The sequence below is a fragment of the Aeromonas australiensis genome, from assembly GCF_000819725.1.
GTDB lineage: Bacteria > Pseudomonadota > Gammaproteobacteria > Enterobacterales > Aeromonadaceae > Aeromonas > Aeromonas australiensis.
In genome coordinates this window covers 114043-170803 of the sequence record NZ_CDDH01000045.1, presented here as the reverse complement: position 1 = coordinate 170803, position 56761 = coordinate 114043, and the positions used below count along the sequence as shown (strand labels likewise).

The window sequence follows — 56761 nt, the reverse complement described above, 5'->3', positions numbered from 1 at the left end:
CGAGCAACGTCAGCTGGCGCACAAGCTAAAGGGGAGTGCGCTGGCGCTGGGGTTGACCGAATTTGCCAGCCACTGTGCGGCTCTTGAGGCGGGGGGTGGTGAGCCTGCGGCAATCGGGGCGCAATTCGAAGCGGCGGTGAGCGGGCTGCAACAGTGGCTGGCGGCCAACAGGGATGCGCAGCCCTGATCCCTGCTGGCTATGCACAACGTTTAGAGGGGGGGGCACCCCTGCGCCGTTATTCGATCTCGCGAAACAGCACCTGCTTGCACTTGGTGCAGACCCATTCCCGGCGAAAATCGGTCAGGTGCACCATGCCCACCTCCAGCAACTCGTGGTGGCCGCAGTGATAACAGAAGATGATGTCGCCATCGACTGATTCAGGGTGGGCCGCCAGATAGTCGGCTTTGGTGGGGAGCTGATCCCACGAGGTGGTGGAAACATGTTTGCGTTGGCTGGTGTAGTAGACCCAGTAGAACAGGAAAAAGACAGCCAGGATCACGAATGTCAGCAGATGCTCCATCTTGAACTCCTCCGGTTAGGTGCAGCCCCTCGGATGCATGGCTGCAATCAGCTCCATCATCATTAAATTTGTTTCGAATGAGTATGTTACAGGATGGGTAAAGAGGGCGTTGTGATCCCCTTCGGGTTTTGCTCGCCCGCAGCGGGATGAAAAATGTGCCATTTGGCGGAGTGGCCAGGGTATTGAACGGGGAGGGAATCTTGCTTTTTACAACATAAATTCAACATTTTTTTAGGTGGTTGGACTGTCTCTTTGATCCAGCTCACGTTACAATGCCCGCGCCCACTTCACCTAACGCGCAAACGATTTTCAGGAGAGAAACGGATGTTGAAACGTGACATGACCATCGCCAATTATGATCCGCAATTGTGGCAGGCCATCACAGACGAAACCCGTCGTCAGGAAGAGCATATCGAGCTGATTGCGTCTGAGAACTACACCAGCCCCCGTGTCATGGAGGCCCAGGGCTCCCAGCTGACCAACAAGTACGCCGAAGGTTACCCCGCCAAGCGTTACTACGGTGGTTGCGAGTATGTGGATGTGGTCGAAACCCTGGCCATCGAGCGCGCCAAAGAGCTGTTCGGTGCCACTTACGCCAACGTGCAGCCGCACTCCGGCTCCCAGGCCAACAGCGCCGTTTACATGGCTCTGCTGCAGCCGGGCGACACCGTACTGGGCATGAACCTGGCCCACGGCGGTCACCTGACCCACGGCTCTCCGGTCAACTTCTCCGGCAAGCTCTACAACATCGTGCCTTACGGTATCGATGAGTCCGGCAAGATCGACTACGACGACATGGAACGTCAGGCTGTCGAGCACAAGCCGAAGATGATGATCGGTGGCTTCTCCGCCTATTCCGGCATCGTTGACTGGGCCCGCATGCGCGAAATCGCCGACAAGGTCGGTGCTTACCTGTTCGTCGACATGGCTCACGTGGCTGGTCTGATTGCCGCTGGCGTCTACCCGAACCCGGTGCCCCACGCTCACGTGGTCACCTCCACCACCCACAAGACCCTGGCCGGTCCGCGCGGTGGTCTGATCCTCTCCGCCGCTGACGACGAGGAGCTCTACAAGAAGCTCAACTCCGCCGTCTTCCCGGGTGGTCAGGGCGGCCCGTTGATGCACGTCATCGCCGGTAAAGCTGTTGCCTTCAAAGAGGCGCTGGAGCCCGAGTTCAAGACCTATCAGGCTAAGGTTGTGAAAAACGCCAAGGCGATGGCTGCCACCTTTATCGAGCGCGGTTACAAGATCGTCTCCGGCGGTACCGACAACCATCTGATGCTGGTTGACCTGATCGGCCGCGAGCTGACCGGTAAGGATGCTGACGCTGCGTTGGGCAAAGCCAACATCACCGTCAACAAGAACTCCGTGCCCAACGACCCGCGCTCCCCGTTCGTCACCTCCGGTGTGCGTATCGGTACTCCGGCCATTACCCGCCGTGGTTTCAAGGAGGCCGAGTCCATCGAGCTGACCCACTGGATCTGCGACGTACTGGACAACCACGACAACGATGCCGTGCTGGCCACCGTGCGCGAGAAGGTGCTGGATATCTGCCGCCGCTTCCCGGTTTATGGCTGATAAGTCAGACCATCCGGTTTGAGACCAATGCCACCCTCGGGTGGCATTGTTTTTTCTGGCGTTGGGCAACACGAGAGGGATGAGATTGAACCACGAAGAGAAGATACCGAGCGAAGAGGCACACTCCTGCGTAGAGCGGGACAAGGCGCTGGAGGCGGAGCTTCGGCTGGTAATCCGCGCCCAGTATCACTTTCGTGCCAGTGAGCAGGGGCTGCTGGCATGGGATGTACGGCGGTTGGTGCGACTGAGCCGTGATCTGCCGCTGCAGGCGGTGGCATTGAGCGACATTGCCGAGCTTGACCGTGATCACTGGTATGGCCATGGCAGCGCCACTCCCACGGTGCGCAGCGTGGTCGAGCACTGCCAGCTCATCATAGCGGCGGATCTCGCCTATCCGATCATTCTCGACAGCGCCGGTCGGGTGATGGATGGCATGCACCGGATAGGCAAGGCATTGATGCTGGGTCATGACTATATCGATGCGGTGCAGTTTACGGTCGACCCAGCCCCCGATTATCTAGGTTGTGATCCCGATACTCTGCCTTACGACGAGTGAGTTGCCCATTAGTGATAACGAACAGAAAAATCACGCTTTTCCGCTTTTTACCACGGTTGGATGGCCGTGCTACACTGGCCGACCTGGATCCTGGCCCGCCGGGCCGATCCCTGTTCCATTAACGCCGGAGGTCCGATGCATTGCCCATTCTGTAGTGCGGTTGATACCAAGGTGATCGATTCCCGTCTGGTGGCAGAAGGCCATCAGGTGCGCCGCCGTCGTGAGTGCCTGCTCTGTCACGAGCGTTTTACCACCTTCGAGATGGCCGAGCTGGTGATGCCCCGCGTCATCAAGTCCAACGGTTCCCGCGAGCCGTTCAACGAAGACAAACTGCGCGCCGGCATCCTGCGGGCGCTGGAGAAGCGGCCGGTGAGCATGGAGGCCATCGAAAAAGCGGTCAACCATATCAAATCCCGCCTGCGTGCCACCGGCGAGCGCGAAGTCGCCTCCGAGCTGGTGGGCAATCTGGTGATGGATGAGCTCAAGAGTCTGGACAAGGTGGCCTATATCCGCTTTGCCTCCGTCTATCGCAGCTTCGAAGATATTCGCGAGTTCGGTGAAGAGATCGCCAAGCTGGAGAAGTAAACCTCCATTCTCAGCCATGTTGCCGCGTCCGATCACGCTGCGCTAATCGAACCTACGATACTGCGTAAAGTCGAGATGTGTTGTCAAAGGAGCCCGAATGTTTAGTCAAGATGATTACCAATGGATGAGTCGGGCCCTCGAACTGGCCCGCCGCGGCCGCTACACCACGGCCCCCAATCCCTGCGTCGGCGCCGTGCTGGTCAAGGATGGCGTGGTGATTGGCGAAGGGTGGCATCAGAAGGCGGGCGAGCCCCATGCCGAGGTCTACGCCCTGCGCGCCGCCGGTGACAACGCCCGCGGCGCCACCGCCTATGTGACCCTCGAACCCTGCTCCCACCACGGTCGTACTCCCCCCTGCGCCGAGGCGCTGATCAAGGCCGGTGTGGCCCGGGTGGTGGCGGCCATGGTCGATCCCAATCCCCAGGTGGGCGGACGTGGCCTGCGCATGCTCTCCGAAGCGGGCATCAAAACCGATTTCGGCCTGCTGGCGAGCGAAGCCGAGGCGCTCAACCCGGGCTTTTTCAAGCGGATGCGTACCGCCTTCCCGCGGGTGACCGTCAAGCTGGGGGCCAGCCTCGATGGCCGCACCGCCATGGCGAGCGGTGAGAGCCAGTGGATCACCTCCCCCGATGCGCGCCGCGACGTGCAACGACTGCGGGCCCGCCATGATGCGGTGCTCTCCAGCGCTGAAACCGTGCTGGTCGATGGTGCCTCCCTGACCGTGCGCTGGGACGAGCTGCCCCCCTCGGTGAAGGCGAGCTACCCCAAAGAGACCCTGCGTCAGCCGCTGCGGGTCATCGTCGATTCGCAAAACCGGCTGACCCCTGACCTGCCACTGTTCCAGAGCGAGAGCCCGGTGCTGGTGGCCCGTCACAAGGCGTCCGGTGAGTGGCCCGCGTGGGTGCAGCAGCTGGAGCTGCCGCTGCTCGATGGCAAGCTGGATCTGGTCAGCCTGTTCATGCTGCTGGCCAAACAGAACGTCAACTCGGTGCTGGTCGAGGCGGGGCCACGGCTGTGCGGCGCTCTACTGGAAAAAGGGCTGGTGGATGAGCTGGTGCTCTATCAGGCGCCCAAGCTGATGGGCGATGAAGGGCGCGGCCTGTTCCATCTACCGGGCCTGACCCGGCTGTTCCAGGCCCCCAAGCTCGCCATCAAGGATGTGCGCATGGTGGGGCAGGATATTCGCATTACCGCCAAAATAGCCTGATTTATCAATGTTCAAGGGGGGATCATCAGCCCCCGTCATCAGCAAGGTGATCTGCATGTTTACCGGAATTATCGAAGCGGTGGGAACCCTGGCCGAACTGCGCCGTCAGGGCGACGACATGGCCCTCACCGTGCACGCCCCGGGCCTGGATTTTAGCGACGTCAAGCTGGGCGACTCCATTGCCACCAACGGCGTCTGCCTCACGGTGGTGGCGCTGGGCGACAAGCGCTATATCGCCGATGTGTCGCTGGAAACTCTCTCCCGTACCGGTTTTGCCGAGGCTCGGGTGGGTGATCGGGTCAACCTCGAAAAGGCGCTGATGCCCACTTCCCGTCTCGGCGGCCATCTGGTCTCCGGCCACGTGGATGGGGTAGGGGAGGTGAAAAGCGTCTCCAGCAGCGGCCGCGCTATCGAGTACTGGATCAAGGCGCCGGGGGAGCTCTCCCGCTACATTGCCGAGAAGGGTTCCATCGCGGTGGATGGCATCAGCCTCACCGTCAACGCGGTGCAGGGGGACCTTTTCCGCCTGACGATCGTGCCCCACACCGCCCAGGAGACCACCATCGCCAGCTGGAAGCCGGGTCACAAGGTCAACCTCGAGGTGGATCAGATCGCCCGCTATCTGGAGCGGCTGATGATGGGCAAGCGTCAGGAGAGCAGCGCCTCCACCCTGACCATGGAGACGCTGGCCAAGGCCGGTTTTCTCTAACAGTGTGCGCTAAACCCGGCCACCAAAACGATTTTATGTGATCCTGCTCTGATTGAAATGGGCTCTTGTGCCCCAATCTAGAGCAGCATATTTCCCATTCCCGTTGAGCTTGCGGGCTCAATCCCCAATCAGAGAGACGGAGTAGCCCATGGCGCTGAGCACAACCCAGGAGATCATTGCCGATATCAAGGCTGGCAAGATGGTGATCCTGATGGATGACGAAGACAGGGAGAACGAAGGGGACCTCATCATGGCCGCCTCCTGCGTCCGCCCGGAGGATATCAACTTCATGGCCCGCTACGGCCGTGGCCTCATCTGCCTGACCCTGACCCAGGATCGTTGCAAACAGCTGGCGCTGCCGCTGATGGTGGATCGCAACAATGCCCAGTTCTCCACCGCCTTTACCGTCTCCATCGAGGCGGCAGAAGGGGTGACCACAGGTATTTCCGCTGCCGATCGGGCAGTGACCGTGCAAGCGGCTGTGGCGCCGAACGCCAAGGCCGCCGATCTGGTCCAGCCGGGCCATATCTTCCCGCTGATGGCGCAGGATGGCGGTGTGCTGACCCGTGCCGGCCACACCGAAGCGGGCTGCGATCTGGCCCGTCTGGCCGGTTACGAGCCTGCGGCAGTCATCGTCGAGATCCTCAATGAAGATGGCACCATGGCGCGCCGTCCGGATTTGGAACTCTTCGCCGAGCAGCACGGCATCAAGCTTGGCACCATCGCCGATCTTATCGAGTACCGCAACCAGCACGAGACCACGGTCGAGAAGGTGGCCGAGTGCAAGCTGCCCACCGAGTTTGGCGAGTTCGACCTCATCACCTTCCGCGACACCATCGACAATCAGGTTCACTTCGCTCTGAAAAAGGGTGAGGTACAGACCGATCAGCCAACCCTGGTGCGGGTACACCTGCACGACGTGCTGAGCGACCTGCTGCTGACCGACCGTCACGCTACCCGTAGTTGGCCGCTACCAAAATCCATGGCCCGCATCGCCGACGAGGGCGGTGTGCTGGTGATTCTGGGGGCTGAAGCCCATGGCGCCGAACTGCTGGCCAGGGTTAAGGGTTTTGAAGCCGCCGACAAGGGGCTGGCGCCGGAAGGAGCCAAGCGACAGGGCACCTCACGCCGGGTTGGTGTGGGTTCCCAGATCCTCAAGGCCCTTGGCGTGAGCAAGATGCGCCTGCTGAGCTCGCCGAAGAAGTACCATGCCCTCGGCGGTTTCGGTCTGGAAGTGGTTGAGTACGTCGGCGAGTAATGTTCCACCAGAGAAGTACCATCTCCTTCCGGGCGGTTTCGGTCTGGAAGTGGTTGAATACATAGGCGAGTAACAGCCATAGCTGCGGCTTGCAGAGGGCGTTATCCGTCCTCGGCAAGGCGTGGAGTATGCCGGCGCATGACCACGCCGGCCCGTTGAATTGGCGATCATGGCCCTCTATTGCGGCCATGGTTTTTGTCGTGGGCCTGTTGTGCTAGAATGTGCGCACTTTTGACTCCGGCCCTTTTGCTTTCACAGATACAGGATTTCCAATGAAGGTTATTGAAGGAAACATTGCCGCTCCCGAAGCGCGCGTTGCGATCGTTGTTGCCCGTTTCAACAGCTTCATCAATGACAGCCTGGTCAGTGGTGCGGTCGATGTACTGAAGCGTCAAGGTCAAGTACAGGAGAGCAACCTGACTTTGGTAAAAGTGCCGGGTGCAGTTGAAATGCCGCTGGTTATCAAAAAGCTGGCCAAGAGCGGCAAATATGATGCCATCGTGGCGGTCGGTACTGTCATCCGTGGCGGCACCTACCACTTCGACCTGGTGGCAAACGAGAACAGCAAAGGCATGGCCCAGGTGATGATGGAGTATGAAATCCCCGTTGCCTTCGGCGTGCTGACAACCGAAAACATTGAACAAGCCATCGAGCGTGCAGGTACCAAGGCGGGTAACAAGGGTGCAGAGGCTGCACTGGCAGCGCTTGAAATGATCAACGTCCTGAAAGAACTGGACGTGTAACGAGGAGAAATGCATTGAAACCGTCTGAGCGCCGTAAAGCCCGTCATTGCGCCACCCAGGCCATCTACCAGTGGCAGATGACCAAGGCCAACGTGGGTGACATCGAAGAGCAGTTCAAGATCGATCAGGACACCAAGGGTGTAGACCTGAACTACTTCCGCGATCTACTGTTCGGGGTATCGCTCCATTGCAACGAGTTGGACAAGGTTTTCGCACCTTACCTCTCCCGTCCCCTCGATGAGGTGGACATGGTGGACAAGGCGATCCTGCGTCTGGCGACCTATGAGCTAACCCGTCGTGATGATGTACCGCCGCGCGTGGTCATCAACGAAGCGATCGAGCTGGCCAAAGCTTTCGCTGCCGATGACAGCCACAAGTTTGTCAACGGTGTACTGGACAAGGTGATCAAGTCGCTGAACAAGCGCTGATCCTGCTGTCCGTTAGCATCTAATAGAGGAGCCAGCTTATTGCTGGCTTTTTACTGTATGGGTGAATTTGAGCTGATTGATAAGTACTTCAAGGCTTCCCACGCCCGCAAGGATGTGGTGATGGGCCCTGGAGATGACTGTGCCCTGCTGACCTTGCCCCCCGATACCCAGCTGGCGGTGAGCACCGACACTCTGGTGAGCGGCGTACACTTCTTTCCCGACATGGATCCGGTTGATCTCGGCTACAAGGCGCTGGCGGTCAATCTCTCCGATCTCGCCGCCATGGGGGCCGAGCCGCGCTGGGTGTCGCTGGCACTGACTCTGCCTGCCATCAACGAAGGTTGGGTCGCCGGGTTTGCCGAAGGATTTCTGGAGCTGGCCGAGTACTATAACGTGGCGCTGGTGGGCGGGGACATGACCCGCGGGCCGCTCTCTATCACGGTGTCGGTGAAGGGATCTGTGCCAGCCGGGCGTGCCCTGCTGCGCAGCGGAGCCAAGGCCGGTGACGGTATCTATGTCACCGGCACCCTGGGGGATGCAGCGTTGGCGCTCTCCCATCTGCTGGGCAAGCGCGCCCTCAATGAGAACCAGTTGGCTGCCGTGTTGCCCCGGCTGGAGCACCCCCATCCCCGCATTCTGGCCGGTCAGGCGCTGCGCGGGCTGGCGGCCAGTGCCATGGATCTCTCTGACGGGTTGGCATCGGATCTTGGCCATATCCTCAAGGCCTCTGGTGTACGGGCTCAGATCAATCTCGATCTGCTGCCGCTCTCGCCAGTGTTGCAGGATGCGGTGAGCGAGCAGGAGGCGTGGCAACTGGCGTTGGCCGGTGGCGATGATTATGAGCTCCTTTTCACCGTGCCAGAAGAGCATCGCGGTGCCCTCGATACCGCATTGGCCCACAGCGGGGTCAAGTTCAACCGTATTGGCCGTATCGTAGCGGGTGAGCCGGGCATCGACTATCTGAGTGGCGACCAAGTGGTCGAGCTGCAACTGAAAGGGTGGGATCACTTCGCATGAGTTTGTTCAGGATAAAGCCCGAGCTGACACGACTGGATCTGAAAAATCCGCTTCATTTTTTGGCGGTGGGGTTTGGCTCCGGCCTCAGCCCCAAGGCGCCGGGCACCATGGGCACCCTGGCGGCCATTCCGCTCTACCTGCTGGTGAGTGGGCTACCGACCTTCTGGTTCATCGCCTTGCTGGCGGTGGGGTTTGTGGCGGGCATTCGTATCTGCCAGAGCGCCACCGATGCCATCGGCATGCCGGACCACGGTGCCATCGTCTGGGATGAAGTGATTGGCTTTGGGGTCACCATGATTGCTGCACCTGCTGGTTGGGAGTGGCTGCTGGCCGGTTTCGTGCTGTTCCGATTTTTTGACGTGATCAAACCCTGGCCCATCTCCTGGTTTGATCGCCGGATCCATGGTGGTCTTGGCATCATGCTGGACGATCTGATCGCCGGTCTGTTCGCTCTGTTTTGTATGCAATTACTGGCATTCTGGCTCGGCTGAACGCTTTTCCGGGGGGAGGGTATGCAGCTTTCCTCCCGATTTATCACTGTTTAATTTTCCTTCATCGGCATATGCTGCCATCAAAAATCCATTTCACATAAATATTCACTACTCAATCGGGGCTTGCCACCGTTTATTGATTAGTGCTTTATTGTCATTTGTTGCCTTATTGTTGAAATTAAAGTATTGATAAAGCGCCAACTTTGGTCATATAACCTATTTATGTGACTTTAGTCATGATTTTAATCTGCTGGAATGCCTGTTATTTGAGCAAAACATGGCGGGATTGTATAACGCAATCATTTACACCCGTTGGCAAACCGTCTAAGTTACTCGCGGGTTATTCCAAAAAAATGCAAAAAACCCGCCCGGATCGCTGGTTTCGCTGCCTCATGGATTGAGCGTTAATTACACAACAACGGCTCTTGAGCAGTACCAAGGCACAACCAGCATCTGCGGCTGATTTACGGACGAATTATTTGGGACGGATGTCCCCCGCAGAGGTAAACATGTCCTTGCTCGAAGTAAAGAACTTGCGGATCGAGTACCCCTCCCGCTACGGGGTGCTGGCCGCGGTGAAGGATCTCTCTTTCTCTATCGAAAAGGGTGAGATTGTCGGTGTGGTCGGAGAGTCCGGCGCTGGCAAGTCCACCATCGGTAACGCCGTGATCGATCTGCTCAGTCCACCCGGGCGTATCGCCCGTGGCGACATCTACCTCAATGGCGAGCTTATCTCTGGCAAGAGTCAAAGCGAGATGCGGGCCATCCGTGGCTCCCGGATCGGGTTCATCTTCCAGGACCCCATGACCTCCCTCAACCCGCTGTTCACTGTTGAGCAGCAGCTGGTGGAGACCATTCTGGCCAATACCGATCTCTCCCGCGAGGCTGCTTTTGCCAAGGCGCTGGAGCTGATGGGGGCGGTCGGTATTCCGCAGCCGGAGCTGCGCATCAAGCAGTATCCCCACCAGTTTTCCGGTGGCATGCGTCAGCGGGTGGTTATCGCCATCGCGCTCTCCTGCGATCCGGAGCTGATCATCGCCGATGAGCCGACCACGGCGCTGGACGTCTCCATTCAGGATCAGATCCTCCAGCTTATCCGGGCCCTCTGCAAAGAGCGTCAGGTGGGCTGCATGCTGGTGACCCACGACATGGGGGTGGTCTCCAACGTTACCGACAAGGTGGCGGTGATGTATCGCGGCGATCTGGTGGAGTTCGGCCTGACCGAACAGGTGCTGGGCAGCCCCAATCACCCCTATACCCGCAGCCTTATCTCGGCAGTACCCCGCTCCGACGTGAAGCTGGTGCGTTTCCCGCTGGTCTCCTATATCGAGGATGCCAGTGCGCCGGATACCAATATCGACCTCAAGACCCACTGGCTTGGCCAGAGTCAGGACGAGCGTGCCTATGAAGGGGCGCTGCTGCGGGTGGAGAACGTCGATCTGAAGTTCGTCACCAAGGACTCCATCTTCCCGAGCCGCCGCCAGTATGTGCGCGCCTGCAACAACATCAGTTTCGAAATCTTTGAAGGGGAGACCTTCGGTCTGGTGGGGGAGTCGGGCTCCGGTAAATCGACTATTGCCCGTGCCATCACCGGTCTCTATCCGCCTGATACCGGCAAGATCTTCTTCGAGGGGATCGATCTGACTGCCCTCAAGAGCGAGCGCGATCGTCGCCCGCTGCGCCGCCAGATGCAGATGGTGTTCCAGAACCCCTATTCGTCAATGAATCCGCGGATGAAGGTACGCGACATCATTGCCGAGCCGATCCGTTTCCATCAGCTGGCGAGCAGTGAGCGCCAGATTGAGGGGATTGTCGGGGATCTGCTGGATCATGTGGGTCTTGGCCGTGGTGCCGGGGTCAAGTATCCACATGAGTTCTCCGGCGGTCAGCGCCAGCGCATCTCTATCGCCCGCGCCCTGGCCACTCGCCCGCGCTTCCTTATCTGCGACGAGCCTACCTCGGCGCTGGATGTGTCGGTGCAGGCCCAGATCCTCAACCTGCTCAAGGATCTGCAGCAGGAGCTCAGGCTTACCATGCTGTTTATCAGCCACGATTTGCCGGTCATTCGTCAGATGTGCGACCGCATCGGGGTGATGCAGCATGGCAATCTGGTGGAAGTGGCCGAGACCGAGAAACTCTTTACCAATGCCGAGCATGAGTACAGCCGCAAGCTGATTTCACTGATGCCGGAGTTCAAGGGAATGTCCCGCGAGGGGCTGGAAATCGCAAGCTAGTTGAGCATCGGTGCGCCAGATGTCGCTCATGTACCTTGTTTGTAAATAAAAAAGCCAAAAGCATGGAGAAAACAATGAAGAAAGGATTGTCCAAAATAGCCCTGGCGCTGGTTGCCGCCGGTTTTGCTTTCAGTGTCTCAGCCGCCAATATCAAGCTGGGTGTCGCCTCTGATGCTACTTCGCTGGATCCGCAGGAGCAGCTCTCCGGTCAGACCCTGGAGATGTCGCACCTGGTATTCGATCCCCTGATGCGTTACACCCAGGATCTGCAGTTCGAGCCCCGTCTGGCCGAAAAATATGAGCGTATCGATGACAACACAGTACGTTTCCACCTGCGTAAAGGGGTCAAGTTCCACTCCGGTAACGACTTTACCGCCGATGATGTGGTGTGGACCGTCAATCGTCTGAAGTCCTCTGTCGACTTCAAGGCGATCTTCGACCCTATCAGCGAAGTGAAGAAGGTGGATGACTACACCGTGGATCTCGTCACCGCCAAGCCGTTCCCGCTGGTGCTGCAGACCGTCACCTATATCTTCCCGATGGATGCCAAGTTCTATACCGGCAAGACCAACGATGGTAAGGACAAGGCTGAGATTGTTAAAAACGGCAGTTCCTTCGCGTCGACCAATGTCTCCGGTACCGGTCCCTTTGCCGTCAAGTTCCGCGAGCAGGGGGTGAAGCTGGAGTATGCTCGCAACGCCAACTATTGGGACAAGGACTCCAAGGGTAACGTCCAGAACCTGACCGTGGTGCCGATCAAGGAAGATGCGACCCGTGTTGCAGCCCTGCTGGGCGGTGATGTGGATATTATCTATCCGGTTGCGCCGAACGATCTGGACCGCGTGAAAAATGGCAAGAATAGCCAGCTGGTCACCCTGTCCGGTACCCGCGCCATCATCATCGAGCTCAACCAGAACACCAACCCGGCGCTGAAAGACCAACGGGTACGTCAGGCGATCAACTACGCCATCAATCAGGCGGGTATCGTCGAGAAGATCAACAAGGGCTTTGGTACTCCCGCTGGCCAGCTGAGCCCGAAAGGCTACGTTGGTCACAACGAGGCGCTGGTGCCCCAGTATGACTTGGCCAAGGCCAAGGAGCTGATGAAGGAGGCCGGTTACGAGCAGGGCTTCAAGATGACCTTTATCGCTCCGGCTGCCCGCTACGTCAACGACGTCAAGATTGCCCAGGCAGTCTCCGCCATGCTGGCCAAGATCAACATCAAGGTGGATCTGAAGACCATGCCGGTGGCTCAATACTGGCCGGAGTTTGACAAGTGCGCCGCCGACATGCAGATGATTGGCTGGCACTCCGACACCGAAGATACCGCCAACTTCTTCGAGTTCCTGACCTTCACCAAGGATGCCAAGACTGGCATGGGTCAGTACAACTGCGCCGGTTATGCCAACGCGCAAGCGGACAAGCTGGTGATGGATGCCAACGCCGAGACCGATCCGGCCAAGCGTGCCGAGATGCTGAAGCAGGTCGAGGCTATGGTGATCGAAGATGCTGCCTATGTGCCGCTGCACTGGGAAAACGTGGCTTATGGCGCCAAGAAAAATGTGGATATCGCACCGGTAGCCAACGTCATGGTATTCCCCTACTTGGGCGACCTGGTGGTCAGCAAGTAAGCGAAGCGCTAAGGAAGGACGGGGCGGAGTGGTCAGCTGGCCACTCCGCCCACTAACAGAAGCCTGTGCCACGACACAGGCCACGTAGAAGGACAAGCATGTTTACATTCCTGCTGAAACGGTTCTATCAGGCCGTGATAGTGATGTTCGTCATCAGCCTGGTCGCCTTCTCCATCCAGGACAACCTGGGGGATCCGTTACGCGAGCTGGTGGGGCAATCCGTCTCCGAAGCCCAGCGTCAGGAGTTGCGCGACAAGATGGGCCTTAACGATCCCTTCCTCATTAAATACAGCCGTTTTTTGAAAAATGCGTTGCATGGGGATCTGGGAACTTCCTATTTCTTCAAGCGACCCGCTCTCGAGGTGATCCTTGACAAGCTGGTGGCTACCCTTGAGTTGGTGTTTGCCGCTGCACTCATCATAGTGGCGGTCTCCATTCCACTCGGGGTCTATTCGGCGATCCGCCCGCGCAGCATTGCCACCAAGATCATCATGGCGGGGAGCAGTATCGGCATCTCGATCCCGGTATTTTTGACCGCCATCATGCTGATGTACCTCTTCTCCATCCAGCTGGGCTGGCTGCCGGCCTATGGCCGTGGCGAAACCGCCAATGTGCTGGGCTGGGAGTCGGGCTTCTTTACCTGGGATGGCATCTTGCACCTGATCCTGCCAGCGGTCTCTCTCTCCTCCATCATGCTGCCGCTGTTTATCCGGCTGGTGCGCTCCGAGATGCTGGAGCAGCTCTCCTCCGAGTATGTCAAGTTCGCCCGCGCCAAGGGGCTGGATAACAACAAGGTCTATTACCAGCACGCCCTCAAAAACACCATGCTGCCGGTCATTACCGTCGGTGGGGTGCAGATTGGCACCATGGTGGCGTACACCATCCTGACCGAGAGCGTGTTCCAGTGGCCGGGGACTGGCTTCCTGTTCCTTGAGGCGATCCACCGGGTCGATACCCCGCTGATCACCGCCTATGTCATCTTCGTGGGGCTGATCTTCGTGGTGACCAATACCCTGGTCGACCTGCTCTACGGGTTGATCAACCCGACCGTTAACCTGACCGCCAAGGGGTAAGCGCATGACGAATGCTGTGACTGTGAGCCGCCGTTTGACATGGCGTAACCACGCGGGTCTTGCCATCAACCCGGCTATCTACCTGGCTACGAAGGGGTAAGCATGAGTAACGCTGTAACTGCAAGCCCAAGCCGTTGGGCACGATTCAAGAACACTGACATCGTCTACTACTTCCTGCGGGACAAGGTAGCCATGTTCAGCTTTGCGGTGTTTGTGGTGTTTGTGCTGGCGGCGCTGCTGGCGCCCTGGCTGGCACCGCACAACGTCTATGACCAGACCAGTTTTGATCTGATGGATGCCGAGTTGCCCCCCTCTTGGCTCGAAGGCGGCGAGGCGCGTTTCTGGCTCGGTACCGACAACCAGGGACGGGATATCTGGAGCACCATCCTCTATGGCGCCCGTATCTCCCTCACCATCGGTCTGTTCGCAGTGGCGCTGCAGCTGGTGCTCGGCATTGTTATCGGTCTGATGGCCGGTTACTTTGGCGGCCGCATCGACAACCTGCTGATGCGCTTTGCCGATGTGCAGCTGTCGTTCTCCACCATGATGGTGGCGATCATCATCTCCGCCATCTTTCAGGCAACATTTGGCTCCGAGTTCTACTCGAAGTTCGCCATCATGATGCTGGTGGTGATCATCGGTATCGCCGAGTGGCCCCAGTACGCCCGTACCGTACGCGCCTCTGTGCTGGCGGAGAAAAAGAAGGAGTATGTGGAAGCGGCCAAGGTGATGGGATTCCGTGCCCCGCGCATCATGTTCCGCCATATTCTGCCAAACTGCCTGTCGCCCATTCTGGTGATCTCTACCGTTCAGGTAGCCAACGCCATCATGAGCGAGGCAGCGCTCTCCTTCCTGGGTCTCGGGATGCCGGTTGATCAGCCCTCGCTCGGTTCGCTAATTAGCGTCGGCTTCAACTACATCTTCTCCGGCTCCTGGTGGATCACCGCCTTCCCGGGCATCTGCCTAGTGGTACTGGTGCTGGTCATCAACCTGCTGGGGGACTGGCTGCGAGATGTATTTAATCCCAAGATCTACAAAGGTTAACGGGAGCAATTCTGAGATGCCTAATGGCAGCTGTCAGGCCTGCCTGATGTAAAAAAATCCGAAACCGCTCTGGCCGGTTTCGGATTTTTTATGGGTATTGAACAGACACCTTGTTGATTGCAGGCCCACCGATTTGAGTGGCTGATCCCTTTGCCTGTGTTACTCTCTTGACTCTGGTCGCCAGACCAGGCGACTGGAGAGGCACATTCCGGTGGGGTTCGGTCTGTTACTCAATATCGCAGGCCGCCCATCAATAGTGCGGCGGCGGGGTCTCTTCGGCCATGCTGGCGATCTGACTGGGCTGTACGCTTTGCAGTTTGTCGATCAGCAGCTGGATCTGATATTTGAGCCTGTCGAGTTCTCGGCCCTGAGTGGTCACCTCATCGTTGAGCTGCTCTATGGTGTATTCCGCATAGGCGAGACGGGTTTCCAGGGTTTCGATGCGATCGTTAAGTTGCTGGCTCATGGGCCTTCGGGTCCTTACTTGATTGTCCAGATTTCGGCCAGGCCGCTGGAGCTGACACTGACAAGATGGCTATTGTCGCGCAAAGCAGCGCCGTAGACCACTGCGCTCGGTGGCTTCACTTTCGGGGTAGGCGAGACTCGCCAGCTCTGCAGCCGGGTGCCATCGCTCACTTGCCACAAAGAGAGTTGGCGGGAAGGGGAGCCAGTGATGAGCCATTTGCCATCGTTGGCAAAGCGGGCGCTGCTATAGACCTCGAAGCGCTGATCATATTGCAATTGACTCACCTGTTTACCCGTTTTCAGGTCCCAGATACTGGCCCGGCTACTGTCGGCAGTGAAGGCATAGCGACCGCTTGGCTCCAATCTGGTCATGATCACCCTGCCACCATGGTTGAACCGCCAGATCACCTGCCCGCTACGGGTATCCCACAGGTAGGCGCTGTAGTCGTTGCCGCCAGTCAGGGCATAGCGGCCGTTCGCCGAGAGATCCACGGAATTGACCTGCTCGGTGTGCCCCAGAAACTGCAGACGACGACCGCTTCGGGTATCAAGCCACTCGGCCTTGCCATCTTCCCGACCGATTAACACGTAACGGCCATTGGCAGAGAGCGCAATGTCCCTCAGTTGCGATTCAGGAAGGGAGTAGTAGCCTTGCGACTGTCCATCCTGAAGCCGCCAGGTGGCAAAGGTGTCGGGGGTGGCGGTGACGGCATGGTTGTTGCCTTCGGCAAAGCGGGTGATGAACACCAGGTTGTCTGATGAGTCTGATTGTTTCCAGCGCCAGCGTTGGCGGTTTTGTTCCAGATCCCAGACGATGATCCCTTGACTGATGCTGGAGACGATGGCTTGCTTGCCGTCACTGGATAGCTCCGCGGTCAGTAGACCCGTGCTGGCGAGGGATATTTGTTGGTTGGGTTGGGAGCTCTGCTCGCAACCGGTGAGCATAAAACAGAGGCCCACCAGATAAATGGCACTTTTTATCATTTTTGCGGTCTCACGCTTTTGTTACCTGCGGTCACGGCGTTAGTATAAGGCGCTTATCACGATAAACCTCTCATTTCACGATGGAACCGAGAGCGGTATTTGGAGTTTGGAGAAACTGATGAACAAATTTCTGAAGGTGTCCCTGTTGGCGGCGGCGGTTGCCGTCGGTCTGACTGCTTGCCAAAAAGACGAGAAGCCTGCTGCGGCCAATACCGCCGAAGTGAAGGCAGAAGCCAGCAAGCCGGCAGAGGCGACCAAGGCCGAAGCCAAGAGCTTTGAAGAGCAATCCGGCTACGCAATTGGCCTCTCCATGGGGCGTTATATCGCGAACACCCTGGAACGTCAGCAGGAACTGGGCATCAAACTGGACAACGCCGTGATCCTCAAAGGGGTCACCGACGGTCTGGGCAAAGAAGCCAAGATGAGTGATGAAGAGATCCAGAAAGTACTGCAAGAGTACGATGCCAAGATCAACGATTTGACCAAGGCCAAGGCCGAGAAAGAAGCCGTTGAAAATCTGCAGAAGGGCGAAGAGTTCCTGGCAGATAACGCCAAGAAAGAGGGCGTGAAGAGCACCGAATCTGGCCTGCAATATCTGGTCGAGAAGATGGGTGATGGTGCCAAGCCGAAAGCCACTGATATCGTCAAGGTGCACTACACCGGTACCCTGACCGATGGCACCAAGTTCGACAGCTCAGTTGATCGTGGTGAGCCGGCGACCTTCCCGCTCAATCAGGTTATCCCGGGCTGGACCGAAGGTGTGCAGTTGATGCCGGTCGGCTCCAAGTTCAAGTTCTTCCTGCCGTCCAAGCTGGCCTATGGCGAGCACGGTGCAGGCTCCATCCCAGCGAACGCCGTGCTGGTGTTTGACGTCGAGCTGCTGGCTATCGAGAAGCCGACAGCTGACGACGCCAAGAAGTAATTCTTCTTGTAGTGAAAAAAAACGGCTCCTTAAGGAGCCGTTTTTGCTTGTTTATTCCCTGTAATCGCGGGATAACAGAGTTCTCTTGGCGTTGGGTTTGTGTGCGAAAATAAGGCAAAATAGAACGTAGAATCAAATACAAGGATGAGTCCAGTGACTGAAAATAAATCGCGTGTCCTGCTGGTGGAAGATACCCGTAGCCTGGCGGTGGTCTATGAACAGTACCTGCGCCAGGAAGGGTACGAGGTAGTGCTGGCCGACTGTGGTCAGCAAGCGTTGGCACAGTTGCTGGCAAGTCCTCCCCCCGTGGTGCTGCTGGATCTGGAGCTGCCGGATATGTCCGGTATGGATATTTTGCAGATGATCACCGAACAGCAGTTGCCCTGCTCGGTGGTGGTGATCACCGCTCACGGCTCGGTGGATGTGGCGGTGGAGGCGATGCGCCTCGGCGCCTTCGATTTTCTGACCAAACCGTTTGATAGCAAGCGGCTCTGCGCCACCGTCCGCAATGCCCAGAAACACCAACAGTTGAGTTCATTGGTTGCCCACTATCGCGAGAACTTTGAACGCAGCTCTTTCTTCGGCTTTATCGGTGCTTCCATGGCGATGCAGGCGGTCTATCGCATCATAGAGAGTGCGGCGCCCAGCAAGGCAACCGTCTTTATCACTGGCGAGAGCGGTACCGGCAAAGAGGTGTGTGCCGAGGCTATTCACCAGTGCAGCCCCCGCAGCGAACAGCCTTTTATTGCCCTCAACTGTGCCGCCATTCCCCACGATCTGATGGAGAGCGAGATCTTCGGCCATGTGAAGGGATCCTTTACCGGCGCCCAGGGCGATCGCAAGGGGGCCGCCAGTCTGGCCGATGGTGGCACCCTGTTTCTGGATGAGATCTGCGAGATGGATCTTGACTTGCAAAGCAAGCTGCTGCGCTTTATCCAGACCGGCACTCTGCAACGGGTGGGGAGCGGCAAGCTCGAGACGGTGGATGTGCGCTTTGTCTGTGCCACCAACCGGGATCCGCTGGCAGAGGTAAAAGCGGGCCGTTTTCGCGAGGATCTCTACTATCGGCTCCACGTCATTCCGCTTACCCTGCCGCCGCTGCGGGAGCGGGGTGAGGATATCCTGCTGCTGGCGCGTACCCTGCTGCAGAGCTACGCCAAGGAGGAGAGCAAGCGTTTCAAGGATTTCGATGTCAACGCGGCGAGGGTGCTGCTCGACTACCCCTGGCCCGGCAACGTTCGTGAGTTGCAAAACGTAGTGCGTAATATAGTGGTGCTCAACGACAAGGAGCTGGTGAGCCCGGATATTATGCCCCCCCCACTCAATGGGGTGTGCTCTCCAATAGCCGCGGCTATGGTTGCGGTAGCGCCATCCGAGCCGGTTGCCCATGGTGTGGCAAGTGGACCTATCCGCCCGCTCTGGCTGGTGGAGAAAGAGGTGATCGAACAGGCCATCGCCAGCTGTGACGGTAACATTCCCAAGGCGGCGGCGTTGCTCGAGATCAGCCCGTCTACCATTTATCGTAAAAAACAGGTATGGGAAGAGGCCAGTCAGGTTTGAATGAAACGGGGTGGCCGATGAGCCGCCCCTCTCACAGTGATAATGATGGTGCTCAGAGTTTGGCGAGACGCTTGAGGCGGGCCAGTCGTTCCCCTTCATTGGCTTTGAGCCAGCTATCCTGTGACAGTAGAAACCAGGCGCGAGCGAAATACTCTGTCGCTGCCGGATCGTCCAGCACCAAGGCATTCTCTCCCAGCTCCTCAAACAGATAGCCATCCTCCGGCCCACCCGCCTCCGTCATATCAGCCTTGAGCTGGTGCAGCTCTGCCAACGCCTGCTGGTGTTGACCCTGGGCCCGGGTCATGCGAGCCAGACTCCAGCGGGCGATAAACGCCTTGGCCTGGTTGTTATGCTGCTCGTGCCAGGTCAGGCACTTTTGCTGGGATATCCTTGCCTCATCGAAACGACCCAGTTCGAACAGGGTCCAGCCCTGATTGTTGTAAAGGGTGCCTAGCCAGCCGCGCACCTTCTCGTCACTGCTGCGCTCCGCCAGCTCCATCGCCAACAGGTTCCAGCGGCTCTGCTCTTCCAGTGGTGCGGCGATGGCAATCATATGGGCGGCGTCGATGGCGAGATAAGTCTCCCTCTCCTTGAGCCCCCACTGCCAGGCTTGTTCAAACAGCGGTTTGGCACTGGCTTTGTCGCCCGCCGAGTTAAAGGTGCGGCCTCGTTCCAGCAGAGCCCGGATCCGCGCTCTGGGGGTTGTGTCGGTGAGGCGAGGCTCTATCTCGTCGAGCAGCTGGTGGGCTTCGGAAAATTGGCGCTGCAGCGAATGGGTGCGGGCAATTTGGGTCAGCAACTCCAGTTCGAGTTGCAGATCGGCGGCGGCGCGCGCTTCCGGAAGCAGGGCGTGAAAATGCAGGGCGGTAGCGGTGAGATCCTGATAATCCCACAGCGCCATGAAATCGGGTGGATTGTCCATTTGGCCTCCTTGCTGGTTATCCTGTGACCAAGATGCCTGCGGGCCATTATTTCTACAAGGGGCGCTTGTTGCAGCGCGTCCTTTGAGTCATGCGAACGCTAGTGCTCAGTCAGTAGACCATGGCCAGGCTCATCAGCATCAGACCAAGAGCAGCGAAGGCTCCCTCTTTGATGGCGAGGCGTGGTACCAGCGCCTTGGGCAGCGCCGGAAACAGGCTCAGGGCAAAACCAAGGCCGGGCATCAGCCAGTGGAAGGCAGGATTGCGCAGGGTGGGATCGGCAGCACCGTTGATGATGATCAGCAAAATAAACAGGGTGAAGGCAGGGAGGATCAACCAGCGCCCCCCACCGGCAGCGACTGCCCGCAGCGGCGAGATACGATAGAGCAGCATGGTTACAAGGAACAGTACAAAGGGGGCCAGCAGGTAGAGTGGTGCAGGGTTCATAACATCATTCCTGAAAACAGAGCATCAAAAAGCGGGTATCTGGTGCAAGAGGCGCGGGATTTAATCACTCTTCGTGGGTGATAGCCAGTAACTCAGGCCCGGGCTGTGAAGAGGATCCCGGATAAAGGTTTGCTAGCGCGTCTTAGTGCAACCAGAACCAGGTTGCTGCAAATCCCAGCCAGCTCAACACCAGCAAGATCCAGGGCAGGGGATGCTGATGGCTCACTTCAACCAGCTCAAGCTGATCGTCTTGCTCTTCGGTTTGTAGCGCGCCCTGTGGTTGCCTGGCTTTGGCCTGCAATTTTTTCTGGCGGCTCGCTTCGCGGGCCCGCGCCTTCATCTGTTTCTTGTATTCGTCGATGCCTTTCTGGATCCCTTGTGCGATAAGCTGGGTCTGTTCCTTGGTCTGCCCCGGCTTCTGGTTGGCACGGGCAATTTTCATTGCCTCCTGCTGGGTCTCGGGGGAAATCTTGTCGTATTTGGCCATCAAATCATCTCCTCTGGCATGGCTGGTTGGGGAGTATGCCATAAAGGCGCGACGGGAGGGCGCCTCCTTGGTGCGAGAGGGTGCAAGTGAGTGACCACTCAACAAAAACCTGATAAATCAGCAGGAAGCTGGATGTTGGGCCGAAGATCACAATTAGCAGAATTTGTGAGTCATCGATGAAAAACGGTCATCTGTTGTTTGTTATATTGGCGCCCGACCCGCTGGACAGGGTTGATAAATAACAAAACAATCAAGGTGATATGGAAATGAATAATAACTTTCTCAAAGGCGGTGTGGCACTGGCCGTGCTCGCTGCACTGACTGGCTGTAATACCTCGACCAATGACACCGTCGCTCCCTGCACTGAAAATGTCTGCAAGCTGACTATTTTGCACACCAACGATACCCACGGTCGTTTCTGGCATAACGCAGAAAACGAGTACGGTATGGCAGCCCAGAAGACCTTGGTCGAACGGTTGCGTGCCGATGCCAAGGCGGCTGGCAGCGAGGTATTGCTGCTCTCTGGTGGTGATGTGAATACCGGTGTCCCCGAGTCTGATCTGCAGGATGCCGAGCCTGATTTCGTGGCTATGAACAGCATCCGCTATGATGCCATGGCGGTGGGTAACCACGAATTTGATAACCCGTTGGATGTGCTTGAAAAGCAGCGTAAGTGGGCTCAGTTCCCCATGCTCTCGGCCAACATCTATGACAAGGCGAGCGGTAAACACTATTTTGACCCCTACAAAGTATTCACGCTGGAGAACGGGCTCAAGGTAGCAGTACTCGGTTTGACCACCGAGGATACAGCCCAGCTGGTAGACCCCAATAATGTGAAAACCCTCGAGTTTCGTGACCCAACCAGCGAAGCCGCTAAACTGGGCAAGCAGATCCGTGACAAGAAAGAAGCCAATCTGGTCTTCGCCATCACCCATATGGGGCACTATGCCGATGGCCAGCATGGCAGTAATGCCCCTGGCGATGTGGAGATGGCGCGCAAGCTGCCAGCCGGTACCCTGGATGTCATTATCGGCGGCCACTCCCAGAATCCGGTCTGCATGGAACCAAGCACGATCAACAAGTACGCCAATTTCAAACCGGGCGATGATTGCAAGCCAGATCAGCAAAATGGTACCTGGATCATGCAGGCTCACGAGTGGGGCAAGTATGTGGGTCGCGCCCAGTTTGACTACCAGAATGGCAAGCTGACCCTGACCAGTTATGAGCTAATCCCGGTTAACCTGGTCAAGCGTAATGCCGAGGGCAGGCCTGTTGATGATCAGGGCAAAGCCACTTCAAACCCGGCGTTGATGCAATTCGTACAAGAGAGAATTGAGCAAGACCCTGAACTGCAGAGCACACTGCAGGTCTATCAGGACAAGGGTCAGCAGGAATTGAATGTTCTCATCGGGTCAAGCGATGGCCTGCTGGTGGGGGATCGCAACTCGGTACGTAACAAGCAGACCAACCTGGGTCGTTTGATCACCACCGCCTCTTCGAGCAAGCTGGGCGTTGATTTCGGTATTGTCAACTCAGGTGGGGTGCGGGACAGCATCCCGGCCGGTGATATCACCTACCGCAGTGTGCTGCTGGTCCACCCGTTTGGTAACACGGTCAACAAGGGGGTTATGAAGGGGAGTGAGCTTTCCACCTACCTGGGTCAAGTTGCCACCAAGACGCGCAATACCGGTGGTTATGCCCAGTTTGGCGGTATTGAAATGGAGGTAAATTGCCAGGCCAAGAGCGTTAATATCACCACCATCGGTGGCAAGGCATTTGATCCTGCAGCCACTTATAGCTTTGCTATTCCGAGCTTCAGTGCTTCCGGTGGTGACGGTTATCCGAAGATCGATACCATCAATGCCGGTTTGGTTGATGCAGCAGTACTGAAAGAGTTCATCGAAATCAAGAAGGTCATCAATGTGGCTGATTACCAGCCAGCTAACGAAGTGCGTTACCTGAACTCTACTTCGGCAGAGGGCTGTAACTGATTTGGTGCTGGTTTAGTCGCTGTCTCTCACGCCAAAACCGAGGCTGGTGACTACTAGGTCTCTTTGATAAAAATCCCCAAGCATTGCTTGGGGATTTTTTTGTGCAATCGTTCCTCTATCATGGGTTCGGCAACGCATTGTTCTTTATGCCGATAGCTTTTTTAGGCGATGTGTTGCCGACAGCAGGGTGAAGCCAAGGCCAACGCTGTAGCGAGTGAACAAGCCAATAAAACAATGCCAGTCAGGTTTAATTGACTGGCATTCGGGGGATGGTTTTTTATGTGTTCGTTGTTCAGGCTTGCAGCCACGCCTCGATAGAACGTTGAATGCCAGCATCGTCCAGACCGAGCAGGGCATAGATCTCCTGCTGGGTGCCTTGTTCCACGAAGCGATCCGGCAGGCCGAGGTTGAGCACCGGCTTGCACTGTCTGCTGCGCATCAGCAACTCGTTCACCGCCGAGCCGGCGCCGCCCATGATGGCGTTGTCTTCGATGGTGACGAACTGATCGTGGCTGGCTGCTAGCGATAGCACCAGCGCCTCATCCATGGGTTTGACGAAGCGCATATCCACCAGGGTGGCATCCAGCGCTTCGGCGGCCGCCTTCGCGTGGTGCAGCAGGGTGCCAAAGGCCAGAATGGCGGTGCCCTTGCCTTCTCGCAAGATTCGTCCCTTGCCGAGCGCCAGCGCCTGCATCTCTGATGAGATGGGGGTATCGCTCAGGCTGCTGCCGCGCGGGTAACGCACGGCGGCAGGGCCCTGATGGAGGTAGCCGGTATAGAGCATCTGGCGGCACTCGTTCTCGTCAGATGGCGTCATCACCACCATGTTGGGCACGGTGCGCAGGAAGCTGATGTCGAACGCCCCCTGATGGGTTGGACCGTCGGCGCCCACCAGACCGGCCCGGTCGATGGCGAACAGTACCGGCAGATCTTGCAGCGCCACGTCGTGGATCACCTGATCGTAGGCGCGCTGCAGGAAGCTCGAATAGATGGCGACCACCGGCTTCTTGTCGGCGATGGCAAGACCTGCAGCGAACGTGACCGCATGCTGTTCGGCAATGGCCACATCGAAGTAGCGATCCGGATATTGCTGGCTGAATTTCACCAGCCCCGAGCCTTCGCGCATGGCGGGGGTGATGCCGACCAGCTTCTCATCTTTGGCGGCCATGTCACACAGCCACTGGCCAAAAATGGCGGAAAACGTGGGTTTCGCGGCGCTCGCTTTCGGCAGGGAGCACTCGTCCGGATTGAACTTGGGCACGGCATGATAACCGATGGGGTCTTTTTCCGCCGGCTCGTATCCCTTGCCCTTTTTGGTCTTGACGTGTAGCAGCTGCGGACCCTTGAGGCTGCGCATGTTGCGCAGGGTCTCGACCAGCGCCTCGATATCATGCCCGTCGATGGGGCCGATATAGTTGAAGCCAAACTCCTCGAACAGGGTGCCGGGCACCACCATCCCCTTGAGGTGCTCTTCAGCTCGCTTGGCCAACTCCTTGACCGGTGGCAGGCCCGCCAGCACCTTTTTGCCACCTTCGCGGATAGTGGTGTAAAGCTTGCCGGACATGACCCGGGCCAGATGGTTGTTGAGCGCGCCGACATTCTCGGAGATGGACATCTCGTTGTCGTTGAGGATCACCAGCATGTCTTTATGGACATCGCCGGCGTGGTTGAGCGCTTCAAAAGCCATCCCCGCCGTCAGGGCGCCATCACCGATCACCGCAACGACCTTGCGGCCCAGCGCTTCACTCTCTGCGGCAACCGCCATACCGAGAGCGGCACCGATGGAGGTGCTGGAGTGGCCGACGGAGAGCACGTCGTACTCGCTCTCACCACGCCAGGGGAAGGGGTGCAGACCATCCTTTTGACGGATGGTGTGGATCTGGTCACGGCGTCCGGTCAGGATCTTGTGAGGATAAGCTTGGTGGCCCACGTCCCAGATCAAGCGATCGAACGGGGTGTTGTAGACGTAGTGCAGGGCCACGGTCAGTTCGACGGTACCGAGGCCGGAGGCAAAGTGTCCACTGGAACGGCTCACCGAGCGCAGCAGATATTCGCGCAGCTCGCGGCACACGGCAGGCAGCCGTTCGAAGGGGAGAGATCGCAACTCGACCGGCGTGTCAGCGAGGGCCAGGTTGGGGAAATTGCTAATATCAACGCTCATATTGTTACTGTTATCCAGCGTTTAGTGGGTTCGCTCGATGATGTAATCGGCAAACGCTTCCAGAATGTCGGTATTGTAGGGCAAGGATTGCAGGGCTGTTAAGGCTTTCCCATGCAGTTCGCGAGCCAGCTCACGGGCATTTTCGAGTCCAAGCAGGGCCGGATAGGTACTTTTCTCCAGCGCCAGGTCAGAACCTTGCGGCTTGCCCAAGGTAGCGGTATCACCCGTGATATCGAGGATGTCATCTTGCACCTGGAAGGCCAGTCCGATGGCAGCGGCGTAGGTTTGCAGCGCGGCCAGCGTGGCGTCATCGACATCGGGTTTGCACAGAGCACCGAGCGCCACGGCGCACTCAATCAGCGCGCCGGTCTTGTGGCGGTGTACCTGCTCCAGTTCGGCGAGCGAAATCTGACGTCCTTCAGCCTGCAGATCCAGCGCCTGCCCGCCACACATGCCGAGATAGCCGGAGGCGCGGGCGAGGGTACTCAGCATCCGCACCCGGTTGGCCATTAAGGTATCGGGCATGGGGTGGTCGGCCAGAATGGCGAAGGCCAGGGTCTGTAGCGCATCACCAGCCAGAATCGCGGTCCCTTCGTCAAACGCCTTGTGAACGGTTGGCTGACCGCGACGCAAGTCGTCATTATCCATGGCGGGCAGGTCATCGTGTAGCAGGGAGTAGGCATGGATGCACTCCACGGCAGCCGCGGGGCCATCCAGCAGTTCGCTCTTGACCCCCAGCATCTCGCCGACCGCGTAGACCAGAAACGGGCGAACCCGCTTGCCGCCCAGCAACAGGCCGTAACTCATGGCATCGCGCAGGCGCGGCGCCATGGCGGGCAAGGATTCAAGTTGTGCTGAAAGACAGTCGTCAATACGCTGACGATGCAGACGGGAAAAATGGTCCAGCGCCACTCACTCCTCTCCTTGTTCTGGCTGGAAGGGGGCGAGCTGGTCACTGCCATCGGCTTGACTGAGCAGGATCTGGATCTTCTGTTCGGCTTGCTCCAGCTTCTGCTGACCGGCCCGAACCAGATGAATGCCCTGCTCGAACTGCTTGAGTGCCTCTTCCAGGGGTAGGGAACCTTGTTCCAGCTGATGAACGATGGTTTCCAGCTCTTCCAGAGTGGCATCAAAACTCAGACGGTCGATTTTTTTACTGGCCATGTCCATCCTCGGGGATTGAAAAAACGGCTTATATTAACATCGACCATCCACAGGGGGGAGGCAGAAAAGCATTGTCTCCTCAAACTCTCGATAAACCGGTCGATAATGAGCCATTATTCTCAGTGGATGCATGCTTGCCGCTTGGGTCGCAATAGCAGAAAATTCAACACACTATAATTAGGCATAAGAACCGGTGACAGGAGTAGGGACGTGGATCTAGGAAGTCTTATAGGTATTGTGCTTGGTTTCGGGGTGGTGGGATACGCCATGGTGCTGGGGGGCGGTATCGGCATGTTTGTCGATGTGCCATCCATCCTGATCACTGTTATGGGTTCAATCTTCATCGGGATGATGAAATTCAACCTTGGCCAGTTTTTTCTCGCGTTCAAGGTCGCCGGTAAAGCTTTTATGTATAAAAGCGACAAGCTTGATGACCTGATCCTCAAGTCTGTCGAGCTGGCTGATGCAGCCCGCAAAGGGGGATTCCTGGCTCTTGAGGCCGCTGAAATACCTAACTCCTTTATGAAAAAAGGGATCGATATGCTGGTGGATGGTCACGATGCCGAGGTGGTACGTGCCGTGATGGAAAAAGATATTGACCTGACCGAAGAGCGGCATGCCAATGCCATCAAAGTATTCAGAGCGTTGGGCGATCTGGGGCCAGCCATGGGTATGATCGGTACCCTGGTGGGGCTGGTTGCCATGCTGTCAAATATGAGCGACCCGAAATCCATCGGTCCGGCCATGGCGGTTGCCTTGCTGACAACTCTGTATGGCGCCATTCTGGCAAATATGTTTGCCATACCGATCGCCGATAAGCTGGATCTGCGCAACGCTGAAGAGCGTCTTGGTCGTTCGCTGATTCTGGATGCCATTATGGGCATTCAGGATGGCCAAAACCCTCGGGTGATCGAGTCATTGCTCAAGAATTATTTGCACCAATCCAAGCGCGAGCAAGCCACGGAGTAGCACAATAAATGGCTAAATGTAAGTGTCCTCCCCCTGGTCTTCCTGCCTATATGGGGACTTTTGCTGACCTGATGTCCCTGCTCATGTGTTTTTTTGTGTTGTTACTCTCTTTTGCCGAGATGGATGTCCTCAAGTTCAAACAGATTGCGGGATCGATGAAATTTGCGTTCGGGGTGCAGAATATCATTGAGGTGAAGGATATTCCGAAAGGTACATCGGTGATTGCCCAGGAGTTCAGACCAGGCCGGCCTGAGCCGACACCGATTGATACTGTGATGCAACAGACTATCGATATGACCCAGACCGAGCTGGATTTTCTGCCCGGTGAAGCAGATCAGGCCGGCGGTCAGGACAAGAGTGATGGCAAACAGACGGGGGGCGATACCGCGCAGGAGGCACAGCAGGCGCAGGAACAATCCAATACCCTGGCAAAAGCACTTGCTGAACAGATGAAAGAGCAGATCCAGGATGGCGCCATCGAGATCGAGGCACTGGGTCAGCAGATCATCATACGGATCAGAGAGAAAGCGTCATTCCCGGCCGGTTCGGCGTTTCTGCAACCCCAGTTCTGGCCGGTTATCCGCAAGGTAGCGACCCTGCTCAAGGATGTACCAGGCGAAATCACCATCTCTGGCCACACAGATAATGTGGCGACCGAGAACGAACTGTTTCGTTCCAACTGGGATCTGTCATCGCAACGGGCGGTGGCTGTCGCACACCAGATGATCAAGGTGCCCGGTTTTGAACAGGGGCGCTTGGTGGTGCAGGGGATGGCTGATTCCCAACCGCTGGTGCCCAACACTACTCCGGAAAATCGTCGGATGAATCGCCGGGTAGAGATTGCCATCATGCAGGGCAAGCCGACCGTTTCGGCGCCTATTTCGGTACCAGAAGGGAAGTAAGTGAGGGGAGTGTCGATGACGCAAGTGGGATCTGCATCAGGGGGCTGACGTGGATTTTGTGTTGGCTTCATATTAAGATGCCTCATCCGAACCGATTGCTGCGGCCTCCTTGCAGATGGCCGCAGTTTCTATTTTCAAGCAACCCAGGTTTCGACTATGAATCATACTCCGATGACTGTTCGCGGCGCTGAGAAGCTGCGCGCAGAGCTCGATTATCTCAAGACCGAGCTTCGTCCCCAGATTATCGAAGCGATTGCCGATGCCCGTGAGCACGGTGATTTGAAAGAGAACGCCGAATACCATGCTGCTCGTGAGCAGCAGGGGTTCTGTGAAGGCCGTATTCAGGAAATTGAAGCCAAGCTCTCCAATGCTCAGGTGATCGATGTCACCAAGATGACCAACAATGGTCGTGTTATCTTTGGCGCGACCGTCACTTTGCTCAAGAGCGAGACAGAGGAAGAGGTGGTTTACCGCATCGTTGGCGATGATGAAGCGGATATCAAACAGAACCTGATTTCCGTCAACTCCCCCATTGCCCGCGCCCTGATCGGCAAAGAAGTGGACGATGTAGCCATCGTCAAGACCCCAGCTGGCGATGTGGAATACGAAGTGCTGGAAGTCGCTTATATCTGAGCGGATGCCACAAATGATGAAACAGGGGGGCTGGTGCTCCCCTGTTTGTCTTTATCTAGATGATTGTTGATAAAAATCAGGACAGATATGCCTCGGTAAAGGCGTCCTGATGACGCTGAAACAGCCAGTGGCGCAGCCGTTCGATGTCGCTCTCGCTCATTTGAAAGCTCAGCGCCCAGGTGGCATGGTCGGCATTGGCTTTGATGCGCCTTACCAGTCGTCCCTGCAGTGGAAGAGGGGCCTCTTGCTCGATACAGAGCTCGCCGTTGATGGGGGTATCGGCCACCATGTTGATTGGCAAATTTTCCACGATGAGGCCATTGAGGGAGAAGCTGAGCACCTGAAACAGGCCTAGGTCGCTGCAAAGCTTGGCTTTTTGGGTGAGACGCCAGGCGCGCGGTTGCGCAAACCCCAGCTCCCTGATGACCGGTGCAGATAACCGGGGCTCGACGAAGCCCTCTTCCCCTTGGGTAAAGGCCAGAGGAAAACGCAGCTGATGGCCTGCGAAGCGGGCTTCGAGTACAAGGTGTTCGGCTTTTTGCAGCAAGCCAAGCATGGGGGCATCGAGGTGACCACTCAGAACATGGGTGTCCTGATTGCTCCCCAAGTCCCGCAGCATGGCCAGCTCATCGTCGGTCAGAATAGGATGGTGAGCCACAATGCGTGTCCGGAAGTATTCATCGCAGGTTAAGGGCTTTGCGACTACTTTGGCAAGCGACTCGGGAAGAAGTGGAATAAGGAAAGAGCGATGCTCTTTCCTGTTACTTGCGGGGCAGCTGGATTTTGGGTTCGTTGGCTTGACGGTAAATGGTCAGCACATGGCCCATGCTTTGCACCTTGATTGAACCGGTTTCACGGACGATAGCATCCATAACCAGTTGTTTCATCTCGCGATCTTCAGAGGCAACCTTAACCTTGATCAGCTCGTGATGGTTCAGTGCCAGATCGATCTCCGCCAGTACACCTTCAGTCAGACCATGCTGACCCAGCAGGACGACAGGCTTGAGGCTATGGGCAAGGCCCTTGAGGTACTGTTTCTGTTTATTGTTGAGAATCATCGCAATTTCTTCATAAGTCAGGGTTGAAAGGGGCGTATTCTACCCCCACTTAGCCCTTAATACTAATAACCCTTGTGGTTTTTTAAAGTCGATTATCATGACCCAGAAAAAACGTTCCCCCAGTTCAACTCGCTGGTTAAAAGAACATTTCGACGATCAATACGTCAAAAAAGCCCAGAAAATGGGCCTGCGTTCTCGTGCTGTTTTCAAGATTGACGAGATCCAGGGCAAGGATCGCTTGCTGAAACATGGCATGACTGTAGTGGATTTGGGGGCAGCCCCTGGTGGTTGGTCCCAGTTCGCGGTTGAACAGGTTGGTGATTCGGGTCGCGTCATCGCATGTGATATTCTGCCGATGGATCCCATTGCTGGTGTCGATTTCCTGCAAGGGGACTTTCGAGAGGAAACTGTGCTTTCAGCCTTGCTGGAACGAGTCGGTCCCGACAAGGTCGATGTGGTGATGTCTGATATGGCACCCAACATGAGCGGTACCCAGCAGGTAGATCAGGCGCGTGCCATGTATCTGGTCGAGCTGGCACTGGACATGTGTAATCAGGTGTTGCGCAGTAACGGCAGTTTCGTGGTGAAGGTGTTTCAGGGAGAGGGCTTTGATGCTTATCTCAATGAAATTCGTCAACTTTTCTCAGCTGTCAAAATTCGTAAACCAGACTCATCCCGCGCTCGTTCACGGGAAGTCTACATTGTGGCTACTGGTTTTAAACTGTAGTACCCTAACCTTCATCGTTAACTGTCAGTCTGCGAGGTTACTGATTTGAGTGACATGGCGAAAAACTTAATCCTGTGGCTGGTCATCGCCGTCGTGTTGATGTCGGTGTTCAATAGCTTCAGCCCCAGCGATACCACCAGTCGCCAGCTGGACTATTCCAGCTTCGTTAAAGAGGTGACCCAAGATCAGATCCGTGAAGTGCGGATGGACGGTAAGGTCATTAATGGCGTCAAGCGTACTGGTGAACGGTTCACCACTATTATCCCTGCGCCGGATCCCCAGCTGCTCAATGATATGCTCAATCACAATGTCAAAGTGATGGGCGAGAAGCCGGAAGAGCCGTCTCTGTTGACCTCTATCTTCATCTCCTGGTTCCCGATGCTGCTGCTGATCGGTGTCTGGGTCTTCTTCATGCGTCAGATGCAGGGTGGCGGTGGCAAGGGTGCCATGTCGTTCGGCAAGAGCAAGGCTCGCCTGATGAGCGAAGATCAGATCAAGACGACCTTCGCCGATGTCGCCGGTTGTGACGAAGCCAAGGAAGAGGTGAAAGAGCTGGTCGACTATCTGCGCGACCCGAGCAAATTCCAGAAACTGGGTGGCAAGATCCCGACCGGTGTGCTGCTGGTTGGTCCTCCCGGTACTGGTAAAACCTTGCTGGCCAAGGCTATTGCGGGGGAGGCAAAGGTGCCTTTCTTCACCATTTCGGGTTCCGATTTCGTCGAGATGTTCGTAGGGGTCGGTGCCTCTCGGGTACGCGATATGTTTGAGCAGGCCAAGAAGTCTTCTCCCTGTATCATCTTCATCGATGAAATTGATGCGGTCGGTCGCCAGCGTGGGGCCGGTTTGGGCGGTGGTCACGATGAGCGTGAGCAGACTCTGAACCAGATGCTGGTTGAGATGGATGGCTTTGAGGGCAACGAAGGCATTATCGTCATCGCGGCGACTAACCGTCCTGATGTACTGGATCCGGCATTGCTGCGTCCGGGCCGTTTCGACCGTCAGGTCGTGGTCGGTCTGCCGGATGTTCGTGGTCGCGAGCAGATCCTGAAAGTGCACATGCGTAAAGTTCCGTTGGCGGATGACGTCAATCCGGCGCTGATTGCCCGTGGCACTCCCGGTTTCTCCGGCGCGGATTTGGCCAACCTGGTCAACGAAGCCGCCCTCTTCTCTGCCCGCGAGAGCCGCCGGGTGGTCTCTATGGCCGAGTTTGAGAAGGCCAAGGACAAGATCATGATGGGGGCAGAACGCCGCTCCATGGTGATGAAAGAGTCCGAGAAAGAGATGACTGCATATCATGAAGCCGGTCACGCCATTATCGGTCGTGTGGTGCCTGATCATGATCCGGTTTACAAGGTCTCTATTATTCCTCGCGGTCGTGCGCTGGGTGTGACCATGTATCTGCCGGAGCAGGATCGCTGGAGCCACTCCAAGCAGCATCTGGAGTCGATGATCTCCAGCCTGTACGGCGGTCGTCTGGCAGAAGAGCTGATCTACGGCGCCGAGAAAGTATCGACCGGTGCTTCCAACGATATTGAGCGTGCGACCGACATCGCCCGCAAGATGGTGACCCAGTGGGGTATGTCCGAGCGTCTTGGCCCCATGCTCTACGCGGAAGAAGATGGCGAGGTATTCCTCGGTCGCAGCATGGCCAAAGCCAAGCATATGTCCGACGATACTGCTCGTGTCATTGATGCAGAAGTGAAGCAGGTGATTGATCGTAACTATGATCGTGCCAAGCAGATCCTGCTGGATAACATGGATGTGTTACACAGCATGAAAGATGCGCTGATGAAGTACGAGACTATCGATGCCAAACAGATCGATGATCTGATGGCTCGTCGCGAGGTTCGTGCTCCGAGCAACTGGCATGACGAGCATGGTGATACGCCGCAAGGCGGTTCCACTGTGGCTGCCGAGGCCAAGCCGGCCGATGAGGCGGCACCGGTGGCGGATGTCACTATCGACAAAGCCAACGACGCGCCGGCCAAATAATCGTAACTCTCCAAACCCCGGGCTTGCCCGGGGTTTTTCTTTATCAGATGGACGTGAAAATGCAGTTAACCAGCAAGGGGCTCAGCCTTTCTCTCGATCGTCCCCAGGTGATGGGGATCCTCAATGTGACGCCCGACTCTTTCTCCGATGGTGGCCATTTCAACCAGTTTGAACGGGCAATGGCCCATGCGCGGCAGATGGTCTCTGAGGGTGCGACCCTTATCGACATTGGTGGCGAGTCAACCCGCCCTGGTGCGCCTGATGTGAGTGAGCAGGAGGAGCTGGACAGGGTCATCCCCGTGGTTGAGCGGATGGCTGCCGAACTGGAGGTGATGATCTCCCTCGATACTTCCAAAGCGGCAGTGATGCGGGAGGGCTGCAAGGTCGGTGCCCATCTGATCAACGACGTGCGGGCACTGCAAGAGCCGGGAGCACTGCAGGCAGCGGCCGAGGCTGCCGTCCCTGTCTGCCTGATGCATATGCAGGGGCAGCCGAGAACCATGCAGGTCGAGCCCCACTATGACGACCTGATCGGGGAGGTGCGCGCCTTTTTTGATGAACGCATTGCGGCTTGTCTGGCGGTCGGGATCAAGCGCGAAGAGCTGTTGCTGGATCCGGGATATGGCTTTGGCAAGACTCTGGCGCACAACTATCAGCTGTTGGCGGCTCAGAAGACGCTACTTGATTATGGCTTACCGCTATTGGTGGGGATGTCGCGAAAGTCTATGATAGGCAACCTGCTGGGCCGTCCTGTGGAGGAGCGTCTGGCGGGCAGCCTGGCATGTGCCCTTATCGGTATGCAGCATGGGGCCCGCATCATCAGAGTGCACGATGTAAGGGAGACCATGGATGTATTGCGCGTCGGCTGGCAGGCAATGACGGGACAAGATTTTATTTCCAGATAATAAAGAGAACAGACAATGGCAAGAAAGTATTTCGGTACCGATGGTGTGCGCGGCAAAGTTGGCGAATATCCGATCACTCCTGATTTCGTGATGAAACTAGGTTGGGCGGCCGGCAAGGTGCTCTCCAAGAAGGGCACCAAAAAGGTGTTGATTGGCAAAGATACCCGCATCTCTGGCTATATGCTGGAGTCTGCACTGGAGGCCGGGCTCTCTGCGGCAGGCCTCAAAGCCATTTTGATGGGGCCCATGCCCACACCGGCGGTCGCCTACCTGACTCGCACCTTCCGTGCCGAGGCCGGCATCGTCATCAGTGCCTCCCACAACCCCTTTTACGATAATGGCATCAAGTTTTTCTCTGCCGATGGTACCAAGCTGCCCGATGATGTCGAGCTGGCTATCGAGGCCGAACTGGATCACGAGCTCAAGTGTGTCGAGTCTGCCGAGCTTGGCAAAGCGGTGCGCATTGATGATGCAGCTGGCCGCTATATCGAATTCTGCAAGAGCACCTTTCCTTCTCACATGAATTTGGAAGGGGTGAAAATGGTGGTGGATTGCGGCCATGGTGCTACTTACCACATTGCGCCATCGGTATTCCGCGAGCTGGGCGCCGAAGTGATCACCATGGGCTGTGCCCCGGATGGCCTCAATATTAACGATGGTGTCGGTTCGACTGCGCCTGACGCACTGGTTGCCAAGGTGCTGGAGTGCAAGGCCGATTTGGGGGTTGCCTTTGATGGTGATGGCGACCGTCTGATCATGGTGGATCACACCGGTTATCTTATCGATGGCGACGAGATCCTCTACATCATCGCCCGCGATGCCCTGCGCAACGGTCGCCTCAAAGGCGGTGTCGTCGGCACCCTGATGGCCAACATGGGTCTGGAGCTGGCGCTGCAAACTCTGGGGATTCCGTTTGCTCGTGCCAAGGTGGGTGACCGCTACGTGTTGGAGATGATGGAAGAGAAGGGCTGGCGCATCGGTGGCGAGAACTCTGGTCACATTATCTGTCTGGATCAGACTACCACCGGGGATGGCATCGTGGCTGCTTTGCAGGTGCTCACCGCTATGCGTTGTGCCGAGATGCCGCTGGCCAAGCTGCGCTCCGGCATGAGCAAGTTCCCGCAAGTTTTGGTGAATGTGCGTTTTGCCGAAGGCAAGGATCCGCTGGCCGCTGATGCTGTCATGGCTGAGGTTGCCAAGGTGGAACAGGAGCTGGCTGGTCGTGGTCGTGTACTGTTGCGTAAATCAGGTACCGAACCGCTGATCCGGGTCATGGTCGAAGGGGAGCATGAACAGCAGGTGCGTGACATGGCTCAGCGCATCGCCAAGCAGGTTGAATCGGCGTTTTAATGAACAACCAGGGCGGCTTTTTAGCCGCCCTGGTTGTATCTTGTTCAATCGATTCAAAAATTTAAAAATAGCACTTGTCAGCTGAGCATCCTCTGGATATTATCAGCCCCGCTTTCGCAAGGGAGTTGCCGATGGGACATCGCAAGCCGTTTGTAGCAGCCAACTGGAAGTTGCACGGTAGTAGGTCGCAGTTAGAGCAGTTTACGAGTCAGTGCCTGAACGGCGTTGACGGAAAAGTAGATGTGGTTCTCTGCCCTTCCCATGTGCATCTCGACTTTAGTGCTTCACTGCTCAATGAGCAGAAAGCAATAAAGTTGGGGGCTCAGAATGTGAGTCAGCACGCAACTGGTGCTTACACGGGAGAAATCTCGTGTCAGATGCTGGTTGAGGCAGGGTGTCGTTACGTATTGGTAGGGCACTCCGAGCGCAGGCGTCTCTTTGGTGAGACCAGTTTTATCGTCGCAGAGAAGTTTGCGGCAGCCAGAGCGGCAGGCTTGATTCCCATCCTCTGTTTAGGTGAATCAGGTGCGGCGAGGCAGGCGAGAAGAGCCTTCGAGGTGATCGCTGAAGAGCTGGATATCGTCATAGAGAAAAATGGCGCGATGGCTTTCGATAATGCTATCATCGCCTACGAGCCGATTTGGGCTGTAGGTACAGGTAAATGCGCCACACCCGAGCAGGCACAAGAGGTTCATTCCTTTATACGTGGTCGCTTGGCGGAGGATACTCCGGTAATAGGTGAGAAAGTTAGAATCATCTATGGTGGGAGCGTAACGCCGAGCAACGCGAGAGATTTGTTTGCCCAGCCCGACATTGATGGCGGACTGATTGGCGGAGCAAGCCTCGATAGCGATGCGTTTTTAGGAATTGTTGAAGCGGCAAAGGGTGCAAGTTAAATGTACGAGATTCTTTTAGTCGTTTATCTGCTGGTTTCACTGGCTCTGATTGGTCTGGTGATGATTCAGCAAGGTAAAGGGGCTGATATGGGCGCCTCCTTCGGCGCAGGGGCATCGAACACAGTATTCGGCTCCGGTGGATCAGGCAGTTTCCTGACCCGAACAACAGCAATTTTGGCTACTCTGTTTTTCGTTATTAGCTTGGTGCTTGGCTCTATGTCCAGCAACAAGGTAAAACAGGGTAGTGAGTGGGAAAATCTGCAACAAACCCAACAGGTTGAGCAGAGCAAAACGCCAGTAAACAAAGATACTGACGTTCCACAGTAAGTGAGTTTTGCCGTGGTGGTGGAATTGGTAGACACGCTATCTTGAGGGGGTAGTGCTCTAGGGTGTGCGGGTTCGAGTCCCGCCCACGGCACCAATTAAGTAGTGAGCTCGGGTAGCCGAGTGTATTATAGCCAGTCAGTCTTGTATCGAGAGAGTGAAATGGCTATAATCTCGCACGATTTCGGACGCGGGGTGGAGCAGCATGGTAGCTCGTCGGGCTCATAACCCGAAGGTCGTCGGTTCAAATCCGGCCCCCGCAACCAAATTTCACGCATTTCCTACGCTCAGGAAGGCGGTCGCTGCGAGGCGACAATCAGGGTAAAGCGCCAAGCCCCGATTTGACATCGGGGCTTTTTGTTATGTGCAATTTACTCTGAATCGATATCTATCTGGGCTTTATGCCCTTTTTTTGTTTTTCGGAGGGTGACTTTGGCTACGTTGGAACAACGTTTGACCGATCTGCTCGAGGCTCCGGTGGTTGCCTTGGGTTTTGAACTTTGGGGTATCGAGTTTATCCGTGCGGGTAAACACTCCACCTTGCGCGTCTACATTGACGGCGAGCAGGGCGTGACCGTTGAGAACTGTGCTGAGGTTAGCCACCAGGTTGGCGCCATCATGGATGTTGAAGATCCCATCACCGAGGAGTATTACCTCGAGGTATCTTCCCCGGGTCTGGATCGCCCTCTGTTCAAGGTTGCCCAGTTCGAAAAATACGTTGGCCAAGAGGCGGCGGTAACGCTTCGGATGGCAACAAACAACCGCCGCAAGTTCAAAGGCGTAATCAAAGCCGTTCAGGGCGACATGATCACTCTGACGGTAGATGGTAAGGACGAAGTGTTGGCTTTCACCAATATCCAAAAAGCAAACATTGTGCCGAACTTTGGTTAACGAGGCTATCGGATATGAATAAAGAGATTTTGCTGGTCGTTGACGCAGTGTCCAACGAGAAGGCGGTGCCCCGCGAGAAGATTTTCCAGGCTCTGGAGACTGCGCTGGCGACTGCGACCAAGAAGAAATATGAAGGCGAGATTGAAGTTCGGGTCGAAATCGATCGCAAGACCGGTGACTACGACACTTATCGCCGTTGGGTCGTCATTGCGGATCAAGCCGCAATGGAGAACCCCTACGCCGAAATTACTCTGGAGGCCGCCCAGATCGAGCAGCCGGAAATCCAGATCGGTGAGTATGTTGAAGATCAGATCGACTCGGTGACCTTTGACCGTATCACCACTCAGACTGCCAAGCAGGTTATCGTGCAGAAAGTGCGCGAAGCCGAGCGTTCACAAGTCGTTGACCAGTTCAAGGACAAAGAAGGCACCATCATCAGTGGCGTGGTCAAGAAGAGCAACCGCGACAACGTGATCCTAGATCTGGGCAGCAATGCCGAAGCCGTGATCTTCCGTGATGACATGCTGCCCCGCGAAACCTTCCGTCCAGGCGATCGTGTCCGTGGCCTGCTCTATGCGGTGCGTCCGGAAGCCCGCGGTTCCCAGCTGTTCGTCAGCCGCTCCAGCCCTGATTTCCTGAAAGAGCTGTTCCGCATCGAAGTACCGGAGATCGGTGAAGAGATGATCGAAATCATGGGTGCTGCCCGTGATCCGGGTTCCCGCGCCAAGATCGCGGTGAAGACCAACGATCGTCGTATCGATCCGATCGGTGCCTGTATCGGTATGCGTGGTGCCCGTGTGCAAGCGGTCTCTGCCGAACTGAGCGGTGAGCGTGCAGATATCGTGCTGTTCGATGACAATCCGGCCCAGTACGTGATCAATGCCATGGCGCCTGCCGATGTGGCCTCCATCATTGTTGATGAAGACAACCACACCATGGATATCGCCGTGGAAGCGGCCAACCTGGCGCAGGCCATCGGCCGTAATGGTCAGAACGTGCGTCTGGCCTCTCAGCTGACCGGTTGGGAGCTGAACGTGATGACCGTTGAGGACATGCGTGCCAAGCACCAGGCAGAAAACGACCGCATCATGAACCTGTTCACCAGCACCCTGGATATCGATGATGATTTCGCCAGCTTGCTGATGGAAGAGGGTTTCTCCACTTTGGAAGAGATCGCATTCGTTCCGGTCAACGAGCTGCTGGCTATCGATGGTCTGGATGAAGATATGGTCGAAGAGCTGCGCAAGCGTGCCAAAGATGCCCTGACTACCCAGGCGCTGGCCAAAGAGGAGTCTTTTGATGGTGTTGAGCCGTCCGAAGAGCTGCTTACTCTGAACGGTCTGAGCCGTGAACTGGCTTACGCTTTGGCGGGCCGCGGTGTGGGTACCCTGGAAGATTTGGCTGAGCAAGGTATTGATGACCTTGCTGGTATTGAAGGGCTGACTGCCGAGAAGGCGGGTGAGCTCATTATGGCTGCTCGCAATATCTGTTGGTTCGGAGAAGAGCAGTCTAGTTAAGATCAAGCGGAGGAAAATGAATGGCAGAAGTATCAGTCAAACAACTTGCCACTGACATCGACACACCGGTTGATCGTCTTCTCCAGCAATTTGTCGATGCCGGTATCAGCAAGAGCAAGGCCGACGACATGGTCAGCGAGTCCGAGAAGCAGGCTCTGCTGGCACACCTGAAGAAACAGCATGGGGGTGATGAGATCACCGCTCCTGCTCGCATGACTTTACAGCGCAAGACCAAGAGCACCATCAGTGTGCAAGGGACTGGCGGCAAGAATAAAGAAGTGCAGGTAGAAGTTCGCAAGTCTCGCACCTATGTAAGACGCTCGGCGCTGGAAGAAGAACAGCGCCAGGCGGAAGCCGAGGAAACAGCGCGTTTGGAAGCAGAAGAAACAGCTCGTCGCGAAGCCGAAGAGAAGGCTCGCCTCGAAGTTGAAGAGAAGGCTCGCCGTGAGGCTGAGCAGGCTCGTCGTGAAGCTGAGGAAAAGGCGCGGATCGAGGCACAACAGAAGGCTCGACAGGCTCAACAGCCCGCCAAAGCAGCCAGTAGCACAGCTCAGCAAGAGGCAGAAAAGATGGCCAAGCGCGAAGCAGAAGAACTGAAGCGCCAACAGGAACAAACAGCTTTGCAAAAAGCTGAAGAACTCGCCGCGAAGAAAGCCGAAGAGGCTCGTCTCATGGCGGAACAGAACGCAGCCCGTTGGGCTGAAGAAGAGGCCGCTCGTGCCAAAGAGAGCAGCGACTACCATCTGACCACTAACAAGCATGCACAAGCTGCAGAAGACGAGTTGGATCGGAAAGAAGAGAGTAGCCGCCGCACTGCCGCTGCTGCCAAGGCACCGAAGAAAGCTGGTCGCCGCGACGATGATCGCAATGACCGCAACTCCCGTGACCCGCGTGCCCGCAAGGGGAAACGTGGCAAGGTCGCTATGCCGAATGCCATGAAGCACGGCTTTAACAAGCCGGCCGCAGTGGTCAACCGCGACGTGGTTATCGGTGAGACCATCACTGTGGCCGAACTGGCCAACAAGATGGCCGTCAAGGGCGTTGAAGTCATCAAGGCGATGATGAAGATGGGCGCCATGGCCACCATCAACCAGGTGATCGACCAGGAGACTGCTCAACTGGTCGCCGAGGAGATGGGTCACAAGGTTGTACTGCGTCGTGAGAATGAGCTGGAAGAGGCGGTACTGAACGATCGTGACGAAACCTCTGAAGCCAAGCCGCGTGCCCCGGTCGTGACCATCATGGGTCACGTTGACCACGGTAAGACCTCGCTGCTCGACTATATCCGTAAAGCCAAGGTTGCCGCTGGCGAAGCCGGTGGTATTACCCAGCACATCGGTGCTTACCACGTTCAGACCGACAGTGGCATGATCACCTTCCTGGATACCCCGGGTCACGCTGCATTTACCTCCATGCGTGCTCGTGGTGCCAAGGCGACCGATATCGTGGTGCTGGTTGTTGCAGCTGACGACGGCGTGATGCCGCAAACCATCGAAGCGATCCAGCACGCCAAGGCTGCCGGTGTGCCGCTAGTTGTTGCGGTCAACAAGATTGACAAGCCGGAAGCGGATCCTGATCGCGTCAAGACCGAACTGGCCCGTTACAACGTCATGTCCGAAGATTGGGGTGGAGACTGCCAGTTCGTGCACGTATCTGCCAAATCCGGCCAGGGTATCGACGATCTGCTGGAAGCCATTCTGATCCAGTCTGAAGTGCTCGAGCTGAAAGCGGTCGTTGATGGCATGGCCAACGGTGTCGTGATCGAATCTTTCCTGGATAAAGGTCGTGGTCCGGTTGCGACCGTGCTGGTACAAGAAGGTACCCTGCGTCAGGGTGACATCGTTCTGTGTGGCCTGGAGTACGGCCGTGTTCGTGCCATGCGTGATGAACTGGGTCGCGAGATTAAGGCTGCAGGTCCGTCGCTGCCGGTGGAAATCCTGGGTCTGTCCGGTGTTCCCTCTGCTGGTGACGAAGCCACCGTTGTCCGTGACGAGAAGAAAGCCCGTGAAGTGGCGCTCTACCGTCAGGGCAAGTTCCGCGAAGTCAAGCTGGCTCGCCAGCAGAAGGCCAAGCTGGAAAACATGTTCGCCAACATGACTGAGGGCGAAGTGTCCGAAGTGAACGTGGTGATCAAGGCCGACGTACAGGGTTCTGTGGAAGCGATCTGCGATGCGCTGGTCAAGCTCTCTACCGACGAAGTGAAGGTGAAGATCGTGGGTTCCGGCGTAGGTGGTATCACCGAAACCGACGCGACCCTGGCAGCAGCTTCCAGCGCCATCCTGGTGGGCTTCAACGTCCGTGCCGATGCTTCTGCACGCAAGGTCATCGAATCCGAGAGCCTGGATCTGCGTTATTACTCCGTCATCTATGACCTGATCGACGAAGTGAAGCAGGCCATGAGCGGCAAGCTGGCCCCTGAGTATCGTCAGGAGATCATCGGTCTGGCTGAAGTGCGTAGCGTCTTCAAGTCGCCGAAGTTCGGCGCGGTTGCCGGCTGTATGGTTACCGAAGGTGTGGTCAAGCGTTCCAACCGTATTCGCGTTCTGCGTGACAACGTGGTTATCTATGAAGGCGAGCTGGAATCCCTGCGTCGCTTCAAGGATGACGTCAACGAGGTTCGCAACGGCTACGAGTGTGGTATCGCAGTCAAGAACTACAACGACGTGCGCGAAGGCGACCAGATCGAAGTTTATGAGACCGTTGAAATCCAACGTACTCTGTAAACCTGGAGTCAGAGTGAAATAGGGGGCCGCGGCCCCCTTTTATCGCAGGATAGAATATGCCTAAAGAATTCAGCCGGACCCGTCGGGTCGGACAGCAGATCCAGCGTGAAATCGCGCTTATTCTGCAGCGTGAGGTGAAAGACCCGCGCATCGGCATGGTGACCGTTTCCGATGTGGAAGTGTCCCGTGACCTCAATTATGCCAAGGTGTATGTCACCTTCTTGCAGTTGGAAAATGATGCCGAGCGTATCAAGGAAGGGCTCAAGGCGCTGACCGAAGCCGCAGGCTACATTCGCAGCCTGCTGGGCAGCGCGATGCGTTTGCGTGTAGTGCCCGAACTGCGTTTCTTCTATGACCAGACCCTGGTCGAGGGGATGCGCCTCTCCAATCTGGTGACCAACACCATCCGCGAAGACAAGCGTCGCATGGCCGAATCCGGCCGTGAAGACGATGCTGATGTCGCTGCGGATGATACAGAGGATAAAGCCTGAGATGTCTCGTAGACGTCGTTTCAAGGGGCGTGACGTACACGGCATTCTGCTGCTGGACAAGCCAACCGGACTGACCTCCAACGATGTGTTGCAGAAGGTCAAGCGGATCTACAACGCCGCCAAGGCCGGCCATACCGGCGCCCTGGACCCGCTGGCAACCGGCATGTTGCCCATTTGCCTGGGGGAAGCCACCAAGTTCTCCCAATATCTGCTGGATGCGGACAAGCGCTATGAGGTGACTGCCAAGCTGGGTGAGCGCACCAACACCAGCGACTCCGACGGTGAAGTGGTCTCCACTCGTCCGGTGAACGTGGCTGTCGGTACGCTGATCGAGGCACTGGACCAGTTCCGTGGCCCCATCATGCAGGTACCATCCATGTACTCTGCCCTCAAGCACAATGGTCGTCCGCTCTACGAATATGCCCGTGAAGGTATCGAGATCGAGCGGGAAGCCCGCCCCATCACCATCTTCGAGCTCAAACTGCTGAGCTTTGAAGGGGATGAAGTGCGCCTCGAAGTGCACTGTAGCAAGGGTACTTATATTCGCTCGCTGGTGGATGATCTGGGTGAAGTACTGGGCTGTGGTGCTCACGTTACCCAACTGCGCCGTACCCAGGTGGCTAGCTACCCGTATGAACGGATGCTGACTCTGGAGCAACTCGAGTGCATCTTCGAGCAGGCCAAGGCCGAGAGTATTCCGCCGCGCGAGCAGCTGGATCCTCTGCTGCTGCCAATGGATACCGCCGTTGCATCCCTGCCCGAGGTGAACATGCTGGCCGTCGTGGCTGCCTATGTGAATCAGGGGCAGGCCGTACAGGTGGCGGGTGCGCCGCAAAGCGGTCAGGTTCGCATGACGGTCGGCTCGGAGCGCGAGTTCATCGGGGTTGGCGAGATCGATGATGATGGCCGGGTCGCCCCCAAGCGACTGGTGCGTTATCACGATGATCGTGACGAGGAGTGATCCTCGGGCGGTATCCAGACGCTTTCTGATTGCGTAAAGTGTTCTGGACGATTATGATACCGCCCTCATTTCACGGCTGAATTAGAGATTGGCTGTGAACCTTTAAACACTCTATTGGAGTACACACATGTCTCTAAATGCTGAGATCAAAGCTCAAATCGTTGCTGATAACGCCCGTTGCGCCAACGACACCGGTTCCCCCGAAGTGCAAGTTGCCCTGCTGACCGCCCAGATCAACCATCTGCAAGGTCACTTCAAAGAGCACTCCAAGGACCACCACGGTCGTCGCGGTCTGCTGCGCATGGTTTCCCAGCGTCGTAAGCTGCTGGACTACCTGAAGCGTAAAGATGTTCAGCGTTACGCTGCTCTGATCGCCAAGCTGGGTCTGCGTCGTTAATCGACCATCAGATTTCGCAAAAAAGGGGAACCGTCAGGTTCCCCTTTTTTATTGTGCTTCAAGCTATTGCCTGCCTCACAGAATTCGCGTCGCCGCTTACCTTTTGCATCGAATCAAGTATACTTGTGCGCGAATTTAAAGAGCCAAATTGTAAAAAGGAAATTCACGTGAATCCTATTGTAAAGTCATTCCAGTACGGTCAACACACCGTCACTCTGGAAACCGGTGTGATGGCCCGTCAAGCCACTGCGGCCGTTATGGTCAGCATGGACGATACCTGCGTATTTGTGACCGTAGTCGGTAAGAAAGAGGCCGATCACGGCCGTGATTTCTTCCCGCTGACCGTCAACTACCAGGAGCGTACCTATGCTGCTGGTCGTATCCCGGGTGGTTTCTTCCGTCGTGAAGGCCGTCCGAGCGAAGGCGAGACCCTCATCTCCCGTCTGATCGACCGTCCTATTCGTCCGCTGTTCCCGGAAGGCTTCCTCAATGAGGTTCAGGTGGTTGCCACCGTCATGTCCGTGAATCCGGCCGTATCTCCCGACATCGTTGCCATGATCGGTGCCTCTGCTGCACTGGCTATCTCCGGTATCCCGTTTGGCGGCCCGATCGGCGCTGCTCGCGTGGGTTACATGAATGGTCAGTATGTGCTGAACCCGACCACTACCGAGCTGCCGCAGAGCGATCTGGACCTGGTAGTTGCCGGCACTGCCAACGCGGTACTGATGGTTGAGTCCGAAGCGGCCATCCTCTCCGAAGAGGTAATGCTGGGCGCCGTGGTATACGGTCATGACCAGATGCAGACTGTGATCAATGCGATCAACGAGTTTGCTGCTGCTGTCGGTACCAAGCCGTGGGACTGGACTGCTCCTGCCGTCAACGAAGCGCTGAAAGCCAAGGTTGCCGAGCTGGCGAGCGCCGAGCTGGGTGAAGCCTACCGCATCACCGAGAAGGCTGTTCGTTACGAAACCATCGCTGCCATCAAGGGTCGTGTGGTTGAGCAAGTTATCGCCTCCGGCGTAGAAGAAGATGCCAAGAAGATCGGCGAAGAGTTCCACAGCCTGGAAAGCCGCATTGTTCGTGGCCGCGTAGTACGTGGTGAGCCGCGTATCGATGGTCGTGACCCGGAAATGATCCGCGCCCTGAGCGTAGGTACCGGTATTCTGCCCCGTGCCCACGGTTCTGCCCTGTTCACCCGTGGTGAAACCCAGGCCATCGTGGTCGCCACTCTGGGTACCGAGCGTGATGCCCAGAACATCGACGAGCTGACCGGCAACCGTGCCGATCGCTTCATGCTGCACTACAACTTCCCGCCATACTGCGTCGGTGAGACCGGCATGATGGGTAGCCCGAAGCGTCGTGAAATCGGTCACGGCCGTCTGGCCAAGCGCGGTGTTGCTGCCGTAATGCCGAGCGCCGCCGAGTTCCCGTACGTGGTGCGCGTGGTCTCTGAAATCACCGAGTCCAACGGTTCCTCCTCCATGGCGTCTGTCTGTGGTTCCTCTCTGGCGCTGATGGATGCCGGTGTGCCGATCAAGGCCTCCGTTGCCGGTATCGCCATGGGCCTGGTGAAGGAAGAAGAAGGTTTCGTCGTGCTGTCCGACATTCTGGGTGACGAAGATCATCTGGGCGACATGGACTTCAAAGTAGCCGGTACCACCGAAGGTGTGACCGCGCTGCAGATGGACATCAAGATCGAAGGCATCACCAAAGAGATCATGGAGATTGCGCTGAAGCAAGCTCGTGGCGCTCGTCTGCACATCCTGAAAGTGATGGATGAAGCCATCCAGGCTCCCCGTGCCCAGATCTCCGATTTCGCACCGCGTATCCACACCATCAAGATCAATCCTGAGAAGATCAAGGACGTGATCGGTAAGGGTGGTTCCGTGATCCGTGCGCTGACCGAAGAGACCGGCACCAACATCGAGCTGGATGATGACGGTACTGTACGTATCTCCGCCGTGGCCAACGAAGCTGCCATGGAAGCGATTCGTCGCATCGAGGCCATCACTGCCGAGATCGAAGTGAACCGCATCTATGAAGGTAAAGTTGTTCGTCTGGCCGATTTCGGTGCATTCGTCAACATTCTGCCGGGCAAAGATGGTCTGGTACACATCTCCCAGATCACCGATGCGCGCGTACAGAACGTGGCTGACCACCTGACCATCGGTGACGTGGTCAAGGTGAAGGTACTGGAAGTGGACCGTCAGGGCCGGGTACGTCTCTCCATCAAGGAAGCTAACGCCCCGACCGAAGCGGCTGCTAACGCCACTCCGGCCGCTGAAGAAGCGCCTGCTGCAGAGTAATCTGCTCGCCTGATACCGGATCGGTTCCGGTTGATGTAAAAAGTCCGGCTCCCCTTGGGGAGCCGGACTTTTTTATGGTGCTTATAGGTGCGTGAGGAAACGGATTTGGTGAAGATGGCGGCTTGCGAACTGGGGGGCAGAGCCAGGTGGGGATGAACAGGAGAGAAGGAGCCTGAGGATCCAGGCTCCTGATGAGGATCACGCCTCGTTGGCGTGAGCCTTCTGGCAACCTTCCACTGCGTGGGCAATCAGCTCCAGCGCACTTTGACCACAGGGGGGCAGTTCGGCGTCGCACACCTTGATGGGGGTGACGCGATCGCCCCACTTGATGATGGCGGCGCCCCAGGTCAGGCCGGCACCGAAAGCGGCGGTCAGCAGATAGGAGTTCGGCTTTACGCGCCCCTGCTCCAGCGCTTCACACAGGGCGATGGGCACAGTGGCAGCGGAGGTGTTGCCGTAATTTTCGATGTTGACCATCACCTTCTCCATCGGCGCATTCATCCGTTTGGCGAGGGTCTCGATGATGCGGATATTGGCTTGGTGCGGCACGATCAGGTCGACCTGCTCCGGTGCAATACCGGCCTGAGCCAGCACAGTGCTGGTGGCTTCACCCATGCCGCGCACGGCGCGTTTGAAGATCTCCGGCCCTTCGAAGTTGAAGGTGAACAGCCCATCGATATCGGCAAAACGCACCCGATCGGTACCGAAGTTCGGAACGTGCAGGATCTCCCGCGCTTCGCTGTCACAGCCCAGTTTGTTGGCGATCAGGCCACACTCCTGCTCGCTCGCCTCGATCACCACGGCACCGGCACCATCGCCAAACAGCACGGCGGTATCGCGGCGTGCCCAGTCCAGCAGGTAGGTGAGGCGCTCGGCGCCAATCACCAGCACCTTCTTCATCATCCCGGTCTGCACCAGCGAGGTGGCGACGGAGAGGGAGTAGACGAAACCGGTGCAGGCCGCGTTGAGGTCGAACACGGCGGCGTTGACGGCGCCCAGTTTCTTCTGCACCGCAGATGCAGCGCTTGGCAGCAGGTTGTCCGGGGTGGCGGTGGCCAGGATGATGCCATCGAGATCGCTCGCTTCCAGACCGGCGCAGGCCAGTGCGCGGCGACCGGCCAGGGTGGCGAGATCCGAGGTACTGACGTGGGAGATCCGGCGGGCCTTGATGCCGGTGCGCGGATAGATCCACTCGTCTGACGTATCCATGATGGTGCTGAGGTCGTCGTTGGTCAGCACGGAGGGAGGCAGGCATTTGCCCCAGCCGGTGATATTGGCGTATTTCATCTTGTTACCGCTTCTCAAAGTGGATCGCCCGCGGGCGGAAAATCGTGCAATTATGCCGTACGAGACAACCACTGTCATCTTGTGGTCATGGTTATGTGCTGGGCAAGTGGCTGCGCCATCTAGCAGGAAAGGGTCGCAACGTGCTGAGCATGGCTGGAAATTTTGCTTAAAACGCGGGACTCCTCTGCCCTAAGATAGGCGTTTTACCACCGATGAGGGTATCTCCTTGCTCAGAGCCAATCTCAACTTGTTGCCGACCCTCAAGGTGCTGCTGGAGACCCGCAATATCAGCCGCGCCGCCGAGCTGTTGCACCTGAGTCAGCCCTCTATCAGCAAGCAGCTTGCCCAGTTGCGCAGCGAGTTTGACGACGAGTTGCTGGTGCGGGAGGGGCAACGCTGGCTGCTGACGCCACGGGCCGAACTGTTGGCCGCCCAGCTGGCGGATTCTCTCGGTGCGCTGGAGCGGCTCTACGAGGCGCCCGGATTTGACCCGAGCCGCTGCGAGCGGGTATTTCGGCTCGCCTCCTCCGATTATGTGGCCCAGCATATCCTGCCCGATATCTGTGCCGCGCTCGCCAACGAGGCGCCGTTGGCGGCGCTGGAGTACAGCCTGTGGGACAAACGTCAGCTGCCGCAGTTGTGGCAGTCCGAGCTGGATCTGGTCTCTACCATCACCGAGCAGGTACCGGAGCAGATCCGCGGTCTGCATCAGGGGGAAGATCGGCTGGCGGTGCTGATGGGACGTCACCATCCGCTGGCAGGCAAGGGGCTGAGTCTCGATGACTATCTCGCCTGGCCTCACCTGCAGGTGAGCGGGGGAGGCGACAAGGACAGCCCGGTTGAGCAGGTGTTGGCGCCGCAGGGAGTGAGTCGGCGCTGGTTTGCCCGGGTGCCCTTCTTTCAGGCGGCGGTGGAGGTGTTGCTACGCACCGATTGCCTGATGACCACCCCGGCCCATATCGCCTGGCAGCTCTCCTGCGGCCATGAGCTCACCTTTGTCGATCTGCCATTTGCTACCCGCGACCAGCAGTATCATCTGCTGTGGCATCAGCGCCACCATCAGGATCCGGCCCACCGCTGGTTTCGCGAGCTGGCCTACCCATTCCTGCGGGATCACCTGCAACGTACCGTCGGCGAGAGTCGCAAGCTGCTCGGTCTCGGCGGTTAGCCGCAGTCAGTTGTGTAGTGCCATAGCCATTGGTTATGGAATCTATTCATAACTTTCACTACTGGCATAATGGCTCAGCCCGTACCCTGAGTGCAGGTCATCATATTGAGCATAAAAGAGGAAAAGCATGGAACTGACGAGTTGGCTGGCACTGGCCGCAATCTGCGTGATGGGGGCCATCAGCCCGGGGCCGAGTCTGGCGCTGATCATCCGCAACACGGTGCAGGGCGGGCAGGGGCATGGTGTCGCCACTGCGCTAGGTCATGGCTTCGGGGTTGGTATCTATGCGCTGGTCACCGCGCTTGGCCTCTCCATTCTGATCACCCAGACTCCGCTCCTGTTTGATCTGATCCGCTACGGCGGCGCCGCATTTCTTGCCTGGCTCGGGGTGAAAGCCCTGCTGGCAAAGCCTGCCAGTAGTGAAGCGAATGAAGAGGTGCATCAACTGCGCGGTCGGCAGGGGGCCTTTGAAGGTTTTATGGTTGCCTTCCTCAATCCCCAGCTGGCGGTCTTCTTCATCGCCCTGTTCAGCCAGTTTGTGCGGGCCGATACCGGCTGGAGCGAAGGGGGCATCATGATGCTCACCGCGGGCGGGATCGATGCCGTCTGGTACGTGCTGGTGGCGCTGGTGCTCTCGCGCGGGCCCGTGCTGGCGTGGCTTAAAGCCAAATCCTTTGTCATCGACAAGGTGAGCGGGCTGGTGCTGCTCGGGCTGGCACTCAAGGTGGTTATCTAATCCTGCATTTTGCGGATACCTTAAGCGGGATCAAGGCATGCGGGTGGTGAATGGGCTAGAGTAGCGCCCATTTGCTGTCCGCCCTGATCCCGAGACCATGCACCAGAACAAGCACCCTTTAAGCCACAATAACCGGTTGGAGCTGCTGGCTCCGGCCAAGAACCTCGCCTACGGCATAGAAGCCATCAACCATGGTGCCGATGCCGTCTATATGGGTGGCCCAGCCTTTGGCGCCCGCAGTGCGGCGGGCAACTCCATCGAGGATATCGAGGCGCTGGCGCGCCACGCCCACCGTTTCGGCGCCCAGGTCTTTGTCGCTTTCAACACCCTGCTGCACGATCATGAGCTGGAGCAGGCCCGGCGGCTGACCCACCAGATCTACGAAGCCGGTGCCGATGCGCTCATCGTGCAGGATATGGGACTGCTGGCGCTGGATTTGCCTCCCATCGCGCTCCATGCCAGTACCCAGACCGACAACCGCACGCCACAGAAGGTGAAGTTTCTGCAGGATGTGGGTTTCTCTCAGGTGGTGCTGGCGCGCGAACTGTCTCTTGCGCAGATCCGCGAGATCAGTGCAGCGACCAATGTGCAGTTGGAGTTTTTTATCCACGGTGCGCTCTGTGTCTCCTACAGCGGCCAGTGCAATATCAGCCATGCCCGTACCGGCCGCAGTGCCAATCGCGGCGAGTGTGCCCAGTTCTGCCGTCTGCCCTGCTCGCTGCAAAAGCCGGATGGTGAAGTGCTGGTGGCCGACAGCCACCTGCTGTCACTCAAGGATATGGATCAGACCGACAACCTGGAGGCCTTGATCGAGGCGGGGATCCGCTCCTTCAAGATTGAAGGGCGACTCAAGGGACTCGACTACGTCAAGAACGTTACCGCCTGGTATCGCCAGAAGCTCGACGCCATTCTGGATAGCCGCTCCGATTTGGTTGCCGCCTCTGCGGGTCGTTGCAGCTACAGCTTCACACCAGACCCCAAGAAGAGCTTCAACCGCGGCAGCACAGACTACTTCCTCCATGGCCGCCAGCAGGGGATCGACTCCACCAAGAGCCCGAAATATGTGGGTGAGCCGCTGGGGCGTGTCACCAAGGTGACCCGTGACGGTATCGAGATTGACGGCAAACAGGTCACCCTCAACAACGGTGACGGTTTGGGCTTCTTCAAGCCGAACAACGAGCTGGTGGGGATGCGCCTCAACAAAGTAGAAGGTAAGCAGTTACTCCTGTCAGAACGCATGCCGGGGCTAAAGGTGGGGACCGAAATCTACCGCAACCACGATCAGGCGTTCAGCAAGATACTGGAGAAGGCGAGCGCGGATCGCCGCATCCGGGTCGATATGGTGCTGGCAGAGTGCGATGAGGGCGTGAGCCTCACCCTCACCGACGAGCAGGGCATCAGTGCCGCGGTGACTTTGCCTTGCGACAAACAGCCTGCGGATAATCCGGAGCGGGCGCTGCAACAGGCGCGGGATCAGCTCGGTAAACTCGGCAATACCCTGTTTGTGGCCCGCAAGATTGAGTTGGCAGTAACGAGGCCGCTATTTATCGCCGCATCACAGCTCAACGGTTTGCGCCGGGATGGTATCGCCGCGCTCGAGGCGGCGCGGGTGGCCAGCTACCAGCGCCCCGAGAGACGTATCGCCCTGCGGGATATCAACTATCCCCAGCACCGCCTCTCCTACCTTGGCAACGTGCTGAACAGCGCCGCCGAGCAGTTCTTCCGCGAACACGGGGTGGAGCGCATCGCTCCCGCCTATGAGGCGAACAAGGAGGAGCGGGAAGTGGTGCTGATGATCACCAAGCACTGCATCCGCTATAGCCAGAACCTCTGCCCGAACGAGGTGCCGGGCCTCAAGGCCGAGCCGCTGGAGCTCAAGATGGGTAAAGATACCTTCCGCCTGCGTTTTGACTGCAACCGCTGCGAAATGCATGTGATGGGCAGCCTGAAGCGGTGACTGACAAGTATATTGTCAAATGGCAATATAACTCATTGAATGGCTTGAGAGATGTTACCCATCCTTACGCTGGCTCTTACCATGGCAGGAAAATACAAGGACGTATTGATGCTCGCACTTTCGATAGTGAGTCCGCATGGGGCAAATATAGCCTCAGGAAAGAAAACGTTGGAGGTGCGCTCATGGTGCCCTCAATACCTCCCTATTCGCGATCTTTTGATTGTTGAAAACTCAGTATTTTTATCTCGCGACATGCCAATTGACCCCTATGGTAGGGCCGTTGCGATCGTTGATATTGAGGAGATTCATGAGTGGCAGCCTAATGAGGTCGTTGCCGCCTGTTCAAGTGGTTGGGAATCAGGTTATTGGGCATGGAGTCTGTCAAATGTTCGCGCCATTGAGAATGGTCAGTTCATCTGTGCAAAAAGAAAGCTTTACGAAGTTGATTTCGATCTTTCTGGGCTTTAGCCAATTCAACTAACAGCTTTCATGTAAAAAAGGTTCCACTGCGATCGAGTCCTTTACCTGTCCATGTGGTTATTTCTCTCAAGGGATTGTCACAATGGAAACCGAGCTGATTCCAGTGCCAGCAGCGCTTTTTTAATCTCCAATCCCCCCGCATAGCCGGTCAGGCTGCCGTTCTGGCCGATCACCCGATGGCAGGGAACGATGATCGAGAGCGGATTGCGGCCATTCGCCGCACCCACCGCCCGCACCGCATCGGGTTTGCCGATGGCGCGGGCAATATCGCTGTAGCTGCGGGTCTCGCCGTAGGGGATGTCGCACAATGCTTGCCACACCTCCTGCTGAAAGGCGGTACCACGGGCGGCAAGGGGCAGGGAGAAGCGCTGCAAGCGACCGGCAAAATAGGCGTCAAATTCGGCGAGGAAGGGGGCCAGAGTCTCGTGATCTTGCTGCCAGCCACTTATATCGGGCAGTGCTCGCAGGCCCGCCACAAAGTCCACGTGTACCAGACCGGATTCATTGATGGCAACCAGCAGATCGCCGCAGCGGGTCGGCAGGATATCGTAGCGGATCATGGTGTTATCTCCTGTTGTTGGGTATCTGGCTGTTGTTCGTTGCTGGTGGCACGGAGCAGCAAATCGGGCGCTTCGCTCATGGCGTGCCACAGCCAGCTGGCCGCATAGCTGCGCCACGGCTGCCATGCTGCGCTTTGCGCCAACACCTCTTTCACCGGCAGCTTGGCACCGCCTCCTAGTGCCTTTTGCAGCACCAGATCGGAGGCGGGAAAAGCATCGGTATCCAGCCCGCAGCGCAGCCGCCAGTAAGAGACCGTCCAGGGGCCTATGCCCGGTAGTGCCAGCAACTGGTCATCACTGGCTGTCGTGAGGGGCAGTTCGCCGCTGGCCAGTGCCTGCGCCACGCCCCGCATGGTGCGAATGCGGCTGCCAGGCATGCCGATGCCGTCGAGATCGAGTTCGCACAACTGGGCGGGGGTCGGTAGTTGCGCCACCCCGTATTGCGCCTCGGTGCGCGCCACCAGTCGCCCGAGTATGGTGATGGCTCCCTTGACCGAGACCTGTTGGCCGACGATGGCGCGCAGCATCACCTCGTATTCGTCCCAGCCACCCGGCAGCCGCACGCCGGGCCAGCGCCCCTGCAAGCGGGCGAGCAGCGGATCCTGACCGAGCAGATCGCCGATGCGCTGCATATCGGCATCGAGATCCCACATCCGGCGCACCCGGTAGAGCAGATCCGGCAGTGCCGCGAGCGGCAGGTCATGCACGGTGAGTTGCAGGCTATGCCTCTTGCCCTGCGCGATGCGCACCAGTGCGACCTGATCGCCGACCCGGTAGCGCCGCTCATACACCTCACCATCCACCCGCTCCAGCCCGGGGATCGCCCGCAGCCGATAGAACGCCAGCATGGCCGCCACGTCATACGGAGGGCGGTAGGGCAGTTGCAGTGTCAGAGTCGCCCCACGTTGGCCTGAAGCACTGTGATCGGCCATATCGTCACAACCTTCCTGCTGGCGAAGGGTGCGCGGGGCCAGTCCGTAGGCGTTGAGCCAGGCGTCATTGAAGCGGCGGATGCTGGCAAAGCCAGCGGCAAACGCGATGTCGGTAATGGGCAGCCCGGTTTCAGTCAGCAGTCGTTTCGCGAGTAGCAGGCGGCGCGTCTGCTCCACCTGTTTTGGTGAGGCACCGAGGTGCTGCTCGAACTGGCGGCGCAGGGTGCGTTCGCTGATCCCGGCCTCAGTGGCCAGTTTGGCGAGCGTGCCTTCCGCCAGCTCGCCGCGATCGATGCGTGCCAGCAGCCGTGCCAGCTCAACCGGCAGATCGCCACGGGCGGCGGGAGCCAGCTCAGGGCGGCAGCGCAGGCAGGGTCGCAGTCCATACTGCTCGGCGGCCGCGGCGCTTTGGAAGTAGCGCACATTGTGCACGTGCGGCGGCCGTGCCGGGCAGACCGGTCGGCAGTAGATGCCGGTTGAGATGACGCCAGTAAAGAAGCGGCCATCAAAGCGAGCGTCGCGGGCGAGCCGTGCAGCGTGACACTGTTCGCGGCTGAGGGTGTTGATCACCTCATTTTGTGACGACTCCGGGCTTGGCTTTGCATTCATGGTGTTGGCGGCTTTGCTGGAATAGATGGCAAAAGAGTAAGGGGGCTCGGGGGCCGTGACTAGCCAGAAACGGACAGGGATAGCAAAAATTGGCCAAAGGTTTTTTTTACTCTTTCATTGCACGGCCGGGTTTCACTCTTCGCTCCGTTGTTGTCCATGTATCTCGGCTCGACAGAAGGGCGCATAACGGACGGGTCGTCGGCACGATTGGCCTAGCTTTATTTGCTTAGCGAGATTAGTGGCGGCGAAAATGGCTTAAAAATTAATAACAGATCACATAACTATCTTTTTTACATTGAGTGTGACGATTTTGTGTTGTTCAATTGAGTCAGTTAATTTTTTGTGATTATTAAGTCATCACATCTGCGGCCTTAGGCCGACCAATAACAACACTTGCCAAGGATGATAAGTGAACGACTTTAAGGCGTGGTCCCATTGCCGGGGGTTTAGTCTGATCGAGTTGTTGATCGCCATGACGGTTGTCAGCATTCTCGCCGCCATCGCGTTGCCAGCGTATCAGGGTTATCTGCAACAGGGACGTCGTTACGAAGCGCAGCAGCAACTGCTGGAGCAGGCACTCGCCCTCGAACGTATCTATACCCAACAGGGCCGTTATCCCGACACGTTTGCCACCCCTTCCAGCACGGATTTCTACCAGTTCAGCTACAGCCAGCAAGATGCTGGCGACTACCTGCTCAAAGCCATTCCAACGACGCGACAACAGGATGAGTGCGGCACTCTGACCCTCGATCAGACCGGTTATCGCGCGGCCAATCGCCATGATTGCTGGGGATCATAAGATGAACGTGCGCGGATTTACCCTGATTGAGTTGATGGTAACGGTCGGCATCGCCGCCATCTTGTTATTGGTCGGGTTGCCCTCCATGAGTCAGCGCCTCGCGGCCGAACGACTCGATCGCAGTGCGACCGAGCTCGCGTCAGCCTACCGCTTTGCCCGCAGCGAAGCGGTCAAGCTGACCCTGCCGGTGGTACTGCAGGGCACCGAGAACGGTGGCTGGGAGGTGATGGCTGACAGCAAGTTGCTGCGTCAGGCGGCAGCACCTGCTGGCGGCGTGGTGATCAAGCCGTTTGACCCCATCCAGATCGCGCCAACCGGCAGCAGTAGCCATGCCGAGATCATTCTGGCCAATCGCCTCGGTGAGCAGCGCGTGCTCTGCGTGGCCCCGAGCGGCCAGCTGCTGCAAGGGAGCTGCTCATGAGACACGCCTCACTTGCCCGCCAGCAAGGCTTCAATCTGGTGGAGATCATGGTCTCCATGGTACTGGCGGTGATGGTGTTTCTCGGCTTGGCCAAGGGGCAGGTGGTCTCGTTGCAGCAGGCGCACTACAGCTTGCAGAGCACCCTGGCCACAATCGAGGCGAGCAACAGCGTGGAGCAGATCTGGAGTTCGCTGTGCGAAGTGCAGCGCAAGCCCGAGCGGTTCACCCAGGCCGATTTTCTTGCCCGTTTCACCCTGCGGGATGGCCACCGGCTGGTGCTGCCGAACCGTTATAGCGACAACTTTGTGGTCGCCATCGAGTGGCAGGATGCGCGGGTCTCCGGTGCCAAGCGGGTAGAACTGAACGCAGGATTTCCGCCCTTATGCTAAGCCTCCCCTCACGGCAACGAGGCGTCAGTCTCGTCGAGCTGATGATCTCCATGGTGCTCGGTCTGATGTTGATGCTGGCGATTTTTGCCGGTTACGCCCCGATCAAGAGCACGGTTGAGCAGAGCAAGGCGCTGGAGCAGGCAAACGAGGTACTTCGCTTTGCCGCCCTCACCTTTACCAACAGCATCAAGCAGGCAGATCAGCTGATAGCCATCACCCCTGATCGCCTGACGCTCGCCTTCAAGGTGGAGGGGGGCAGTCAGGTGCTCTCCTGCCTTGGCAACCATAAAACCGTCGATTTTACCGAGCAGTACCGCTTCACGCCGCCGGTACTCAGTTGTGATGACGGAGATGGCCCGCGCCTGTTGCTGACCCATCTTCAGGATCTTGAATTCGGCCAGCAGGGGGCGCTGGTCAATATTCGCATCTTGCCCGAAGGGCTGCCGAGCTATCTGGCGCCTGGGGTCGAGGTGCAGGTGGCCCGCCGCAAGGCGGTCTGGGCGGCAGCGCTGGCCACATCCGGTGCCAACGCCACAGCAGGGGGAGCGGGATGAACAAGGGATTGCAGGGGCAGCGGGGAGCCGTACTGCTGGTGGTGCTGGTGGTGAGCCTGCTGTCGAGTCTGCTGGTGTTTACCAGCATTCAGGAGAACCAGTTGCAGACTCGCCTGAGCGGCAATTTTCACAAGAAGATCAATGCGCAGCTCAGTGCCGAGCAGGGGATGAACGACAGTTATCGTGCCCTGCATCAGGCTCTTGGCGCCGAACCGCGCATCGAGTGGGAGCGGCTGGTGCAGAAGGTGCCTGGCAGGGGGGAAGGGGCCATGGCGGGCAGCAGTTTCAACATCGACCGGTTGACTTCCTCCGCAGGCAACAAGCTGGCGCTGCAGAGCCATGGCCACTATCTGGAGGGTAATGCCAGCCTCAATGCGCTGTTTGCCCTCAAGCGCGAGCCGGGCAATCTGATCTTTCAGGATTCGGTGGTGGCATGCGAAGGGCTAAGCCTCTCCGGTAGCGGTTTTATCGACAGCTATGATTCGCGCAAGGGGGCGTACAAGGAGTCTGTTTCCGGGACTCTTAATCAGGGGCAAAACGCCAAGGTGGCGACCGTTAGCGACAAGGCCAATGTGGTGCTCGCCGGGCACTCCCCCATCTGGGGTGATGTGCGGGCGACCGGCTCGGTGACCTTGAACGGCTCTTCACCTGTTGCGGGTAATGTACTTGCTGGCGGTGACATCACCATTTCTCCCTCTGATGGGGTCGTCAGGGTTGAGGGCAGCGTAAACGGGAGTGGAAATTTTGCCTTGCAAGGGGGGCATATTGCCGGAGCTGTTGCGATCAATGGAGATGTTTCTATGGGTCATGGCACCAGCATTGCTGACGACAAATTGAACTATGGTGGGAAGGGGGCATTCCTCGATGAGAATCACCAGAAATATCTGGATGCCCAGTACAACACCCACCCCAGGCTACCACCGGTAGTCGGGCAGGTGTGTGACCCGCTCAATGTGGCCGCGCTGCCGAACTCTCCCAAGCTGGCCAATCTGCCGCCCAATGGCCCGTTGAGGCTGGGTGCCACCCAGCAGATGGTGCTGACCACGGATCCCGCCACCGGCTCGGTCACCAGCAGCAACCAGCACAAGCCCGGACTGCCGCTACCCGGCAAGGGGGAGCTGTTTGGCAAGGAGCAGACCGTTTACAAGCTCGACAGTCTCAATATGGGGGCCGATGCCAATCTCACCATCAAGGGGGATGTGGTGCTGCTGATCGACAAGGATTTCACCATGACTGGCAGCAACAAGTTGACGGTGAGCGAGGGGAGCAGCCTGACCCTGATCGTCAGCGGCAAGGTCAATCTCGGTGCCGGTGCCGAGGTGACGGCAGCCAAACAGGGGCTGACCGCTGGCGGTACGCCTGCCATTTCCATCTATTCCGCGTATAGTGGCAAGGATGGGGTCAAGCTGTCGGGTAATACCCCGCTCTATGCCGCCCTCTATGCCCCGCTCACCGAGATGGACATCCGCGGTAGTGGAGGGTTGTTCGGCGCACTGCGAGCCAAGTCTCTGACACAGAGTGGTACTGGTAGTCTTCACTACGATGAGGCGCTGGGCATGGCGGATCTGGGGGCAGATCAGGGGCCACCACCGACGCTGGCACTGCGGCAATGGCACTTTGTGTTGTGAGGCTGGGGAGCTGCTAAAAAGGA

The 56761-nt window shown here is 57.5% G+C and carries 57 protein-coding genes and 2 tRNA genes (1 of these 59 cut by a window edge); 45 read left to right on the top strand and 14 right to left on the bottom strand.

Annotated features, from left to right (window positions below; all coding sequences use genetic code 11):
* Window positions 1–187: the end of a TMAO reductase system sensor histidine kinase/response regulator TorS gene (torS, locus tag BN1117_RS06395; protein ID WP_040095808.1), read on the top strand. It extends 2636 nt beyond the left edge of the window; the window shows 187 of its 2823 coding nt (coding positions 2637–2823); its start codon lies beyond the left edge, outside the window; the stop codon is at window positions 185–187.
* Between the two features lie 49 nt (window positions 188–236).
* Here torS and BN1117_RS06390 read toward each other — a convergent pair whose 3' ends face one another.
* Window positions 237–521 carry a hypothetical protein gene (locus tag BN1117_RS06390; RefSeq protein WP_040095806.1) on the bottom strand — a complete coding sequence of 95 codons (285 nt, stop codon included), beginning with the start codon at window positions 519–521 and terminating at the stop codon, window positions 237–239.
* 324 nt (window positions 522–845) lie between these two features.
* Between BN1117_RS06390 and glyA the strand changes: the two genes are divergently transcribed.
* The 14 genes from glyA to BN1117_RS06320 all read left to right on the top strand — a co-directional run bounded on the left by glyA (window position 846) and on the right by BN1117_RS06320 (window position 15075).
* Window positions 846–2099 (top strand): serine hydroxymethyltransferase, encoded by a 1254-nt coding sequence (glyA, locus tag BN1117_RS06385; RefSeq protein WP_040095805.1) that lies wholly within the window; start codon window positions 846–848, stop codon window positions 2097–2099.
* A gap of 79 nt (window positions 2100–2178) precedes the next feature.
* A complete protein-coding gene (locus BN1117_RS06380) occupies window positions 2179–2655 on the top strand; it encodes a hypothetical protein (RefSeq protein WP_040095803.1) in 477 nt (158 codons plus the stop codon).
* Window positions 2656–2790: 135 nt separating this feature from the next.
* A complete protein-coding gene (gene nrdR / locus BN1117_RS06375) occupies window positions 2791–3240 on the top strand; it encodes a transcriptional regulator NrdR (RefSeq protein ID WP_005338880.1) in 450 nt (149 codons plus the stop codon).
* Between the two features lie 97 nt (window positions 3241–3337).
* Window positions 3338–4447 carry a bifunctional diaminohydroxyphosphoribosylaminopyrimidine deaminase/5-amino-6-(5-phosphoribosylamino)uracil reductase RibD gene (gene ribD / locus BN1117_RS06370; RefSeq protein WP_040095801.1) on the top strand — a complete coding sequence of 370 codons (1110 nt, stop codon included), beginning with the start codon at window positions 3338–3340 and terminating at the stop codon, window positions 4445–4447.
* A gap of 55 nt (window positions 4448–4502) precedes the next feature.
* Window positions 4503–5156, top strand: coding sequence for a riboflavin synthase (locus BN1117_RS06365; RefSeq protein WP_040095901.1), 654 nt, complete (start codon window positions 4503–4505; stop codon window positions 5154–5156).
* Window positions 5157–5304: 148 nt separating this feature from the next.
* Entirely contained in the window at window positions 5305–6414 is a 1110-nt protein-coding gene (ribBA, locus tag BN1117_RS06360) for a bifunctional 3,4-dihydroxy-2-butanone-4-phosphate synthase/GTP cyclohydrolase II (protein WP_040095799.1), read from the top strand.
* A gap of 272 nt (window positions 6415–6686) precedes the next feature.
* Window positions 6687–7157, top strand: coding sequence for a 6,7-dimethyl-8-ribityllumazine synthase (gene ribH / locus BN1117_RS06355; RefSeq protein ID WP_040095798.1), 471 nt, complete (start codon window positions 6687–6689; stop codon window positions 7155–7157).
* A 14-nt stretch (window positions 7158–7171) separates the two neighbouring features.
* Window positions 7172–7585 carry a transcription antitermination factor NusB gene (gene nusB / locus BN1117_RS06350; protein ID WP_040095796.1) on the top strand — a complete coding sequence of 138 codons (414 nt, stop codon included), beginning with the start codon at window positions 7172–7174 and terminating at the stop codon, window positions 7583–7585.
* A 57-nt stretch (window positions 7586–7642) separates the two neighbouring features.
* A complete protein-coding gene (gene thiL, locus BN1117_RS06345; protein WP_040095899.1) occupies window positions 7643–8602 on the top strand; it encodes a thiamine-phosphate kinase in 960 nt (319 codons plus the stop codon).
* Window positions 8599–9093, top strand: a complete 495-nt coding sequence (locus BN1117_RS06340) for a phosphatidylglycerophosphatase A family protein (protein WP_040095795.1) — start codon at window positions 8599–8601, stop codon at window positions 9091–9093. Before thiL ends, BN1117_RS06340 begins: the two co-directional genes overlap by 4 nt.
* Window positions 9094–9602: 509 nt before the next feature.
* A complete protein-coding gene (locus tag BN1117_RS06335; protein ID WP_040095793.1) occupies window positions 9603–11327 on the top strand; it encodes a dipeptide ABC transporter ATP-binding protein in 1725 nt (574 codons plus the stop codon).
* 74 nt (window positions 11328–11401) lie between these two features.
* Window positions 11402–12958: an ABC transporter substrate-binding protein gene (locus tag BN1117_RS06330; protein ID WP_040095791.1), complete on the top strand. Its 1557-nt coding sequence runs from the start codon at window positions 11402–11404 to the stop codon at window positions 12956–12958.
* A gap of 98 nt (window positions 12959–13056) precedes the next feature.
* The gene (locus BN1117_RS06325) at window positions 13057–14031 is read left to right on the top strand and encodes an ABC transporter permease (RefSeq protein ID WP_040095789.1); all 975 of its coding nucleotides are present in this window, start codon (window positions 13057–13059) and stop codon (window positions 14029–14031) included.
* 102 nt (window positions 14032–14133) lie between these two features.
* Window positions 14134–15075: an ABC transporter permease gene (locus BN1117_RS06320; protein WP_040095787.1), complete on the top strand. Its 942-nt coding sequence runs from the start codon at window positions 14134–14136 to the stop codon at window positions 15073–15075.
* A gap of 250 nt (window positions 15076–15325) precedes the next feature.
* Here the strand turns inward: BN1117_RS06320 and BN1117_RS06315 are convergent, their stop codons facing one another.
* Together BN1117_RS06315 and BN1117_RS06310 are read right to left on the bottom strand one after the other, a co-directional pair.
* Entirely contained in the window at window positions 15326–15541 is a 216-nt protein-coding gene (locus tag BN1117_RS06315; protein ID WP_005335285.1) for a SlyX family protein, read from the bottom strand.
* A 14-nt stretch (window positions 15542–15555) separates the two neighbouring features.
* Entirely contained in the window at window positions 15556–16524 is a 969-nt protein-coding gene (locus tag BN1117_RS06310) for a WD40 repeat domain-containing protein (RefSeq protein ID WP_040095785.1), read from the bottom strand.
* Window positions 16525–16642: 118 nt separating this feature from the next.
* Between BN1117_RS06310 and fkpA the strand changes: the two genes are divergently transcribed.
* Complete coding sequence (fkpA, locus tag BN1117_RS06305; protein WP_040095784.1) at window positions 16643–17446, top strand: FKBP-type peptidyl-prolyl cis-trans isomerase; 804 nt, start codon at window positions 16643–16645, stop codon at window positions 17444–17446.
* 153 nt (window positions 17447–17599) lie between these two features.
* Window positions 17600–19006, top strand: a complete 1407-nt coding sequence (locus BN1117_RS06300) for a sigma-54-dependent transcriptional regulator (RefSeq protein WP_040095782.1) — start codon at window positions 17600–17602, stop codon at window positions 19004–19006.
* 52 nt (window positions 19007–19058) lie between these two features.
* On the opposite strand, the gene BN1117_RS06295 is transcribed toward BN1117_RS06300, so the two are convergent.
* From BN1117_RS06295 to BN1117_RS06285, 3 genes are all read right to left on the bottom strand, one after another.
* Complete coding sequence (locus BN1117_RS06295) at window positions 19059–19928, bottom strand: tetratricopeptide repeat protein (protein WP_040095781.1); 870 nt, start codon at window positions 19926–19928, stop codon at window positions 19059–19061.
* A 109-nt stretch (window positions 19929–20037) separates the two neighbouring features.
* On the bottom strand, window positions 20038–20373 hold the full coding sequence (locus BN1117_RS06290; RefSeq protein WP_040095779.1) for a hypothetical protein: 336 nt from the start codon (window positions 20371–20373) through the stop codon (window positions 20038–20040).
* Between the two features lie 142 nt (window positions 20374–20515).
* Window positions 20516–20860 carry a DUF2956 domain-containing protein gene (locus tag BN1117_RS06285; protein WP_040095778.1) on the bottom strand — a complete coding sequence of 115 codons (345 nt, stop codon included), beginning with the start codon at window positions 20858–20860 and terminating at the stop codon, window positions 20516–20518.
* Between the two features lie 266 nt (window positions 20861–21126).
* Between BN1117_RS06285 and ushA the strand changes: the two genes are divergently transcribed.
* Window positions 21127–22851: a bifunctional UDP-sugar hydrolase/5'-nucleotidase UshA gene (gene ushA / locus BN1117_RS06280; protein ID WP_040095776.1), complete on the top strand. Its 1725-nt coding sequence runs from the start codon at window positions 21127–21129 to the stop codon at window positions 22849–22851.
* A 292-nt stretch (window positions 22852–23143) separates the two neighbouring features.
* On the opposite strand, the gene dxs is transcribed toward ushA, so the two are convergent.
* From dxs to xseB, 3 genes are read right to left on the bottom strand one after another with little or no spacing between them, the layout of a single operon-like run.
* Window positions 23144–25012, bottom strand: coding sequence for a 1-deoxy-D-xylulose-5-phosphate synthase (gene dxs, locus BN1117_RS06275; protein WP_040095775.1), 1869 nt, complete (start codon window positions 25010–25012; stop codon window positions 23144–23146).
* Window positions 25013–25033: 21 nt separating this feature from the next.
* Window positions 25034–25924: a (2E,6E)-farnesyl diphosphate synthase gene (gene ispA / locus BN1117_RS06270; RefSeq protein ID WP_040095773.1), complete on the bottom strand. Its 891-nt coding sequence runs from the start codon at window positions 25922–25924 to the stop codon at window positions 25034–25036.
* The gene (xseB, locus tag BN1117_RS06265) at window positions 25925–26176 is read right to left on the bottom strand and encodes an exodeoxyribonuclease VII small subunit (RefSeq protein WP_040095771.1); all 252 of its coding nucleotides are present in this window, start codon (window positions 26174–26176) and stop codon (window positions 25925–25927) included.
* A gap of 210 nt (window positions 26177–26386) precedes the next feature.
* On the opposite strand from xseB, the gene pomA reads away from it, so the two are divergent.
* From pomA to greA, 3 genes are all read left to right on the top strand, one after another.
* Window positions 26387–27145 (top strand): flagellar motor protein PomA, encoded by a 759-nt coding sequence (gene pomA, locus BN1117_RS06260; RefSeq protein WP_040095769.1) that lies wholly within the window; start codon window positions 26387–26389, stop codon window positions 27143–27145.
* Between the two features lie 8 nt (window positions 27146–27153).
* Window positions 27154–28047, top strand: a complete 894-nt coding sequence (locus BN1117_RS06255; protein WP_040095768.1) for a flagellar motor protein MotB — start codon at window positions 27154–27156, stop codon at window positions 28045–28047.
* Window positions 28048–28203: 156 nt separating this feature from the next.
* On the top strand, window positions 28204–28680 hold the full coding sequence (gene greA / locus BN1117_RS06250) for a transcription elongation factor GreA (protein WP_040095766.1): 477 nt from the start codon (window positions 28204–28206) through the stop codon (window positions 28678–28680).
* A gap of 76 nt (window positions 28681–28756) precedes the next feature.
* Here greA and BN1117_RS06245 read toward each other — a convergent pair whose 3' ends face one another.
* Complete coding sequence (locus BN1117_RS06245) at window positions 28757–29338, bottom strand: hypothetical protein (RefSeq protein ID WP_040095764.1); 582 nt, start codon at window positions 29336–29338, stop codon at window positions 28757–28759.
* Window positions 29339–29441: 103 nt separating this feature from the next.
* Window positions 29442–29738: a ribosome assembly RNA-binding protein YhbY gene (gene yhbY, locus BN1117_RS06240; RefSeq protein ID WP_005338829.1), complete on the bottom strand. Its 297-nt coding sequence runs from the start codon at window positions 29736–29738 to the stop codon at window positions 29442–29444.
* Window positions 29739–29835: 97 nt separating this feature from the next.
* On the opposite strand from yhbY, the gene rlmE reads away from it, so the two are divergent.
* The 15 genes from rlmE (at window position 29836) to pnp (ending at window position 45218) form a co-directional block, all read left to right on the top strand.
* The gene (gene rlmE / locus BN1117_RS06235) at window positions 29836–30465 is read left to right on the top strand and encodes a 23S rRNA (uridine(2552)-2'-O)-methyltransferase RlmE (RefSeq protein WP_040095763.1); all 630 of its coding nucleotides are present in this window, start codon (window positions 29836–29838) and stop codon (window positions 30463–30465) included.
* Between the two features lie 45 nt (window positions 30466–30510).
* A complete protein-coding gene (gene ftsH, locus BN1117_RS06230; RefSeq protein WP_040095761.1) occupies window positions 30511–32457 on the top strand; it encodes an ATP-dependent zinc metalloprotease FtsH in 1947 nt (648 codons plus the stop codon).
* Window positions 32458–32516: 59 nt separating this feature from the next.
* Window positions 32517–33362, top strand: coding sequence for a dihydropteroate synthase (folP, locus tag BN1117_RS06225; protein ID WP_040095760.1), 846 nt, complete (start codon window positions 32517–32519; stop codon window positions 33360–33362).
* Between the two features lie 15 nt (window positions 33363–33377).
* Window positions 33378–34712, top strand: coding sequence for a phosphoglucosamine mutase (gene glmM / locus BN1117_RS06220; protein WP_040095758.1), 1335 nt, complete (start codon window positions 33378–33380; stop codon window positions 34710–34712).
* 131 nt (window positions 34713–34843) lie between these two features.
* Window positions 34844–35608, top strand: coding sequence for a triose-phosphate isomerase (gene tpiA / locus BN1117_RS06215; protein WP_040095756.1), 765 nt, complete (start codon window positions 34844–34846; stop codon window positions 35606–35608).
* Complete coding sequence (gene secG / locus BN1117_RS06210; RefSeq protein WP_040095754.1) at window positions 35609–35935, top strand: preprotein translocase subunit SecG; 327 nt, start codon at window positions 35609–35611, stop codon at window positions 35933–35935.
* A 9-nt stretch (window positions 35936–35944) separates the two neighbouring features.
* A tRNA-Leu gene (locus BN1117_RS06205) sits at window positions 35945–36029 on the top strand.
* A 92-nt stretch (window positions 36030–36121) separates the two neighbouring features.
* A tRNA-Met gene (locus BN1117_RS06200) sits at window positions 36122–36198 on the top strand.
* A gap of 166 nt (window positions 36199–36364) precedes the next feature.
* A complete protein-coding gene (gene rimP / locus BN1117_RS06195) occupies window positions 36365–36823 on the top strand; it encodes a ribosome maturation factor RimP (RefSeq protein ID WP_005343544.1) in 459 nt (152 codons plus the stop codon).
* 14 nt (window positions 36824–36837) lie between these two features.
* The gene (gene nusA / locus BN1117_RS06190) at window positions 36838–38340 is read left to right on the top strand and encodes a transcription termination factor NusA (protein ID WP_040095752.1); all 1503 of its coding nucleotides are present in this window, start codon (window positions 36838–36840) and stop codon (window positions 38338–38340) included.
* Window positions 38341–38360: 20 nt separating this feature from the next.
* Window positions 38361–41063 carry a translation initiation factor IF-2 gene (gene infB / locus BN1117_RS06185; RefSeq protein ID WP_040095750.1) on the top strand — a complete coding sequence of 901 codons (2703 nt, stop codon included), beginning with the start codon at window positions 38361–38363 and terminating at the stop codon, window positions 41061–41063.
* A 56-nt stretch (window positions 41064–41119) separates the two neighbouring features.
* Window positions 41120–41554, top strand: coding sequence for a 30S ribosome-binding factor RbfA (gene rbfA, locus BN1117_RS06180; RefSeq protein WP_040095748.1), 435 nt, complete (start codon window positions 41120–41122; stop codon window positions 41552–41554).
* A 1-nt stretch (window position 41555) separates the two neighbouring features.
* Window positions 41556–42515 (top strand): tRNA pseudouridine(55) synthase TruB, encoded by a 960-nt coding sequence (gene truB / locus BN1117_RS06175; protein ID WP_040095746.1) that lies wholly within the window; start codon window positions 41556–41558, stop codon window positions 42513–42515.
* 127 nt (window positions 42516–42642) lie between these two features.
* Complete coding sequence (gene rpsO / locus BN1117_RS06170; protein ID WP_005298162.1) at window positions 42643–42912, top strand: 30S ribosomal protein S15; 270 nt, start codon at window positions 42643–42645, stop codon at window positions 42910–42912.
* Between the two features lie 167 nt (window positions 42913–43079).
* Entirely contained in the window at window positions 43080–45218 is a 2139-nt protein-coding gene (gene pnp / locus BN1117_RS06165; protein WP_040095744.1) for a polyribonucleotide nucleotidyltransferase, read from the top strand.
* Between the two features lie 198 nt (window positions 45219–45416).
* On the opposite strand, the gene BN1117_RS06160 is transcribed toward pnp, so the two are convergent.
* The gene (locus BN1117_RS06160) at window positions 45417–46505 is read right to left on the bottom strand and encodes a ketoacyl-ACP synthase III (RefSeq protein ID WP_040095743.1); all 1089 of its coding nucleotides are present in this window, start codon (window positions 46503–46505) and stop codon (window positions 45417–45419) included.
* 226 nt (window positions 46506–46731) lie between these two features.
* Between BN1117_RS06160 and BN1117_RS06155 the strand changes: the two genes are divergently transcribed.
* The 4 genes from BN1117_RS06155 to BN1117_RS06140 all read left to right on the top strand — a co-directional run bounded on the left by BN1117_RS06155 (window position 46732) and on the right by BN1117_RS06140 (window position 50834).
* On the top strand, window positions 46732–47673 hold the full coding sequence (locus BN1117_RS06155; RefSeq protein WP_040095741.1) for a LysR family transcriptional regulator: 942 nt from the start codon (window positions 46732–46734) through the stop codon (window positions 47671–47673).
* Window positions 47674–47800: 127 nt separating this feature from the next.
* Window positions 47801–48409, top strand: a complete 609-nt coding sequence (locus tag BN1117_RS06150) for a LysE family translocator (RefSeq protein ID WP_040095740.1) — start codon at window positions 47801–47803, stop codon at window positions 48407–48409.
* Between the two features lie 97 nt (window positions 48410–48506).
* The gene (locus BN1117_RS06145; protein ID WP_040095738.1) at window positions 48507–50366 is read left to right on the top strand and encodes a peptidase U32 family protein; all 1860 of its coding nucleotides are present in this window, start codon (window positions 48507–48509) and stop codon (window positions 50364–50366) included.
* A 51-nt stretch (window positions 50367–50417) separates the two neighbouring features.
* Complete coding sequence (locus BN1117_RS06140; RefSeq protein WP_244463518.1) at window positions 50418–50834, top strand: ASCH domain-containing protein; 417 nt, start codon at window positions 50418–50420, stop codon at window positions 50832–50834.
* Between the two features lie 89 nt (window positions 50835–50923).
* Here the strand turns inward: BN1117_RS06140 and BN1117_RS06135 are convergent, their stop codons facing one another.
* Together BN1117_RS06135 and BN1117_RS06130 are read right to left on the bottom strand one after the other, a co-directional pair.
* On the bottom strand, window positions 50924–51406 hold the full coding sequence (locus BN1117_RS06135; protein WP_040095737.1) for a methylated-DNA--[protein]-cysteine S-methyltransferase: 483 nt from the start codon (window positions 51404–51406) through the stop codon (window positions 50924–50926).
* On the bottom strand, window positions 51403–52947 hold the full coding sequence (locus tag BN1117_RS06130; RefSeq protein WP_040095734.1) for an AlkA N-terminal domain-containing protein: 1545 nt from the start codon (window positions 52945–52947) through the stop codon (window positions 51403–51405). Before BN1117_RS06130 ends, BN1117_RS06135 begins: the two co-directional genes overlap by 4 nt.
* A gap of 409 nt (window positions 52948–53356) precedes the next feature.
* Between BN1117_RS06130 and BN1117_RS06125 the strand changes: the two genes are divergently transcribed.
* The 5 genes from BN1117_RS06125 to BN1117_RS06105 are packed head-to-tail and all read left to right on the top strand — an operon-like array spanning window position 53357 to window position 56738.
* Window positions 53357–53746, top strand: coding sequence for a type IV pilin protein (locus BN1117_RS06125; RefSeq protein ID WP_040095732.1), 390 nt, complete (start codon window positions 53357–53359; stop codon window positions 53744–53746).
* Window position 53747: 1 nt separating this feature from the next.
* Window positions 53748–54167 carry a GspH/FimT family pseudopilin gene (locus BN1117_RS06120; RefSeq protein WP_040095731.1) on the top strand — a complete coding sequence of 140 codons (420 nt, stop codon included), beginning with the start codon at window positions 53748–53750 and terminating at the stop codon, window positions 54165–54167.
* Window positions 54164–54556, top strand: a complete 393-nt coding sequence (locus BN1117_RS06115; protein WP_040095729.1) for a type IV pilus modification PilV family protein — start codon at window positions 54164–54166, stop codon at window positions 54554–54556. Before BN1117_RS06120 ends, BN1117_RS06115 begins: the two co-directional genes overlap by 4 nt.
* Window positions 54550–55110 (top strand): PilW family protein, encoded by a 561-nt coding sequence (locus BN1117_RS06110; protein ID WP_040095727.1) that lies wholly within the window; start codon window positions 54550–54552, stop codon window positions 55108–55110. Before BN1117_RS06115 ends, BN1117_RS06110 begins: the two co-directional genes overlap by 7 nt.
* Window positions 55107–56738, top strand: a complete 1632-nt coding sequence (locus tag BN1117_RS06105; RefSeq protein WP_040095725.1) for a DUF7305 domain-containing protein — start codon at window positions 55107–55109, stop codon at window positions 56736–56738. The genes BN1117_RS06110 and BN1117_RS06105 overlap by 4 nt, the downstream gene beginning before the upstream one ends.
* Window positions 56739–56761: the final 23 nt, after the last annotated feature.

Bases quoted from the DNA above. Each gene is read 5' to 3' on its own strand.
- nrdR (WP_005338880.1), top strand. From the start codon at position 2,791: ATGCATTGCCCATTCTGTAGTGCGGTTGATACCAAGGTGATCGATTCC.
- folP (WP_040095760.1), top strand. From the start codon at position 32,517: ATGCAGTTAACCAGCAAGGGGCTCAGCCTTTCTCTCGATCGTCCCCAG.
- BN1117_RS06120 (WP_040095731.1), top strand. From the start codon at position 53,748: ATGAACGTGCGCGGATTTACCCTGATTGAGTTGATGGTAACGGTCGGC.
- ribD (WP_040095801.1), top strand. From the start codon at position 3,338: ATGTTTAGTCAAGATGATTACCAATGGATGAGTCGGGCCCTCGAACTG.
- thiL (WP_040095899.1), top strand. From the start codon at position 7,643: ATGGGTGAATTTGAGCTGATTGATAAGTACTTCAAGGCTTCCCACGCC.
- xseB (WP_040095771.1), bottom strand. From the start codon at position 26,176: ATGGCCAGTAAAAAAATCGACCGTCTGAGTTTTGATGCCACTCTGGAA.
- BN1117_RS06315 (WP_005335285.1), bottom strand. From the start codon at position 15,541: ATGAGCCAGCAACTTAACGATCGCATCGAAACCCTGGAAACCCGTCTC.
- rlmE (WP_040095763.1), top strand. From the start codon at position 29,836: ATGACCCAGAAAAAACGTTCCCCCAGTTCAACTCGCTGGTTAAAAGAA.
- BN1117_RS06160 (WP_040095743.1), bottom strand. From the start codon at position 46,505: ATGAAATACGCCAATATCACCGGCTGGGGCAAATGCCTGCCTCCCTCC.
- BN1117_RS06330 (WP_040095791.1), top strand. From the start codon at position 11,402: ATGAAGAAAGGATTGTCCAAAATAGCCCTGGCGCTGGTTGCCGCCGGT.
- infB (WP_040095750.1), top strand. From the start codon at position 38,361: ATGGCAGAAGTATCAGTCAAACAACTTGCCACTGACATCGACACACCG.
- BN1117_RS06390 (WP_040095806.1), bottom strand. From the start codon at position 521: ATGGAGCATCTGCTGACATTCGTGATCCTGGCTGTCTTTTTCCTGTTC.
- greA (WP_040095766.1), top strand. From the start codon at position 28,204: ATGAATCATACTCCGATGACTGTTCGCGGCGCTGAGAAGCTGCGCGCA.
- BN1117_RS06320 (WP_040095787.1), top strand. From the start codon at position 14,134: ATGAGTAACGCTGTAACTGCAAGCCCAAGCCGTTGGGCACGATTCAAG.
- tpiA (WP_040095756.1), top strand. From the start codon at position 34,844: ATGGGACATCGCAAGCCGTTTGTAGCAGCCAACTGGAAGTTGCACGGT.
- BN1117_RS06290 (WP_040095779.1), bottom strand. From the start codon at position 20,373: ATGAACCCTGCACCACTCTACCTGCTGGCCCCCTTTGTACTGTTCCTT.
- yhbY (WP_005338829.1), bottom strand. From the start codon at position 29,738: ATGATTCTCAACAATAAACAGAAACAGTACCTCAAGGGCCTTGCCCAT.
- BN1117_RS06295 (WP_040095781.1), bottom strand. From the start codon at position 19,928: ATGGACAATCCACCCGATTTCATGGCGCTGTGGGATTATCAGGATCTC.
- rbfA (WP_040095748.1), top strand. From the start codon at position 41,120: ATGCCTAAAGAATTCAGCCGGACCCGTCGGGTCGGACAGCAGATCCAG.
- BN1117_RS06255 (WP_040095768.1), top strand. From the start codon at position 27,154: ATGGCTAAATGTAAGTGTCCTCCCCCTGGTCTTCCTGCCTATATGGGG.
- BN1117_RS06380 (WP_040095803.1), top strand. From the start codon at position 2,179: ATGAGATTGAACCACGAAGAGAAGATACCGAGCGAAGAGGCACACTCC.
- BN1117_RS06105 (WP_040095725.1), top strand. From the start codon at position 55,107: ATGAACAAGGGATTGCAGGGGCAGCGGGGAGCCGTACTGCTGGTGGTG.
- BN1117_RS06140 (WP_244463518.1), top strand. From the start codon at position 50,418: ATGTTACCCATCCTTACGCTGGCTCTTACCATGGCAGGAAAATACAAG.
- glyA (WP_040095805.1), top strand. From the start codon at position 846: ATGTTGAAACGTGACATGACCATCGCCAATTATGATCCGCAATTGTGG.
- ribH (WP_040095798.1), top strand. From the start codon at position 6,687: ATGAAGGTTATTGAAGGAAACATTGCCGCTCCCGAAGCGCGCGTTGCG.
- nusA (WP_040095752.1), top strand. From the start codon at position 36,838: ATGAATAAAGAGATTTTGCTGGTCGTTGACGCAGTGTCCAACGAGAAG.
- BN1117_RS06115 (WP_040095729.1), top strand. From the start codon at position 54,164: ATGAGACACGCCTCACTTGCCCGCCAGCAAGGCTTCAATCTGGTGGAG.
- BN1117_RS06335 (WP_040095793.1), top strand. From the start codon at position 9,603: ATGTCCTTGCTCGAAGTAAAGAACTTGCGGATCGAGTACCCCTCCCGC.
- BN1117_RS06110 (WP_040095727.1), top strand. From the start codon at position 54,550: ATGCTAAGCCTCCCCTCACGGCAACGAGGCGTCAGTCTCGTCGAGCTG.
- glmM (WP_040095758.1), top strand. From the start codon at position 33,378: ATGGCAAGAAAGTATTTCGGTACCGATGGTGTGCGCGGCAAAGTTGGC.
- BN1117_RS06325 (WP_040095789.1), top strand. From the start codon at position 13,057: ATGTTTACATTCCTGCTGAAACGGTTCTATCAGGCCGTGATAGTGATG.
- ribBA (WP_040095799.1), top strand. From the start codon at position 5,305: ATGGCGCTGAGCACAACCCAGGAGATCATTGCCGATATCAAGGCTGGC.
- BN1117_RS06285 (WP_040095778.1), bottom strand. From the start codon at position 20,860: ATGGCCAAATACGACAAGATTTCCCCCGAGACCCAGCAGGAGGCAATG.
- truB (WP_040095746.1), top strand. From the start codon at position 41,556: ATGTCTCGTAGACGTCGTTTCAAGGGGCGTGACGTACACGGCATTCTG.
- dxs (WP_040095775.1), bottom strand. From the start codon at position 25,012: ATGAGCGTTGATATTAGCAATTTCCCCAACCTGGCCCTCGCTGACACG.
- ushA (WP_040095776.1), top strand. From the start codon at position 21,127: ATGAATAATAACTTTCTCAAAGGCGGTGTGGCACTGGCCGTGCTCGCT.
- BN1117_RS06150 (WP_040095740.1), top strand. From the start codon at position 47,801: ATGGAACTGACGAGTTGGCTGGCACTGGCCGCAATCTGCGTGATGGGG.
- secG (WP_040095754.1), top strand. From the start codon at position 35,609: ATGTACGAGATTCTTTTAGTCGTTTATCTGCTGGTTTCACTGGCTCTG.
- BN1117_RS06145 (WP_040095738.1), top strand. From the start codon at position 48,507: ATGCACCAGAACAAGCACCCTTTAAGCCACAATAACCGGTTGGAGCTG.
- BN1117_RS06135 (WP_040095737.1), bottom strand. From the start codon at position 51,406: ATGATCCGCTACGATATCCTGCCGACCCGCTGCGGCGATCTGCTGGTT.
- BN1117_RS06365 (WP_040095901.1), top strand. From the start codon at position 4,503: ATGTTTACCGGAATTATCGAAGCGGTGGGAACCCTGGCCGAACTGCGC.
- rpsO (WP_005298162.1), top strand. From the start codon at position 42,643: ATGTCTCTAAATGCTGAGATCAAAGCTCAAATCGTTGCTGATAACGCC.
- BN1117_RS06340 (WP_040095795.1), top strand. From the start codon at position 8,599: ATGAGTTTGTTCAGGATAAAGCCCGAGCTGACACGACTGGATCTGAAA.
- BN1117_RS06310 (WP_040095785.1), bottom strand. From the start codon at position 16,524: ATGATAAAAAGTGCCATTTATCTGGTGGGCCTCTGTTTTATGCTCACC.
- BN1117_RS06130 (WP_040095734.1), bottom strand. From the start codon at position 52,947: ATGAATGCAAAGCCAAGCCCGGAGTCGTCACAAAATGAGGTGATCAAC.
- fkpA (WP_040095784.1), top strand. From the start codon at position 16,643: ATGAACAAATTTCTGAAGGTGTCCCTGTTGGCGGCGGCGGTTGCCGTC.